The organism is Klenkia taihuensis (assembly GCF_900112525.1).
GTDB lineage: Bacteria > Actinomycetota > Actinomycetes > Mycobacteriales > Geodermatophilaceae > Klenkia > Klenkia taihuensis.
This window is the reverse complement of record NZ_FOMD01000001.1, coordinates 1,074,293-1,129,733: the sequence shown is the minus strand read 5'-3', so window position 1 is coordinate 1,129,733 and position 55,441 is coordinate 1,074,293. Positions and strand designations below refer to the sequence as shown.

Here is a 55,441-nt window from a genome sequence, read left to right as displayed (position 1 = left end):
CCGAGGACGGGCCGCCCTGACCGGGCTGCTGGCCGTAGCCGGAGGACTGCTGGGGCGAGCCCCACCCGCCGGGCTGGCCCTGCGACGACCCGTAGCCCTGGCCCGGCTGGCCCTGCTGGCCCTGCTGGCCCTGCTGGCCCTGCTGGCCGTAGCCCTGGGCCGACTGGCCCTGCGACTGGCCGTAACCGTGCTGACCCTGCTGGCCGTGCTGGCCCTGCTGGCCCTGCTGGCCCTGCTGGCCCTGCTGGCCGTAGCCCTGCGGGGAGCCCTGCCCGGGGCCGCCGTGACCGGGCTGGCCGAACTGGGGCGCGGGCTGGTTGGCCCACGAGGCCGCGTTGGCCACGCCGCCGGGCAGCGCGGGCTTGTTCTTCAGCTCCGGCAGCAGGCCGAGCACCGCGAAGGCCAGCGCCGCGGCCGACACCAGGAAGGTGAGCAGCGCGAAGACGCTGAACCCGGCGGAGAAGGTCTGGATCCACTCGATGAGGGTCAGCAGGAAGGCCAACCCGGTGAGCCCGACGGTGACGAAGCTGCGGGGGAAGCCGAGCTTGAGGTCGGTGACGGCCGGCAGCAGCGCCCAGACGGCGGCGGCGAGCAGCAGGATGAAGGAGAAGATGATCAGGCCGGACTCGAAGCCGTTGACGCTGTAGCTGTAGCCGAACCCGAAGTCGCCGCTGAACCACGGCAGCAGCGCGAACAGCAGGTAGAGCAGTGCGCTGCCGGCGACGACGTAGTCGCCGAGCTTGAGCTTCTTCAGGTCCAGCCCGCCGCCGCCCTGGCCGGGCTGCTGACCGAAGCCGGGCTGGCCGTAGGGCTGGCCGTGACCGGGCTGGCCGGGCTGGCCGTAGCCGCCCTGCTGGCCGTAGCCACCCTGCTGCTGCCCGTAGGGGGGCTGGCCGTACCCGGACTGACCCGGCTGCTGCTGGCCCGGCTGGCCGTAGGAGGGCTGCTGCCCGTACGACGGCTGCTGGCCGTACCCGGGCTGACCGGACTGCCCCGGCTGACCGGACTGCCCCGGCTGCCCGTAGCCGCCCTGGGACTGTCCGTAGCCGGGCTGCTGACCGTAGCCGGGCTGACCCTGCCCGGGACCCCCGGTCTGGTCGGGTCCGCTGCTCGTCATCGCTCGACTTCTCCCCTGCGTGGTTCCGGTGTGGACGTGATCAGGATGTCAGCATCCGCGACGCATCGTCTCCACGCCCGACACGCCCCGCAACCGCGAGACGGCGGGGCACCCCGGACGAGGGGTGCCCCGCCGTCGGGCGGTGCAGAGGGTGTCGCCGGTCAGGCGCCGACGATCTCCCGCATGAGGCGCGCGGTCTCCGAGGGGGTCTTGCCGACCTTGACGCCGGCGGCCTCGAGGGCCTCCTTCTTGGCCTGCGCCGTGCCGGCCGAGCCGGACACGATGGCGCCCGCGTGGCCCATCGTCTTGCCCTCGGGGGCGGTGAACCCGGCGACGTAGCCCACGACGGGCTTGGTCACGTGCTCCTTGATGAACTCGGCGGCCCGCTCCTCGGCGTCGCCGCCGATCTCGCCGATCATCACGATGGCCTCGGTCTCCGGGTCGTCCTGGAAGGCCTGCAGCGCGTCGATGTGCGTGGTGCCGATGACCGGGTCGCCGCCGATGCCGATGGCGGTGGAGAAACCGATGTCACGCAGCTCGTACATCATCTGGTAGGTCAGCGTGCCGGACTTGGAGACCAGCCCGATCTTGCCGGCCTGGGTGATGTTGGCCGGGATGATGCCGGCGTTGGAGCGCCCGGGGCTGATCAGGCCCGGGCAGTTGGGGCCGATGATCCGGGTGCTCTTGCCCTGGGCGTAGGCCCAGAACTCGGTGGAGTCCTTGACCGGGATGCCCTCGGTGATGACCACGCACAGGCCGATGCCGGCGTCCACGGCCTCGACGACGGCGCCCTTGGCGAACTTCGGGGGCACGAAGACGACGGTGACGTCGGCGCCGGTCTCCTTCATGGCGTCGGCGACCGAGCCGAAGACCGGCACGCTGGTGCCGTCGAAGTCGACGGTCTGGCCGGCCTTGGAGGGGTTCACGCCGCCGACGACCGCGGTGCCGGAGGCCAGCATGCGCTGGGTGTGCTTGCGGCCCTCGGACCCGGTGATGCCCTGGACGATGACCTTGCTGTTCTCGGTGAGGAAGATGCTCATGTTCTGGTGTCCTTCGGGGTCAGCAGGTCGGGGTCAGGCGGCGGCGAGCTCGGCGGCCCGGCGGGCGGCGCCGTCCATGGTGTCGACCACGGTCACCAGCGGGTGGGCGGCCTCGGCGAGGATGCGGCGGCCCTCGTCGACGTTGTTGCCGTCCAGCCGGACGACGAGGGGCTTGGTCGCCTCGTCGCCGAGCATCGACAGCGCCGACACGATGCCGTTGGCGACCGCGTCGCAGGCGGTGATGCCGCCGAAGACGTTGACGAAGACGCTCTTCACGGCCGGGTCGGACAGGATGATGCCCAGGCCGTCGGCCATGACCTGCGCCGAGGCGCCGCCGCCGATGTCCAGGAAGTTGGCCGGGCGGACCCCGCCGAACTCCTCGCCGGCGTAGGCGACGACGTCCAGGGTGCTCATGACCAGGCCCGCGCCGTTGCCGATGATGCCGACCTCGCCGTCGAGCTTGACGTAGTTGAGGTCCTTCTCCTTGGCTGCGGCCTCGAGCGGGTCGGCGGCGGCGACGTCCTCGAGGGCGTCGTGGCCGGCCTGCCGGAACCCGGCGTTCTCGTCGAGGGTGACCTTGCCGTCCAGTGCCAGGACGGTGCCGTCGGGCGCCTTGGCCAGCGGGTTGACCTCGACCAGGGTGGCGTCCTCCTCGGAGAAGACCTCCCACAGCTTGATGGCGATCTCGATGACCTGGTCGCGGACCTCGGCGGGGAACTTCGCCGCGTCGACGATCTCCTCGGCCTTGGCGCGGTCGACGCCGACCGTGGCGTCGACGGGGATGCGGGCCAGCGCCTCGGGCTTGCTGACCGCGATCTCCTCGATCTCCATGCCGCCCTCGACGCTGGCCATGGCCAGGAAGGTGCGGTTGGAGCGGTCGAGCAGGTAGGAGAAGTAGTACTCCTCGGCGATGTCGCTGGCCTGCGCGACCATCACCTTGCGGGTCACGTGGCCCTTGATGTCCAGACCGAGGATGTCGGTGGCGCGGGCCTTCGCCTCCTCCGGGCTGTCGGCGAGCTTGACGCCCCCGGCCTTGCCCCGGCCGCCGACCTTGACCTGGGCCTTGACGACGACCTGGCCCGCGATGTCGCGGGCGATGGCCTCGGCCTGCTCAGGGGTCTCGGCGACGCCGCCGGGGAGCACGGGCACGCCGTGCGCTGCGAACATGTCACGGGCCTGGTACTCGAAGAGATCCACGAGCAGGCACCGTAACGCCCCCGCAACCCCTGCGCCGAACCCTCGTTGCCCTCTATGGGGCGCATCACAGCGTCCGCACACCCGTCACCGTCGACGAGGAGCGCGCCGTGCGCCGAGGAACCACCGCCCTGCTGACCGCCGCCCTGCTGGGCACCGGCGCCGTCACCGCCCCCGCCGCGGCCACGGTCCCGGTGGAGATCGTGCCGCGGGACCTCACGGTCACCGTCACGGGTCTGGGCCCCGCGGGCCGCACCTGCCAGGTCGACGCCGACCTGTACGTGCCCGCCGGGGTGGACGCCGGCTCCCCGGCCCCGGCCGTGCTGACCACCAACGGCTTCGGCGGCACCAAGGCCGACCAGGCCGACGTCGCCCGGGGCCTCGGCGAGCAGGGCTACGTGGTGCTGGCCTACACCGGGCTGGGCTTCGTCGACGGCGACCTGTGCCCGATCACCCTCGACGACCGCGAGCACGACGGGGCGGCGGCCGGCCAGCTGCTGCGGCTGCTGGGCGGGGACCCGTCGGTGCGGGCCGTGGACGACGCGACCGGCGCGACCGTCGTCGTCGACCAGGTGGTCCGGCAGGACGACGTCACCGGCACCCCGTTCGACCCCGCCGCCGGGATGATCGGCGGCTCCTACGGCGGCCAGGTGCAGTTCGCCACCGCCGCGGTGGAGCACGCCGCGGGCACCGACCGGCTGGACGCCGTCGTCCCGCTGATCACCTGGAACGACCTGGCCTACTCCCTGGCCCCGGAGAACGGCGCGGTCTCCCCCACCTCGGTGACCTCGACCGGCACCGGCGTCCCGAAGTACCAGTGGATGGCGCTGTTCACCGTCCTCGGCGTCGCGAACGGCCTGCAGGACCTCCCGGCGGTCACCGACCCGGCGCAGCTGGCGGGCCTGGCCACCGGCGACTGCGCGAACTTCGACGCGCGGGTCTGCACCGCCCTGCTGGAGGTGGCGACGACCGGCTACCCGAGCGCGGCGTCGACGGCGTTCCTGCGGGAGCGGTCGGTGGCCTCCTACGTGTCCGACGTCCGCGTGCCGACCCTGCTCGCGCAGGGCCAGGCCGACACCCTGTTCGACCTGCAGGAGTCGGTGGCCACCTACACCGCGCTGCGCGACCAGGGGACGCCGACGGCGCTGGTCTGGCAGTCCTGGGGGCACAGCGACCTGACCCCGCAGCCGGGCGAGCTGGACATGCGCCACCCGGCGGAGTCCGTGCAGGGCCGGCAGGTGCTGGCCTGGTTCGACCACTTCCTGCGCGGGGAGGGCCCGGCTCCCCAGCTCGGCTTCTCCTACTACCGCGACTGGGTGCACGAGCAGACCGGCGACGTCGCGGCCGCCTACGCGCACGCCGACGCCTACCCGGTGGGCGCCACGGAGACCCTGCACCTGTCCGGCAGCGGTGACCTGGTCGCCGACCCGGCCGCCGTCGTCGCCGGGTCGGCGTCCTGGAGCTCGGTGGCGCCGGTGGGGCCGAACTACACCGAGACGTCCTTCCTGGACCAGACCGGCCCGGTCACCGACCCGCCGGGGACGGCGGTGCGGTTCACCTCGCCGCCGCTGACCGCGCCGGTCGACGTCGTCGGGTCGCCCCGGCTGACGGTCACGCTGGAAACGCCGACGGTCGCCGGCACCCAGCTTCTGGGCCCCGGCGGCCAGCTGGTGCTGGTCGCCAAGCTCTACGACGTCGGGCCGGACGGCGTGGTGGAGCTGCCGCACCGGCTGGTCAGCCCGGTGCGGGTGGCCGACGTGACCGCGCCGGTGACGGTCCAGCTGCCGGGGGTCGTGCACCGGTTCGAGGCCGGGCACTCCCTCGCCGTCGTGCTGGCCGGGGGCGACCTGGCCTACCGGGGGTCGACGCTGCCGCAGCCGGTGGTGCTGCGCACCGGTCCCGGTGTGGCCGGGGAGCTGCAGCTGCCGGTCACCGGCTGAGCGGGGCGTCCTCGTCGTCGAGCTCGTGCGGCCCGGCGACGGGGGTGCGCTCCCTCGGCTGCCAGCGCCAGGCCAGCAGCGCCAGGCCGGTGCTGGCCACGCCGAGCAGCAGCAGGCCCGTCCCGGGCAGCGTCCACGCCAGGTCCAGGGAGTGCAGTGCGTCCCGCAGCCCGGACAGACCCGCCTGCAGGACGGCGACGCCCACCGCGAGCAGCCCGCCGACGGCGGCGAGGCGCGGCCGCAGCGACGCCGACACGACCGCGGCCAGCAGCAGCGCCGCGGCCAGCAGCAGCCCACCCAGCAGCGCCACCCCGGGGCGCTCGAGCAGGGCCCGCGGCCCCTCGGTGGTCACCACGGTCACCAGCCCGGTGGCCGGGTCGGTCACCAGCTGGTCGGTGACGTCGGCCGCCGGCAGGGCCAGGCAGAGCACGGTGCCCGCGCCGGCCAGCACCCCGGCCCCGGCGAGGGCGGGGCGCAGCGGGTCGAGCCGGCCGGCGTCCTCCATGACCGTGCGCCCGAAGGCCACGACGGCGACCACCCCGGCCAGCACGGTCAGGCCGAGGGCGACCACGCCCAGCAGCCACCCCGGCCCGGTCGTCACGGTGGAGGTGACCACCAGGTCACCGGCCAGCACCTCGACGCCGGGCCGGGTGGTCGACGCCAGGCCCTGGTAGAGCTCGATGAGCAGCCGCCCGACCGCCAGCGCCCCGGCGGCGCCGGCGTAGGCCAGCCCGAACCGCGGCACCCGGGCGGTCGCGGTGAGCGACCCCACCGCGAGGGCCACCAGCGGGGTGAGCAGCGCGACGAGCACGTCCAGCGGCCCGGTCGCCAGCGAGAGCGCCCGGCCGTCGACGTCCAGGTAGGTAGGGAACACCCCGACGGCGCCGACCAGGCCGGCCAGCGCGAGCAGGGCACCGGCCAGCCGGGCGGTGGGCGGCACGGTGCCGGTCACCAGGCCGTCGCCGGGCGGCGTCGCCTGCCTGCCCCGGGCGCCCGGTGCGCCGCGACCGCCCCGGGCGTCGGCGGTCCGCCGCGCCGCGGGGGTCCGGCGGGCAGCGGGGGTCCGGGCACCGCCGGGACGGCGCTGCGGGTCTCCGGTCCTGCGGGTGGCCACGGGAGTCCTCCTCGGGGTGCGACCGGCGGCGGCCGTGACCGCATCGTGATCGTGTCGTCTGGTGCCCATGTGTGACGTCGAGCACACGAGGGCATTACCGTGCCGTGAACGGGGCAGGAATTCGTGAGCCCCGCCACAGCTCGACCGCAGCCTCCTGCGGTCCGACACGACCCGGGAGGTGCCGGTGACGACGTCCGCGTCCGCCCCAGCGTGGCACGCGACCCCCGCCGTCGTGGCGAGCGGCGTGTCCGGCGTGGCCCGCGCGGCGCGGACCGTCCGCCAGCTGTGCACCCCCTCGGTGCTGGCCGGCGGGCTGACCGAGCTGGCCTGGGTCAGCGCGCACGCCCTGCTGTGGCCGCTGGGCACCCGCCCCGAGACCCCGGCGGTCGACGACCGCATCCGTCCCGAGTGGCAGCCGCCCGCGGTCCGCGCGTTCTTCGCCGGCGACCCGCTGGCCGCCCGCGTCCCGGTCGTGCTGGTGCACGGCATGGTCGACAACCGGTCGGTGTTCACCGTCATGTCCCGCGCGCTGCGGCGGCGGGGCTTCACCTCGGTGAGCACCTGGAACTACAGCCCGCTGGTGCAGGACGTCCGGGTCGCCGCCCGCCAGCTCGAGGAGCACCTGGCCCGGGTCTGCGAGGACAGCGGCCACGACCGGGTGCACGTGGTGGGCCACAGCCTGGGCGGCATCGTGGCCCGCTGGCTGATGCAGTGCGGCGGCAGCGACCGGTTCGCCTCCCTGACCACCCTGGGCTCGCCGCACGGCGGCACCCTCTGGGCGCACGCGGTGCCCACCCCTCTCATCCGCCAGCTGCGCTCGGGCTCGGACCTGATGGCCGAGCTCGCCCGCCCGGCACCGGGGATCGACGTCCCGGTCACCGCGGTGTGGAGCGACCTGGACCAGCTGGTGCTGCCCGTCGCGCACGGCCGCTGCGACCACCCCGACCTCGACGCCCGGAACGTCGCCGTGCACGGGGTGGGCCACATGTCGTTGCCGATCCACCGGGGCGTGGTCGACGAGGTCGCCGCCACGCTGGCCGGGCACCGGTCCGGGGCGACCGGCCGCGACGTCGCCGTCGCCTGAGCCGTTCCCCGGGCCGTTCGCGGCCGGGATCACGGTCGGTGAGCACAAGTCGACTCAGCGACACGCCGGACCGCCTCCCCGCCCCCTCCGGTGACCCGTGGTGACATTCCGGTCACGCGGTCGGCATCTCCGCCGGCGCTCGTCACTCCTCCGACGGACCGGAAGGCGGTACCCCCATGTCCCGCTCCCGCGACCTGGTCGGCCCTCCCCGACCCGGGCGTCCGGTCCGCGACCGGTCGGTGCTGGACGTCCCCGCGCTGGACCTGTCCGCGCTGGAGGACCTGCCGACGCCGCGCACCCCCGCCGACGACGCGCTCGCCGCACCCACCGGCCGCGTCGAGGTCCTCACCAGCCGGCCCGCCGCGCCGCAGCGCGGGCGCCACCGGGTGCCCCGCCCGCCCCGCCGCCGCGGCGGCCTGCTGCTGGCCGCGCTGACCGCCGGCGGTGTGCTCGCCGCCGCCGTCGGGGGCACCGGCGCGACCGCACCGACGAGCGTGGCCGCCGCCGACGCCGCGGACTACGGCCTGTCGGCCACCGACGCGAACTTCGCCGGCGGCATGGACGACGCCGACGCCCGCCGCGAGATCACCGCCGCCGAGGCGCAGGCCCGCCTGGACGACCTGGCCGCCTCCCGGGCCGCCCGCGAGCCCGCCTTCGTGCTGCCGACCGACGGCGTGATGACGACCTGCTTCTGCCAGCGCTGGGGCCAGATGCACTGGGGCATCGACCTGGCCGCCCCGCTGGGCACCCCGATCCTGGCCGCCGCGGACGGCGTCGTGCTGCGGGCCGGGCCGGCCACCGGCTACGGCAACGCCATCTACATCCAGGACGCCGACGGCAACGTCGAGATCTACGGCCACATGCGGTACCTCTACGTCGAGGCCGGGGACGTCGTCTCCGCCGGCGACCTCATCGCCAAGGTGGGCAGCGAGGGCCAGTCGACCGGCCCGCACCTGCACTTCGAGATCCACCTCGGCTCGATGACCGGCCGCCCCACCGACCCCGAGGCCTGGCTCGCCGACCGGGACATCACCGTCCGCGGCGCCTGACCTGGCCCCTGCGATCCTCCGGATCGCGACCCGGCCCCCGGCCCGGCACCACGGCACCCCACCGCCGTTGATCTTGCAGAACCGCACCGGCGACACGCCGTCCACCAGCGTGTCCATGGTGCCGAACTGCAAGATCGGCGATGTGTCGGCCCTGTTCGCGCCCCACGCCCTGGGTCGTGCCCGTGGGGGCCGGAGCCCCCGCCGACCCCGGGCAGAGCCCCGGCCGGCCGGGCGCCCTCCGCTCAGCCGGTACCTGGCTCGTGGCCGCGGTCCGATCCGGAGTATCGCGATGCAGTCGGTCGTGCCGTCGCAGGAGCGGAGCTCCTACAACTTCACGACCGGGGCGTAGCGGAGGACGAGGCGCTTGGTGCCGCCGGAGCCGAAGTCGACGGTGGCCTGGGCCTTGTCACCGACGCCGTTGACCTCGACGACGGTGCCGAGGCCGAACGCGTCGTGGCTGACCCGGTCGCCGACGTCGACGCTGATGACCTGACGGTTGCCCGCACCGCCGCGCAGCCCGCCGGTGGACAGCCCCGTGGCGGCCACCCGGCGCTGGGCCGACCCGAAGGACGCCGAGGGCTTGGGGTCCACGCCGGTCCAGTGCACGGCGTCGTCGGGGAGCTCGTCCAGGAACCGGGACGGCGGGTTGTAGGCCGGCTGGCCCCACGAGGTGCGCACCGTCGCCCGCGACAGGTACAGCCGCTCGCGGGCGCGGGTGATGCCGACGTAGGCCAGCCGGCGCTCCTCCTCCAGCTCCTTGCTGTCGCCCAGGGCGCGCAGGTGCGGGAAGACGCCGTCCTCGAGCGCGGTCAGGAAGACGACCGGGAACTCCAGGCCCTTGGCGGTGTGCAGCGTCATCATCGTCACCACACCGGCGTCGTCGCCGCTGACCGGGATCTGGTCGGCGTCGGCGACCAGCGACACCTGCTCGAGGAAGTCGGTGACGCTGCCCTCGGGGTTCACCGCCTCGAACTCGGCGGCGACGCTGACCAGCTCGTGCAGGTTGTCCACCCGGCCCTCGTCCTGCGGGTCGGTGGAGGCCTCGAGCTCGGACAGCAGCCCGCTGCGCTCCAGGATCGACTCCAGCAGCGCGGAGGGTCCCGAGCCGGTGGCCAGCAGGTGCTCGAACTCCTCGAGCAGCGACACGAACTCCTGGATGTTCTTCAGCGACCGGGTGGCCAGCCCCGGCGCCTCCTCGGCCCGGCGCAGCGCGGTGGCGAAGGCGATCCGCTCCCGGTCGGCGAGGGTCTCCACGCACGCCTCGGCGCGGTCGCCGATGCCGCGCTTGGGGGTGTTGAGCACCCGGCGCAGGCTGACCACGTCGGTGGGGTTGCTGACCACCTTGAGGTAGGCCAGCGCGTCGCGGACCTCCTTGCGCTCGTAGAAGCGCACCCCGCCGACCACCTTGTAGGGCATGCCGACCCGGATGAACACCTCCTCGAAGACGCGGGAGGCGTTGTTGGTGCGGTAGAAGACCGCGATGTCCTTGGGCTTGGCCAGGCCGTCGTCGACCAGCTTGTCGATCTGCTCGGCGACCCAGGCGGCCTCGTCGTGCTCGTTCTCCCCGACGTAGCCCTCGATGAGCTCGCCGTCGCCGGCGTCGGACCACAGGTTCTTCGGCCGCCGGGCGGTGTTGCGGGCGATCACCTGGTTGGCCGCGCGCAGGATGCGCTGGGTGGAGCGGTAGTTCTGCTCCAGCACGATGGTGGTGGCCTCGGGGTAGTCGCGCTCGAACTCGTCGATGTTGCGGATCGTGGCGCCGCGGAAGGCGTAGATGGACTGGTCGGCGTCGCCCACCACGCACAGCTCGGCCGGCGGCACCGGCCCACCGGGGAACCCCACGAGCTCGCGGACCAGGGCGTACTGCGCGTGGTTGGTGTCCTGGTACTCGTCGACCAGCACGTGCCGGAACCGGCGCCGGTAGTGCTCGGCGACGTCGGGGAAGGCCTGCAGCAGGTTGACCGTGGTCATGATCAGGTCGTCGAAGTCCATGGCGTGCGCCTCGCGCAGCCGCCGCTGGTACAGGGCGTAGACGTCGCGCAGCACCTTCTCCGGCGCCGTCTGCGGGTTGAACGACTCCTCGTCGACCAGCTCGTTCTTCAGGTTCGAGATCTGCGCGGCGAGGCTGCGGCCGGGGTAGCGCTTGGCGTCGAGGTCGAGGTCGCGGGCCACCATTGTCATCAGCCGGACCGAGTCGCCCTGGTCGTAGATGGTGAACGAGCTCTTCATGCCGAGCTTGTCGGCCTCGGCGCGCAGGATGCGCACGCACATCGAGTGGAAGGTCGACACCCACATCGCCCGGGCCCGCGGGCCGACCAGCTGGGCCACCCGCTCCTTCATCTCGCCGGCGGCCTTGTTGGTGAAGGTGATCGCCATGATCTCGCCGGGGTGCGCGCCGCGGGCACCGAGCAGGTAGGCGATGCGGTGGGTGAGCACCCGGGTCTTGCCCGACCCGGCGCCGGCCACGATGAGCAGCGGGCCGCCCTCGTGCACCACCGCGTCGCGCTGCGGGCCGTTGAGCCCGGCGAGCATCCGCTCCAGCTCGCGGCCGACCTGGCCGGACGTCTGGCGGGGCAGGGCGGCGGTTCCGGGGAGGGAGATCTGGGGGCTGCTCATGACGACGTCGAGCTTAGGCGCCGGCACCGACATTCCCCCGGGGCCGCGAGGTGTGGCAGACTCCCCTCCGTGCTGAGCGCGCGCGAGTTTTACTACGGCCACCGGGTACCGGTCGCCGTCCCTCAGCGCTAGCCACTGACAGACGAACCCCGGGCCCACGAGCCCGGGGTTCCTTCGTCTCCGGGGTCCGACGGCCCTCCCACCCAGGAGGAACCCCATGAGCACGACCACCGACACCACCGTGGACGCCGCCGCCCGCATCGGCGAACTGCGCGGCGACATCGACGCCTGCGACGCCGAGATCATCCGGCTCGTGCAGCAGCGGCTCGCCATCTCCCAGGAGATCGGTGCGCTGCGCCGCTCCACCGGCGGCACCCGGCTGTCCCTGGCCCGCGAGCAGCAGGTGCTGGCGAAGTTCCAGCAGGCCCTGGGCACCGACGGTGCCGCGCTGGGCATGATGCTGCTCCGCCAGGGCCGCGGCCGGCTCTGAGCCGCACGGGGGAACACCGGGCTGCCCGGGCTGCTTCACTCCCCTCGTGAGCTCCCCGCAGCGTCCCCCCGCCGAGCACGTCGAGCGCGCCCTGTGCGTGCTCGCCCACCCCGACGACGTCGACTTCGGCAGCGCCGGCACGGTCGCCACCTGGACCGCGGCCGGCACCGAGGTCACCTACCTGATCGTCACCGACGGCGACGCGGGCGGGTTCGACGACACCCCCCGCGAGGAGATGCCGCGGCTCCGGCAGGCCGAGCAGCGGGCGGCCGCGGCGGCCGTCGGCGTCACCGACGTCCGGTTCCTCGGCTACCCCGACGGCCGGCTCGAGCTCACCCTGGACCTGCGCCGCGACATCAGCCGGGTGATCCGGCAGGTCCGCCCGCAGCGGGTGCTGACCTCCTCGCCCGAGCGGATGTACGACCGGATCGGGGCCAGCCACCCCGACCACATGACGGTCGGCGAGTCCACGCTGCGCGCGGTCTACCCCGACGCCCGCAACCCCTTCGCCTTCCCCGAGCTGCTCGCCGACGAGGGCCTGGACGCCTGGGCCGTCGCCGAGGTGTGGCTGGGCGCCAGCCCGCGCACCGACCACGCCGTCGACGTCACCGACGTGGTCGAGCGGAAGTTCGCCGCGCTGGAGTCGCACGTCACCCAGGTCGCGCACCAGCCCGAGGGCCAGCTGCGGGAGTTCGTGACCGGCTGGATGCGGCAGACCGCCGCCCGGCACCGGCTGCCCGAGGGCCGCCTCGCCGAGGCCTTCCAGGTGGTGCACACCGCCTAGGTCGACGCGACCCGGGGGTCAGGCGAGCTTGCGGTCCACCGCCCAGCGGGTGAGCTCGTTGCGGTTGGACAGCTGCAGCTTGCGCAGCACGCCCGAGGCGTGCGACTCCACCGTCTTCACCGAGATGAACAGCCGCTGGCCGATCTCGCGGTAGGTGTAGCCGCGGGCCAGCAGCTGCATGACCTCCCGCTCCCGCGCCGACAGCAGGTCCAGGCCGGGGTCGACGTCCGGCTCGGGGGTGGGGGCGGCCGGCCCGGCGGCGAAGGCGTCCAGCACGAAGCCGGCCAGCCGGGGGGAGAACACCACGTCGCCCTCGGCCACCCGGGCGACCGCGTCGCGCAGGTCGGGGCCGCTGATCGTCTTGGTGACGTAGCCGCGCGCGCCGGCCCGGATGACGGCGATGACGTCCTCGGCGGCGTCGGAGACCGACAGGGCCAGCCACCGGACGTCGGGGAGCTCGGCGCGCAGCGTCTCCAGCACCGCGCGCCCTCCCCCGCCGGGCAGGTGCACGTCGAGCAGCACGACGTCGGGGCGGGTGGCCCGCACGCCCGCGACGGCCTCGGCGACGTCGGCGGCCTCGCCGACCACCTCGACGGCGTCGCCCAGCTCGGCGCGCACCCCCGAGCGCACCATGGCGTGGTCGTCGACCAGGAACACCCGTGTCACGTCGTCCTCCTCGGCAGCACCAGCTCGACCTCCGTGCCGGCGCCCGGCGCGGTGTGCACCGTCGCGGTGCCGCCGACCCGCTGCAGCCGCCCGACCACGGAGTCCCGCAGCCCACGGCGGTCCTCGGGCACCCGGTCGGGGTCGAACCCCGCACCCCGGTCGCGCACGTAGACGGTGACCGCGTCGGGGGCGACCTCGGTGTAGAGGTCGACCGAGGACACCCCGGCGTGCTTGGCGGCGTTGACCACCGCCTCGCGGGTCGCCCGCGCCAGCGCCTCCACGGCGTCGTCGACGTCCAGGTCACCCACCACGACCGGGTCGACGGCGACCTCGTGGTCGGCCTCCACCTCGGCCACCAGCTCGGACACCCGGCCGGCCCAGGTACCCCCCTCGGCGGCGCGCGGGTCGTACAGCCAGCTCCGCAGCTCGCGCTCCTGGCCCCGGGCCAGCCGGGTGACCTGCGCGGGGTCGCCGGCGTGCTTCTGCACCAGCGCGAGGGTCTGCAGCACCGAGTCGTGCAGGTGCGCGGCCACCGCGGCCCGCTCCTCCGAGCGGATCCGGGCGGCGCGTTCGTCGGCGCGGGAGTCCAGCAACCGGCGCCACAGCGGCGCGGTCGCGAGCACCACGCCGACCAGCACCACGACGGTGGCCACGAAGCCGTTGCGGGCGTTGACCAGCTGGCCGGTGGTGGCCAGCAGCAGCACCAGCCCACCGCCGGCCAGCAGCACGCCGACCACCAGGCCCCACCGGGCCGACCGGGCGTCGGCGCGCTCGGTGTCCAGCTGGTACCAGATGACGGCGAGCCCGGCCCCGGCCAGCACCAGGGGGACGACGACGTCGCCGCGCGTCAGGGTGTCCAGCCGGCTGGACAGGCCCAGCGCCAGCACGCCCAGCGCGACGAGCCCGAGCAGCTGCCGTCCGCTGGCCCGCGGTGGGCGCTGCGGGCGCTCGTAGTCGGCCGGCGCGGCCTTCATGGTGAACCAGAGCAGCGCGTAGGCGACCACGCCGACGCCCGAGATGCCCAGCAGCACGAACGCGACGCGGGCGACCACCGGGTCCAGCCGCAGGTGGTCGGCGGTGCCCGCGGCGACCCCGCCGAGCACGCGGCCGCGGCGGGCCCGCAGCAGCGGCGGCCGGTCGGCGCGGACGCCTGCCGGGGGCGCGGTCGTGGTCACCGGTCCATCGTGCCCCGGGCCGCCGGGCGGGCACATCGGGGAACACCCTGAGGGGGCGGAACCGGGGTCGGACCGGGGTGTTCCCCGATACCGTCGGGTCCCCGACGCACGGAGGGTGGACGCCATGACGACTCCGTCCCCGCCGCAGACCCCTCCGCCGCCGCTGCCGCCCTTCCCCGAACCGCCCGCCGGCGGCACCCCGCCCCCGTACCAGCCGGCCCGGCCCCCGCTGCGCCGCAGCCGGACCGACAAGGTGATCGGCGGTGTCGGCGGCGGCCTCGCCGAGTACACCGGCATCGACGCGCTGCTGTGGCGGGTCGGGTTCATCGCCCTGGTCTTCGCCGGCGGCACCGGGTTCCTGGTCTACCTGCTGCTGTGGTTGCTCATGCCGGCCCGCCCGGTCGACCCGGGTGCACCGCAGCCCGGGCCGCGGGCGGTCGAGCCCCGCTCCCCCGTCCCCGGGGTGACCGTGGCGGCCCTGCTGATCGCCCTCGGCGTCACCGCCCTGGTCGCCTGGGCCACGCCGTGGAGCCCCGGCCCGGTGGTCTTCCTGTCGATCGCGCTGCTCGTCGTCGGCCTCGGGCTCGGGGTGGGCGCGTTCGTCGCCGGCCGCGCGGCCCGCGGGCCGCTCGTGGCCCTGGGCGTGCTGCTGACCTTCGCGGTGGTCGTCGCGTCCGCCGGCCACGGCTGGTCCGACCGGACCCGCGGCGGGGTCGGTGACCGCAGCTACGCCCCGGCCACCGCCGACGCGGTGCGCGCGGACTACCGCAGCGGGGTCGGCGACACCGAGCTCGACCTGACCGGCATCGACCTGGCTGACCTCACCGCGCCGATCACCACCACGATCGACGCCGGCATCGGGGACGTCGAGGTCGTGGTCCCGCGCTCGGCCGACGTCCAGGTGGACGTGCAGAACGGGGTGGGCGAGGCGGACGTGTTCGGCGACGGGTCGCAGGGCGGCTTCTTCCCGGGCACCGGGTCGCGGCCGTGGACCGGGGACAGCACCCCCGAGATCGTGTTGACGATCCAGTCGGGCATCGGCGACGTGACGGTGTCCCGTGGCTGAGCCGACCGACCCCCGCACCCCCGCCACCAGCGAGCAGGAGACCACCGTGCACCCCGACACCGACCGCCGCGACACCGCCGTCCTCACCGACGGCAGCACCGGCTGGACGCCCCAGCCCGCCGCCGCGCCGGCCCCGCGCCGCCGCTCCCCCGACCTGCTGGCGCTGACCGCAGGCGTGGTGTTCTGCCTGGTCGCCGTCCTCGGTCTGGTCGGCACCTCGCTGCCGGGCTGGGTGTTCGGCGGCGGGTTCGTCGCCGTCGTCCTCGTCGTGGCCGGCGTCGGGCTGCTGGTCAACGAGCTCCGCAAGCCCCGGGGATGACCGGTCCTCCTGCACCGGAGTCCGTCCTCCTGCACCAGATCTGGCGCAGGGGGACGGACTTCGACCAGGTCCCCTGATCAACGCTGCGGGGCGGAACCGCTCACTCCCACTCGATGGTGCCCGGGGGCTTGCTGGTCACGTCCAGCACCACCCGGTTGACCTCGGCCACCTCGTTGGTGATCCGGGTCGAGATCCGCTGCAGCACGTCGTAGGGCAGCCGGGTCCAGTCCGCGGTCATCGCGTCCTCGCTGGACACCGGCCGCAGCACCACCGGGTGGCCGTAGGTGCGGCCGTCGCCCTGCACACCCACCGAGCGGACGTCGGCCAGCAGCACCACCGGGCACTGCCAGATCTCCCGGTCCAGCCCGGCGGCGGTGAGCTCGGCGCGGGCGATCGCGTCGGCCCGGCGCAGGGTGTCCAGCCGGTCGGCGGTCACCTCGCCGACGATCCGGATGCCCAGGCCCGGCCCGGGGAACGGCTGCCGCCAGACCAGCGACTCGGGCAGGCCCAGCTGCAGGCCGACCGCGCGCACCTCGTCCTTGAACAGCGTGCGCAGCGGCTCCACCAGGCTGAACGTAAGGTCCTCGGGCAGGCCGCCGACGTTGTGGTGGCTCTTGATGTTCGCCGTCCCGGTGCCGCCGCCGCTCTCGACGACGTCGGGGTAGAGCGTGCCCTGGACCAGGAACTCCACGGTCTCCCCGTGGGCCTGGGCGTCGGCGACCACGTCGGTGGCGGCCTGCTCGAAGACCCGGATGAACTCCCGGCCGATGATCTTGCGCTTCTGCTCGGGGTCGCTGACCCCGGCCAGCGCGGTGAGGAACTGCTCGCGGGCGTCGACCACCCGCAGGTCGGCGCCGGTGACGGCGACGAAGTCGCGCTCGATCTGCTCGGTCTCGCCCTCGCGCATCAGCCCGTGGTCGACGTAGACGCAGGTCAGCCGGTCGCCGATGGCGCGCTGCACGAGGGCTGCGGCGACCGCGGAGTCCACGCCGCCCGACAGCGCGCACAGCGCCCGCTTGTCGCCGATCTGCGCGCGGACCGCCTCGACCTGGTCCTCGACGACGTTGGCCGTCGTCCAGGACTTCTCGAGCCCGGCGATGTCGAACAGGAAGTGCTCGAGCACGGTCTGGCCGTGCGCGGTGTGCTTGACCTCGGGGTGGAACTGCACGCCGGCGAGCTTGCGGTCGACGTCCTCGAAGGCCGCGACCGGGGCGCCGGTGGAGGTGGCCGTGACGGTGAACCCGGGCGGGGCCGCCGACACCGCGTCGCCGTGGCTCATCCACACCGACTGCTCCAGCGGGGTCTCCCCGAACAGCCGGTTCGCGGTGGTGACGGTCAGCGGGGTGCCGCCGTACTCCCGGTCGCCGGTGTGCGCGACGGTGCCGCCGAGGGACTGCGCCATCGCCTGGAAGCCGTAGCAGATGCCGAACGCCGGGACCCCGGCCTCGAACAGCGCCGGGTCGACCTGCGGGGCCCCCTCGGCGTACACCGACGACGGCCCGCCGGACAGCACGATGGCCGCCGGCTTGCGGGCGAGCACCTCGGCGACGGGGACGTCGGAGCCCACCAGCTCGGAGTAGACGCCGGCCTCGCGGATGCGGCGGGCGATGAGCTGGGCGTACTGGGCGCCGAAGTCGACGACCAGGACCGTGGGGAAGTCCATCCTCAGCCCCCGATGACCAGGTCGACCCGCTGGAACTCCTTGAGGTCCCGGTAGCCGGTCTTGGCCATCGTGCGGGCCAGCGCGCCGAACAGGTTGGTCCGGCCGTCGGCCTCGACCGCCGGCCCGTTGAGCACCTGCTCCAGCGGCGCCGCGGCGGGCACCGGGGCGTCCACCACGCCGCGGGGCAGCCGGGGGTGCGCGGCGACGGAGTCCCACCAGGCGCCGCCGGCCGGGGCCTCGGCCGCCGAGCGCAGCGGCTCGCCGAGCTGGACGGCGTCGGCCCCGCAGGCCAGCGCGCGGGCGATCGCCCCGGAGGTCTCGATCGCGCCGTTGGCGATGACGTGCACGTACCGGCCACCGGTCTCGTCCAGGTAGTCCCGGCGGGCCGCAGCGGCGTCGGCGATCGCGGTGGCCAGCGGCACCCGCACACCCATCACGGCGTCGCCGGTGGACGCGCTGTCGGCGCCCACGCCCACGATGACCCCGGCCGCGCCGGTGCGCATGAGGTGCAGCGTGGTCTGGTAGTCCGCCGCCCCGCCCACGATCACCGGGACGTCGAGGTCGGCGATGAACTCCTTGAGGTTGAGCGAGTCGTCCTGGGTGGTGACGTGCTCGGCGGAGACGATCGTGCCCTGGATGACCAGCAGGTCGACCCCGGCCGAGAGCACCGTGGCGGCGAACTGCTCGGTGTGCTGCGGGCTGATCCGCACCGCCGAGGTGACGCCGGAGTCGCGCAGCTCCTTGACCCGGGCGGTGATCAGGTCGGTCTTGACCGGCTCGCGGTAGAGCTCCTGCAGCAGCGCGGTGCTCGACGTCCCCGACGCCGCGGCCTCGCGCAGCTTGGCGTAGACGTCGGCCGGGTCGTCGTAGCGGGTCCACAGACCCTCGGCGTTGAGCACGCCCAGCCCGCCGGCCTGGCCGACCGCGATCGCCGTCGCCGGGCTCATCACGGCGTCCGACGGGCTGGCGACCAGCGGGATGCCGAACCGGAAGGCGTCGATCTGCCAGGCGGTGGACACGTCGTCGACGTCCCGGGTGCGCCGGCTGGGCACGATCGAGACCTCGTCGAGGTCGTAGCCGCGGCGGGCGAAGCGGTTCAGCCCGATCTCGACGTTGTCACGCACTGGCACTGGGGTCACCGGGCCCGGTAGTTGGGAGCTTCGACGGTCATCTGGATGTCGTGCGGGTGGCTCTCGGTCAGGCCGGCCGCGGTGATCCGGGTGAGCTGGCCCTTCTCCTGCAGCTCGGCGACCGTGGCCGCGCCGGCGTAGCCCATGGAGGCGCGCAGGCCGCCGACGAGCTGGTGGGCCACCCCGGACAGCGCGCCCCGGTAGGGCACCTGGCCCTCGATGCCCTCGGGGACGAGCTTGTCGTCGGAGAGGACGTCGTCGGCGAAGTAGCGGTCGCGGCTGTAGGACTGGTTGCCGCGCTTCTGCATGGCCCCGAGCGAGCCCATGCCGCGGTAGGACTTGTACTGCTTGCCGTTCATGAAGACCAGGTCGCCCGGGGCCTCCTCGACGCCGGCGAACAGGCTCCCCAGCATCACCGTGTCGGCACCGGCGACCAGGGCCTTGGCGATGTCGCCGGAGTACTGCAGCCCGCCGTCGGCGATCACCGGCACCCCGGCCGGCTTGCAGGCCAGCGAGGCCTCGTACACCGCGGTGACCTGCGGGACGCCGACGCCGGCGACCACGCGGGTGGTGCAGATCGAGCCCGGCCCGACGCCGACCTTGACGCCGTCGGCCCCGGCGTCGACCAGCGCCTGCGCGCCGGCCCGGGTGGCGACGTTGCCGCCGACCACCTGGATGCCCTGACCCACCCCGGCGAAGTCCTTCTTCACCCGGGTCACCATCTCCAGCACGGCGCGCTGGTGGCCGTGCGCGGTGTCGACCACGAGCACGTCGACGCCGGCGTCGACGAGCAGGCCGGCGCGCTTGTAGGCGTCCTCGCCGACGCCGAGGGCGGCCCCCACCACCAGGCGGTTGTCGGCGTCCTTGGTGGAGTTCGGGTACTGGTCGCGCTTGATGAAGTCCTTGACCGTGATCAGGCCGCGCAGCCGGCCGGCGTCGTCGACCAGCGGCAGCTTCTCCACCTTGTGCTGGCGCAGCAGGGCCAGCGCGGTGTCGCCGTCGACCCCGACGGGGGCGGTGACCAGCGGCAGCGGGGTCATCACGTCGCGCACCAGCCGGTTGGCGTGGTCGGACTCGAAGCGCATGTCGCGGTTGGTGACCATGCCGACCAGCACGCCGTCGCCGTCGACCACGGGGGCGCCGGAGATGCGGTAGCGGCCCGACAGCGCGTCGACCTCGGCCAGGGTGTTGTCCGGGGAGCAGGTCACCGGGTTGGTGATCATCCCCGACTCCGACCGCTTCACCAGGTCGACCTGCCCGGCCTGCTCCTCGGCGGCCAGGTTGCGGTGCAGGATGCCGACGCCGCCGGCCCGCGCCATGGCGATCGCCATCCGGGCCTCGGTGACGGTGTCCATGGCGCTGGACACCAGCGGGATGGACAGCCGGATGCCGCGGGTCAGCAGGGACGAGGTGTCGACCTCGGCGGGGACGACGTCCGAGGCACCGGGCACCAGCAGGACGTCGTCGTAGGTCAGCCCGAGGGGCGCGAACTTCGCGGGGAGCTCGGGGGTGCTGGCGTCGGGCTGCACGGGTGCCGCCACCTCTCGTCCGGGGGACGTCGGGGGGACGTCCGGTGGTACGGCGCCGGGACGGCGCACGGGGACCCCGTCGATCGTAGGCTGCCGCCCCCGTCACACCCCCGGGACGCCTACCCTCGGCCCGTGACCTCGTGGGACGACGCCTTCGGCAGCGACGGCAGCGGCAGCGACGAAGCTCCGCCGCCTCCCCCGCTGACCATGGAGGAGCGCGCCGGGGTGCTGGACGACCTGGCCGAGCTGGAGGTGTTCCGCACCCTCCTCGAGCCCACCGGCGTCAAGGGCATCGTGGTCGACTGCCCCGACTGCGACGAGGAGCACCACGTCGACTGGGCGCTCATGCAGGCCAACCTGCGGCAGCTGCTCGACGAGGGCCAGACCGGCCGGCACGAGCCGCCCTTCGACCCCGACCCCGACGACTACGTCAGCTGGGACTACGCCAGCGGCTACGCCGACGGGGTGGCCGCCCGCGCCGAGGCCGAGGAGCCCCGCGAGGGGCACCCGCCGGGCCGGCACGCCCGTGACGACCAGCCCTAGGCAGCAGCCCTAGACGCGGGCCCGTTCCCGCGCGGCCGGCACCGCACCGCCCTCGCGGGGCCGGTAGACCACCAGCGCGTGGAAGACGAACCGCGCCACGAAGGCCACGGCGAGCGTGACCGCGGTGGCGATCGCGCTGTGCAGCACGCCGTGCGCCACCAGCCACCAGGCGATGGCGATGCGGATGGCGCTCTCGGTGTTGTTGAACAGCGCCGAGCGGAGGAACCGCCGCCAGGTGGGGTCGGCCGAGGCGACCAGGTCGGCGAAGACGAACCGCTCCTGCAGCAGGAAGTTGCCCACGATGGTGGCCTCGGCGGCGATCACCGCGGCCGGCAGGAACGACATGCCGAGGGCGACGAGCGCCGACACGATCGCCACGTTGGCCACCGCGCCGAGCGCGCCGATGAGCGCGAAGCCCGACATCCGGCCGAAGCGCAGGTCGACCAGCTGCCAGAGGAACCACAGGCCCTGGCGCAGCGAGGCCTTGGAGGACCCGCCGGTGCGCGCGCCGAAGGCGAAGGGCACCTCGCGGATCCGGCGCCGGCGCCGGACCAGCACCTCCAGCAGGATCTTGAAGCCCTTCGGCCGCAGCTCGTCGAGGTCGACCCGGTCCAGGTCGAGGGCGAAGAACCCGGTCATCGGGTCGCTGCAGGTGTGCAGCCGGGTCGGGAACATGGCCTTGGTGACCAGCGTGGTGGTGCGCGAGACGCCGTGCCGCAGCCACCCGGACAGGCCCTCGGCGGCCCCGCCGGCGGTGTAGCGGGAGGCGACGGCCACGTCGGCGCCCTCCAGCGCGTCCAGCAGCGCGGGCAGCACCTCCGGCGGGTGCTGCAGGTCGCCGTCGAGCACCGCGCACTGCCGCCCGCGGGCGGCGCGCAGCCCGGCGACCACGGCACCGGACAGCCCGCCCTCGGGCTCGGCCCGGTGGATGACCACCAGCCGGGAGCGCAGCGACGGTGCCTGGGCCCGGGCGACCGCGGCGGTGTCGTCGCGGGAGTCGTCGACCACCACGACCTCGGTGGCGGGCCCGCCGACGGCCGCGTCGACGCGGCGCAGCAGCTCGGCGATGTTCGCCGCCTCGTCGTAGGTCGGCACGACCACGCTGACGTCCACCCGGTCGCCGGTCATGGGTGCTGGGTCCTCGTCTGTCGGGGTGCGGACCCGTCGACCGTGCGGGGGTCGTCGGGCGGGGTCAGCTCATCATGCCGCGACGGAACCCGCTGGCGACCGCTTCGGCGCGGTCCTTGGCGCCGAGCTTGCGGAACAGCCGGCGCGCGTGGGTCTTGATGGTGTCCTCGGACAGGTAGAGCTCGCGGCCGATCTGGGCGTTGCTCTTGCCCTGGCTCATGCCGGTGAGCACCTGCATCTCGCGCACCGACAGGGTGACGGCGGGGACCTCGACGCGGACGGCGGCGCGCACCGTGGTGGGCGCGGCGGCCGCGAGGGCGGTGGAGCCGCCCCAGGCGGGGGCCGAGCCGGCGCCGACGGCCGACAGCGGGCCGGTGTGCGGCGGGCGGGCGGGCTCGGCGCGCAGGCCGACGCGGGACACGCCCAGGCCCATCTCCACGGGCGAGGCGTCCCAGCGCAGGTAGCCGCGGGCGCCGGCGGCGACGGCGGCCTGCACGCTCGCGGCGTCGTCGGGGGCGCCGAGGACCAGGACCGGCACCGTCGGGTGCTGGCGCAGCACCTGGGTGGCGACGGCCAGGCCGCTGTCGGTCGCCCGCTGGGTGCCGACCAGCAGGACGTCGGGCTGGCGGGTGGCCAGCCGGGCGAGCAGCGAGGCGGGGTCGCCCACGGCCTCGACACGCGCGACCGACGGCAGCGCGACCAGCCGGGAGGCCACGTCGTCGCGGACGCGCCGGCGCTCGTCGAACACCCACACGGTCGATCCGCCGACACCGTGCGAGCCGCCGTTCACCGCGGCCCGGGTCCTGTCCTCGATCACGTGTGCTCCTGTCCTCACCAGCCGTGCCCGTCCGGGGCACCGGTGTCCCCCACCCGGTGGTCGGCGGGGTCGTCACCCACCTTGATCCGCAGCCGGGGTGGTGCCCAGTGGGTGTCACCCCGGCGGGTGAGGAGCGCGGCGGCGACCGCCCGATGCACACATCCGGCGATCCCGCAGAAGGAGTTGATCGCGATCGTGTTTGGCGGTGATCACGCACGGGCAGTGGTGGCTGAGCGCCGGGCAGCACCCCGGTCGCCCGAGATCAGGAGGACCCCACATGGCCGACATCCGCCGCCTGCCCACCCCCGTCGCCGAGGTGTGGGACTGGCAACTGCACGGCGCCTGCCGTGGCGAGTCCACGTCCCTGTTCTTCCACCCCGACGGCGAGCGCGGTCCCGCCCGGGCCCGGCGCCAGGCTGCGGCGAAGGCCGTGTGCGGCACCTGCCCCGTCGTCGAGGCCTGCCTCAAGCACGCGCTGAGCGTCCGCGAGCCCTACGGGGTGTGGGGCGGCATGAGCGAGGAGGAGCGCACCCGGCTCATCGCCGCGGAGAACGCCCCGGTGCGCGTGGGCGTCTGACGCCCCGCACCACCCCCGGACCACGAAGGGCCGGTCGACCACGGATGGTCGACCGGCCCTTCGTCGTCGTGCGGCACCGGGACGGCCCCCTCCCAGGCCCCCGGGCGCGCAGCGCGCCCGGGGGTGGGAGGGGGTCCTTCCTCAGTGGGAGTGGCCGTGGCCCCCGTGCGAGTGGCCGTGGGTGTGGTGGCCACCGCCGTGGTCGTGGTCCTCCTCGGGCGCCTCGACGACGGCGGAGTCCGTCGTCAGCACCATCGCCGCGATCGAGGCGGCGTGCCCGAGGGCGGCCTTCGTGACCTTGACCGGGTCGAGCACGCCCTCGGCGGCCAGGTCGCCGTAGGCGCCGGTGGCGGCGTTGAAGCCCTGCCCGGAGCCGAGCTCGCGCACCTTGCCGACCACGACCGGACCCTCGAAGCCGGCGTTGGCCGCGATCTGGGTGAGCGGGGCGTCGAGGGCCTTGCGCACCGAGCGGGCGCCGGTGGCCTCGTCGCCGTCGAGGGTGAGCCCGTCGACGGCGGCCGCGGCGTGCACCAGGGCGGAGCCGCCCCCGGGGACGACGCCCTCCTCCACCGCGGCGCGGGTGGCGGCGATGGCGTCCTCGATGCGGTGCTTCTTCTCCTTCATCTCGACCTCGGTGGCCGCGCCGACGCGGATGACGCCGATGCCGCCGGCGAGCTTGGCCAGCCGCTCCTGCAGCTTCTCGCGGTCCCAGTCGGAGTCGGTCGACTCGATCTCGCGGCGGATCTGGGCGACCCGGTCGGAGACCGCGGTGGGCTGGCCGCCGCCGTCGACCAGGACGGTGTCGTCCTTGGTGACGGTGACCCGGCGGGCGGTGCCCAGCACCTCGAGGCCGACCTCGGCGAGCTTGAGGCCGACGTCCTCGCTGACGACCTGGCCGCCGGTGACGATGGCGAGGTCCTGCATGAAGGCCTTGCGGCGGTCACCGAAGAACGGCGACTTGACCGCGACGACCTTGACCGTCTTGCGGATGGAGTTGACCACCAGGGTGGACAGCGCCTCGCCCTCGACGTCCTCGGCGATGATCAGCAGCGGCCGGCCGCCGGTCGAGAGCACCTTCTCCAGCAGCGGCAGCAGGTCGGCCAGCGCGGAGACCTTGCCCGAGACCAGCAGCACGAGGGTGTCGTCGAGGACGGCCTCCATCGACTCCTGGTCGGTGACGAAGTACGGCGACAGGTAGCCCTTGTCGAAGGCCAGGCCCTCGGTGACGACCAGCTCGGTGTCCAGGGTGTTGGACTCCTCGACGGTGATGACGCCGTCCTTGCCGACCTTCTCCATGGCCTCGCCGATCAGGTCGCCGATGACGGCGTCCTGGGCGGAGATGGTGGCCACGTGGGCGATGGCCTGCCGGCCGTCGACGGGGATGGCGACCTCGTCCAGGGCGGCCTGCACCGCGGTGACGGCGGCGGTGATGCCGCGGCCCAGCGCGGTCGGGTTGGCGCCGGCGGCCACGTTGCGCAGGCCCTCGTGGACGAGGGCCTGGGCCAGCACGGTGGCGGTGGTGGTGCCGTCGCCGGCGACGTCGTTGGTCTTGGTGGCGACGTTCTTGGCCAGCTGCGCGCCGAGGTTCTCGAACGGGTCGTCGAGGTCGACCTCGCGGGCGATGGTGACGCCGTCGTTGGTGATGGTGGGGGCGCCGAACTTCTTGTCGATGACCACGTTGCGGCCGCGGGGGCCGAGGGTCACGCGGACGGCGTCGGCGAGCTTGTCGACGCCGCGCTCGAGGGCGCGGCGCGCGTCCTCGTCGAACTGGATGATCTTGGGCACGGAGGACCTCTCGATCTCAGGTACTGGGGGTGGGACGCGAACCGCCCCGGGACCCGGTGTTCACGGGTCGCCGGGGCGGTTGCAGGTGGAGCGGTGAGCTCAGCTCACTTCTCGACGACGGCCAGCAGGTCGCGGGCCGACAGCACGAGGTAGTCCTCGCCGGCGTAGCGCACCTCGGTGCCGCCGTACTTCGAGTAGACGACGACGTCGCCCACGTTGACGTCCAGGGGGACGCGGTTGCCGTTGTCGTCGATGCGGCCGGGGCCGACGGCGACGACGGTGCCCTCCTGGGGCTTCTCCTTGGCGGTGTCCGGGATGACCAGGCCGGAGGCGGTGGTGGTCTCGGCCTCGTTGGCCTGGACGACGACGCGGTCCTCGAGCGGCTTGATGCTGACCTTGGTGGCGGTGGTCACGTGGTGACTCCCCCTTCTCGTCCGACGAGCAGTGGATGGTGCTGACGCTGTGGCACGGGGGCCGGGGTCTGCCGTCGCGGGGGTCAGGCCCAGCCCGTGTCGGTTGGCACTCTACCCACCAGAGTGCCAGCCGCTCAACCGGGTCGGCCCCGGCCCGCCCAGGATCGTGGGCCAGGCTGTGCGGGTGCCGTCCGAGGTCGAGCAACCCGCTGAGGAGACCGTCCGCCAGCTGCGCCTGCTGGCCACCCCCACCGGCGCCGCGGCGCTGACCCGGGCGGCCGGGCTGCTGGCCGACCGCACCGACGTGGTCACCGCGCTGTCCCGGCTGCGCGCGGAGTTCGGGGCCGACCTCGGCGGGCCCGCGTGGGGCGTGGCCCGGCAGCGGGAGAGGGCCCGGCCGGTCTTCGGCGCCGACGCCGACCGGCTGCTGTTCACCGGCGACACCCTGGAGCAGGCCGGCCGGCCCGGGCTGGCCGACCGCCGCGCCGCGCGGCTGCTGGCCGGTGGGGTCGGCACCGCGGTCGACCTGGGCTGCGCGTCGGGCACCGACGCCCTCGCCCTCGCCCGGGCCGGCGCGTCGGTGGTCGCCGTCGACCGCGACCCGGTGGCCCGGGAGCTGACCGCGCACAACGCCGCAGCCCTCGGCCTGCCGGTGGACGTGCGCGACGCCGACGTGGTCGACCTGGTCGCGGCCGCCGCCGACGGGCAGGTCGCCGGGTGCGGCGCCGCCGTGCTGGACCCGGCGCGGCGGGCGCACGGCCGGCGCATCACCGACCCCGACGGCTGGTCCCCGCCGTGGTCGACCGTGACCGCGCTGCTGGACGCGGTGCCGCGCTGCGTGGTCAAGGTGGCGCCCGGCCTGGACCACGACCGGGTGCCCGGGGGCGTGGAGGCCGAGTGGGTGTCGGTCGGCGGGTCGATCGTCGAGGCGCTGCTGTGGGGCCGGGGCGTGTCGGCCACCTGGCGGCGGGCCACCGTCGTCCGGTCGGGGACCGTCCACGAGCTGACCGCGGACACCGACCCCGGCCGGGCCCCCGTCGCCGCCCCGCGCGGGTGGTTGCACGAGCCCGACCCCGCGGTCATCCGGTCCGGCCTGGTCGCCACGGTCGCGCAGCAGCTGGGCGCGACGCTGGTCGACGAGCAGATCGCCTACCTGACCTCCGACGCACCCGCCGACTCCCCCTGGGTCAGCTCCTACCGGGTCACCGACGTGCTGCCGTTCTCGGTCAAGCGGCTGAGGGCCCTGCTGCGCGAGCGCGGCATCGGCCGGGTGGTGGTCAAGAAGCGCGGGTCGGCCGTGGAGCCCGAGGCGCTGGTGAAGCAGCTGCGCGGGAAGGGCGAGGGGCGGGCGGTCGTCGTCGTCACCCGGGTGGCCGACGTCCCGACCGTCCTGCTCTGCGAGGGCTGAGGACCCTCAGCGCGAGACGACGTCGATCGGCAGCGAGCTGTCCGCGCCCAGGTCGGGCTCCGACGGCGCCACGCCGGCCATCACCAGCCGCGACCCGAGCGCGGCGACCATCGCGCCGTTGTCGGTGCACAGCCGCCGGCTGGGCACCCGCAGCACGATCCCGGCGGCGTCGCAGCGCTCCTGGGCGACCGCGCGCAGCCGCGAGTTGGCCGCCACTCCCCCGCCGATGACCAGGTGGTCCACGCCGTGGTCGCGGCACGCCCGCACCGCCTTGGCGGTGAGGACGTCGACGACGGCCTCCTGGAAGCTCGCCGCGACGTCGGGGACGCTGACGTGCACGCCGTCGCGCTGCTGGGCCTCCACCCACCGGGCGACGGCGGTCTTCAGGCCGGAGAAGGAGAAGTCGTAGGCCGGGTCGCGGGGGCCGGTCAGGCCGCGCGGGAAGGCGATCGACGCGGTGCCCTCCTGCGCGGCGCGGTCGATCGGCGGGCCGCCCGGGAAGGGCAGGTCGAGCACGCGGGCGACCTTGTCGAAGGCCTCGCCGGCGGCGTCGTCGACGGTGCGGCCGAGCTCGACGACGTCCTGGGACAGGTCGGGCACCAGCAGGATCGAGCTGTGCCCGCCGGAGACCAGCATGGCGATGCTGGGCTCGGCCAGGCGGCCGTGCTCGAGCTCGTCGACGGCGACGTGCGCGGCCAGGTGGTTGACCCCGTAGAGCGGGACCCCGAGGGCCAGGGCGTAGGCCTTCGCCGCGGCCACGCCGACCAGCAGCGCGCCGGTGAGCCCGGGCCCGCTGGTCACCGCGACGGCGTCCACGTCCGGCAGCGCCACCCCGGCGTCGGCCAGGGCGCGGTGCACGGTCGGGACCATCGCCTCCAGGTGCGCGCGCGAGGCGATCTCGGGGACCACGCCGCCGAACCGCTCGTGCTCGGCCATGCTCGTCGCGAGCGCGTCGGAGAGCAGCGTGTGCCCCCGCACCAGGCCGATGCCGGTCTCGTCGCAGCTGGTCTCGAACCCCAGCACCAGCGGCTGGTCGGTGCGCTCAGCCACGCTTCATCACCACCGCGTCCTCCCCGCTGTGGGGGTAGTAGTTCGGCCGCACGCCGATCGGGGCGAACCCGCGCCGGGCGTAGAGCCCCTGGGTCGCCTCGTCCGACGCCCGCACCTCGAGCAGGACGACGGGGCTGCGCCGGTCGGCCTCGGCCAGCAGCGCGTCCAGCAGCCGGCCGCCGATGCCCTGGCCCTGCCGGGACCCGGTGACCCCGATGGTCGCGACGTGCGCCTCGTCGGGGTAGGCGATCAGCCCGGCGTAGCCCACGACCTCGTCGCCGTCGACCGCGACGGTGTAGCTGCGGGTGTCGGTCATCCCCAGCTCCTCGAGGTACATGGCCCGGGTCCAGGTGTCGGGGGCGAAGAGCTCCTCCTCCAGCGCCATCACGGCGGTGAGGTCCTCCCGCGTCATCGGGCGCAGCTCGATCACCGGGTCACCGGCTTGCGGACCACGTTGGGCACCGCGTCGGGCCGGCGCAGGTAGAGCGGGGTCAGCGGCGCGGGTTCCCCGGCCGGGACGGCGCGCAGCAGACCGGCGGTGGTCACCTCGGCGGGTGCGACCTCCCGGCCCAGCCGCTCGGCGAACCGGGCGTCGCCCACGACCGGCAGGTCGGGCAGGTCCAGCTCCTCGGGCCGGCCGACGTCGGGCCCGCCCAGCGGGCCGCCGTCGTAGGCGCGCCAGTAGACCTCCTTGCGGCGGGCGTCGGTCACCACGACCCGGGGCCCCTCGCCGACCGCGTCCAGCGAGCAGACCCCGTGCACCGGGACGCCGACCACGTCGCCCAGCGCCGCGGCGGTCACGATGCCCACCCGCAGCCCGGTGTAGGGCCCCGGCCCCAGCCCGACGACCAGCCGGGCCAGGTCGGCCACGGCGACCCCGGCGCGGGCCAGCACGTCGGTCACCGTCGGGGTGAGCAGCTCGGCGTGCCGGGTGCCCGACGGGACGCCGGCCTCGGCCAGCACCCGGTCGCCGTCGGCCACGCCGACGACGAGGGTCGGCGTGGCGGTGTCGATCGCCAGGGTGAGCACGACCGACGAGGTTAGCCGGGCCCGGTCAGGGCAGCGTGGACTCGTCGACGTCGGGCAGGTCGACCGGCCAGCGGTCGGGCTCGTCGGCCAGGTCGAGCAGCGCGGGGAGGTCGCCGGGGTAGACCGTCTCACCGGTGCCGGCCAGCTCCTCGCGGGTCCACCACCGGTGGCCGAGGATCGTGCGCTGCTCGTCCTCGGTGTGGCCCAGGACCGAGACCTCGAAGGCGGGCACCCGGACGGCGTAGAACGTGTCGCGCTGGTCGACCACCACGTCGCTGAACCCGTGCCGCACCCGGCGCCGGGCCAGCGGGCCCCGCACCTGCGCGGGGTCGACCTGCAGGCCCGTCTCCTCGGCCAGCTCCCGGACCACGGCGGTGACGTCGTCCTCGCCGTCGTCGATGCCGCCGCCGGGGGTCATCCACCAGGTGACGACCGGGTCCAGGCCGGCGTCGCTGTCGTGGAACAGCAGCACCCGGCCGGCGTCGTCGACCAGCAGCACGCGGACCGAGGAGCGCTCGCGGGTGGGGCGCAGCCGGACGGTCCAGGAGGGCCCGTGCGGCACCAGGGTCGCCGTGCGGACGTCGTCGCCGGCGTCCCGGTCGAGCTCCACCACCAGGTGCTCGTCGGCGAGCTGCTCGACCAGCCCGTGCCCCCACTCCACGACGGTGACCGACTCCTCGAGGGTGGCGTCGAGGTCCAGGTCGTCGACGTCGAGCAGGGAGCCCAGCCGGTAGGCATCCACGTGCACCAGCGGCAGCCGGCCACCGCGGTGCACCCGGGCCAGCACGAACGTCGGCGAGGTGACCGGGCCGGGGACGCCGAGGCCGGCGCCGATGCCCTGGGTGAGCGCGGTCTTGCCCGCGCCCAGCGGCCCGGACAGCACCACGAGGTCGCCCGGGCGCAGCAGCCCGGCGAGCTCGGCACCCAGGGCCCGGGTGTCCTCCACCGTGGGCAGGGAGCGCCTCACCGGGCCGTCACCCGGCGCACCAGGTCGGTGAGCGCGGCGGTCACCGCGTCGGGGTCCTCCAGCAGCACCAGGTGCCCGGCGTGCGGCACCACCCGGTAGGTCAGGTCGCGGGCGCCCGCGGCGGTCAGCTCGGCCACGATGCGGTCGCTGTGGCCCTGCGGGATCAGCTTGTCCTCGTCGCCGGTGAGCACCAGCACCGGGATGTGCGCCAGCGGCTCGATGGCGGCCTCGGCGTCCAGGCCGACGATGGCCGGGTAGAACTCGGCGATCACCTCGACGGGCGTACCGGCGATCATCGCGTCGACGTAGTCGACCAGCCGCGGGTCGACGTCGTCGCGGGCGAAGGACAGCGCCCTGGTCGCCCAGCTGACCACGTCGGCGGCCGACCGGCGGACCCACTCGGCGAAGCCGGGCCGGTGCCGCATGACGAAGCCGGCCACCGGGAAGACCGCGGCCCGCAGCCGGGTGAGCACGCCGGGCAGGCCGAGGTCGAGGTCCTCCAGGCCGCCGGCCGACGTCGACACCAGGGCGACGCCGGCCACCCGCCCGCCGAACAGGTCGGGGCGGCGCGCGGCCAGCTGCAGCACCGTCATGCCGCCCATCGAGTGCCCGGCCAGCACGACCGGGCCGCGCGGCACCCGGGCGTCGAGCACCGCCACCAGGTCCTCGGCCAGCTGGTCGACGGTGGAGTGCTCGGAGTCGCCGCGGCCGGAGCCGCCGTGGCCCCGCTGGTCGTAGAACAGCAGCCGCGCGCGGGGCCGGTGCCCGTTGCCGGTGGCCAGCTCGCGGCCGAGGTCGCGGCGCTGGAAGGTCCACGAGGCCATCGACAGCGTGTAGCCGTGCACGAAGACCACGGTCAGCGGCGCGTCGACCGGGCCGACCTCCTCGACGTCGAGCAGCACGCCGTCGGTGGTGTGCACCAGCGCGGTGCGGTCGGCCGGGCGGGAGCGCCCGCCCAGCGGGTCCTCGGCGCGCTGCACCTCGGCCGGCTGGTCGGTGATGTCGACCTGCGGCAGCGGCAGCGCGCCCGGCACCGGCCCGACCTTGTCCGCCCGGACCCGGGAGGAGGCCGCCCGGGTGGCGGCCACGCCGACCGCGGTGCCCGCGGCGGCCAGGCCGAGCAGGCCGCCGACCAGGCCGACGGTGCGGGGCTGCGGGTGCTTCACGCCGGCACCCCCGCGGTGCCGGTGTGGACCCGCGCGAACCGGCCGCCGACGCGGGTGACCAGCTCGTAGTGGATGGTGTCCAGCACGTCGGCCCAGTCCTGCGCGGTGGGCTCCCCGCCGTCCCCGGGGCCCCAGAGCACGACCTCGTCGCCCGGTGCCAGCTCGTCGTCGCCGAGGTCGAGCACGAACTGGTCCATGCAGACCCGCCCGGCGATGGTGCGCCGGGCCCCGGCGGCCAGCACGGGCGCGCGGTTGCCGGCCGCCCGCGGCACGCCGTCGGCGTACCCCACGGGGACCAGCGCCAGGTTCGCCGCGGCCGCCGTGTGGTGCGTGTGCCCGTAGGACACCCCGGTCCCGGCGGGCACCCGCTTGGTCAGCGCCACGCGGGCGCGCACCGTCATCGCCGGGCGCAGCCCCTGGTCGGCCGGGTCGCCGCCGAGGGGGTCCAGGCCGTAGACGGCGACGCCAGGCCGGACCATGTCGTACCAGGTGTGCGGCAGCGCCACGGTGGCCGCGGAGTTGGCCAGGTGCCGCCGGGCGTCGGTCAGCCCGGCGCCGCGGGCCAGGGCGGTCGCCTCCTCGAAGACCGCGACCTGGGCGGCGATGGTGGGGTGGGTGGGCGCGTCGGCGTAGGCCAGGTGGCTCCACAGGCCGGTGACGCGGACGTCGCCGTCGGCCTCGGCCCGCACCGCGGCCTCCACCAGGGCGGGCCAGTCCTCCCGGGTGGCGCCCTCGCGCGAGAGGCCGGTGTCCACGAACAGCTGGACGGCGGCCGGGCGGCCGGTGGCCCGGGCGGCGTCGACCACCTCGGCCAGCGCCCAGCCGGCGTTGACCGAGAGCTCGACGTCGGCGGCGATGCCCGCGGCGTAGTCCGCGCCCGGGACGTGCTGCCAGGACAGCACCGGCGCGGTGACCCCAGCGGCGCGCAGCGCCAGGGCCTCCTCCAGGACGGTGACGCCCAGCGCGTCGGCACCGCCGGCCAGCGCGGCGCGGGCCGCGGGCACCAGGCCGTGGCCGTAGCCGTCGGCCTTGACCACGGCCATCAGCGGGCGGCCCACCCGCTCGCGCAGCACGGCGGTGTTGGCGGCGATGGCGTCGAGGTCGACGACCACCTCGGCACGGTTCTGCGGGCTCACGCGGGCGATCTTCCCAGCCCGGCGGGCGGGGTCAGCGCACCCGGTCGGTGAGCCGGTGCACGGCGGCGGGCAGGTGCGCCACGACGTCGGAGGCGATCAGCGGGCCGGCCGCCGCCGCGAGCTGGCCGGCGCGGCCGTGCAGGTGCGCCCCCGCCGCGGCGGCCTCGACGGCGGGCAGCCCGGTGGCGAGCAGCGCCCCGACGACCCCGCTGAGCACGTCGCCGGTGCCGGCGGTGGCCAGCCACGGCGTGCCGGTGCCGTTGACGAACACCGTGCCGTCGGCGTCGGCGACCACGGTCGCGTCGCCCTTGAGCAGCACCGTGGCCCCGAGGGCGGCGGCCGCGGCCCGGGCGGCGCCGACGCGGTCGGCCCCCAGGTCGAAGCCGAGCCGGGTGAACTCGCGGTCGTGCGGGGTGAGCACCGTCGGGGCGGTGCGGTCGCGGACCAGCTGCGGCTCGCGGGACACCAGGGTGAGGGCGTCGGCGTCGACGAGGACCGGCAGGTCGGTGGCCAGCACCTCGGCCAGCACGCTGCGCGCCTCGTCGTCGGTGCCGCCACCGGGCCCGACCACCCAGGCCTGCACCCGGCCGGCGTCGGCGGGCCGGCCGTCGGTGACGATCGCCTCCGGCCAGGCGGCGCGCACGCCGTCGGCCGCGGTGCCGGCGTAGCGGACCAGCCCCGGCCGGGTGCGCAGCGCGGCGCCGGTGCACAGCACGGCCGCCCCCGGGTAGGTGGCCGAGCCGGCGTGCACGCCGACCACGCCCTGCGAGTACTTGTCGTCGCCGGCGCCCGGGTCGGGCAGCAGCGCGGCCACGTCGGCGTCGGTGAGCTGCCGCGCCGCCGGGGCGGGCAGGTCCAGGCCCAGGTCGACCAGGTGCACGACGCCGGCGTGCCCGCGCCCCTCCCCCACGACCAGCCCGACCTTGACCGCGCCGAAGGTCACCGTGTGCTGGGCGGGGAAGGCCTCGCCCTCGACCGCCCCGGTGTCGGCGTCCACCCCGCTGGGCACGTCCACGGCCACCAGCAGGCCGGGGCCGGCGACCGCCCGCGCGACCGCGTCGGCCGCCGCCGGGCGCAGCCCGCCCCGGCCGCCGATGCCGGTGATGCCGTCCAGGACGAGGTCGGCCCGCCCCAGCCCGGCCGCGGCGGCGTCGGTGACCACCCGGCCCCCGGCCCGGCGCAGGGCGGCCAGGCCGGCGGCGTGCGCGCGGCCGGGGTCCAGCAGCAGCGCGGTCACGGCGGCGCCGCGACCGGCCAGCGCCGCGCCCGCCCACAGGGCGTCGCCGCCGTTGTCGCCCGCGCCGACGAGCAGGGTCACCCGCACGCCGACGGCCCGGCCGACCAGCCGGAGGCAGGCGGTGGCCAGGCCGGTGGCGGCGCGCTGCATGAGCGCACCGCCCGGCGTCCGCGCCAGCACCGGCTCCTCCGCCGTCCGCACCTGGTCGGCCGTGTACAGGCCGGTCACGCCCCGCCCTCCGCGATCACCACGGCGGAGGCGATGCCCCCGTCGTGGCTCAACGACACGTGCCAGCCGGTGACGCCGAGCTCGGCGGCGCGGGCGGCGACGGTGCCGCGGACGGTGAGCAGCGGCCGGCCGTGCTCGCCGACGGTGACCTCGGCGTCGTGCCAGTGCAGGTCACCGGGCGCGCCCAGCGCCTTGGCCAGCGCCTCCTTGGCGGCGAACCGCGCGGCGAGGGACTCCCCGGTGCGCGGCGCGCCGGACGGGGTGACCTGCTCGGCGGCGGTGAACAGCCGGTCGCGCAGGCCCGGCGTGCGCGTCAGCGACGCGGCGAACCGCTCCACCGGGCACACGTCGATCCCCACGCCGACGATCACTCCACGGTCACGCTCTTGGCCAGGTTGCGGGGCATGTCCACGTCCAGGCCCCGGGTGTCGGCGATCTCGCAGGCCAGGATCTGCAGCGGCACGGTGGTGACCACCGGCGCCAGCAGGGTCGGCGTGCGCGGCACCCGGATGACGTGGTCGGCGTAGGGCAGCACGTCGTCGTCGCCCTCCTCGGCGATCACGATGGTGCGCGCCCCGCGGGCCCGGACCTCCTGGATGTTGGACACCACCTTGCCGTGCAGCGACTCCCGGCCGTGCGGCGACGGCGCGATGACCACCACCGGCGTGCCGTCGCCGATCAGCGCGATCGAGCCGTGCTTGAGCTCGCCGGCGGCGAAGCCCTCGGCGTGGATGTAGGCCAGCTCCTTGAGCTTGAGCGCGCCCTCCAGGGCCACCGGGTAGCCCACGTGCCGGCCCAGGAACAGCAGGGTCGACTCGGTGGCCAGCGACCGGCCCAGCTCGCGGACCTCGTCCATCCCGGCCAGCACCTCGCGCACCTGGTCGGGCAGCTTGCGCAGCTCGGCGACCACGGCGGCCACCTCGTCCTCGTACTTCAGCCCGCGCACCTGGGCCAGGAAGAGCCCGACCAGGTAGCAGGCCACCACCTGGGTGAGGAAGCCCTTGGTGGAGGCGACCGCGACCTCGGGTCCGGCCCGGGTGTAGAGGACCGCGTCGGACTCGCGCGGGATGGTCGACCCGTTGGCGTTGCAGATCGCCAGCACCCGGGCCTGCTGCTCCTTGGCGTGCCGCAGCGCCATGAGGGTGTCCATCGTCTCGCCGGACTGGGAGATGACCACGACCAGCGTGGAGCGGTCCAGCACCGGGTCGCGGTAGCGGAACTCGCTGGCCAGCTCCACCTCGACGGGGATGCGGGTCCAGTGCTCGATGGCGTACTTGGCGATCAGCCCGGCGTGGTAGGCGGTGCCGCAGGCGATGACGAAGATCTTCGTGATGCCGCGCAGGTCCTCGTCGGAGATGCGCACCTCGTCGAGCACGATCTCGCCGCGGTTGCCGAGTCGGCCGAGCAGGGTGTCGGCGACGGCCTGCGGCTGCTCGTCGATCTCCTTGAGCATGAACCAGTCGTAGCCGGCCTTGCCCGCGGCCTCGGCCTCCCAGTCGACGGTGTAGGCGGTGGGCTCGACGCGGTTGCCGGCGAAGTCGGTGACGGTGACACCCCGGGCGCGGTCGAGCTCCACGACCTGGTCCTGGCCGAGCTCGAGGGCGTTGCGGGTGTGGCCGATGAAGGCCGCCACGTCCGAGCCCAGGAAGTACTCGCCGTCCCCGACCCCGGCGACCAACGGGGAGTTGCGGCGGGAGGCGACCAGGGTGTCGGGCTCGGCGGCGTGGCTGGCCACCAGGGTGAACGCGCCCTCCAGCCGGCGGGACACCTGGCGCATCGCCTCGGCCAGGCGTCCCTCGCCCTCGGCGATGGTTGGGTAGACCGCGGCCAGCAGGTGCGCGACGACCTCGGTGTCGGTCTCGGAGGCGAACTCGACGCCGGTGGCCTCGACCTCGGCGCGCAGCGCGGCGAAGTTCTCGATGATCCCGTTGTGGATGACCGCCACGGTGCCGTCGGCGGACAGGTGCGGGTGCGCGTTGCGGTCGGTGGGGCCGCCGTGGGTGGCCCAGCGGGTGTGCCCGATGCCGATGGTGGCCGGCGGGAGGGCCCGCTCGGCGAGCTCCTTCTCCAGGTTCGCGACCTTGCCGGCCTTCTTGGCGAAGGACAGCTCGCCGCCGGCCAGGACCGCGACGCCGGCGGAGTCGTACCCGCGGTACTCCAACCGCCGCAGGCCCTCCAGGACGACGTCCAACGCGTTCTGAGGACCGACGTACCCCACGATGCCGCACATGGGGACCGACGATACGTTGCCCCGGCTCCGGCGCGGTGCCGTCTCAGACGGCGGCGACGACCTCGGCCAGCCGCCGGGCGACCTCGTCGGCCTGCTCCTGGGTGGGCGCCTCGACCATCACCCGGACCAGCTGCTCGGTGCCCGAGGGGCGCAGCAGCACCCGACCGGCCTCGCCGAGCTCCTCCTCGACCGCGTTCACCGCGCGGGCGACGTCGTCGCTCTCGCTGACCGCGATCCGGTCGGCGACCGGCACGTTGACCAGCACCTGGGGCAGCTTGCGGACGACGGCGGCCAGCTCGGCCAGCGACGACCCGGTGGCGGCCATGCGCCCCATCAGCATGAGCCCGGTGAGCAGGCCGTCGCCGGTGGTGGCGTGGTCGAGGAAGACCAGGTGGCCGCTCTGCTCCCCGCCCAGGGACAGCCCGCGGGTGCGCAGGGTCTCCAGCACGTACCGGTCGCCCACCGCGGTGGTGGCCACGGCGATGCCGGCGTCGCGCATCGTGTGGTGGAAGCCCAGGTTGCTCATCACGGTGGCCACGACCGTGTCGCCGGTGAGCCGGCCGGCCTCGTGCAGGCCGAGGGCGCAGACGGCCAGGATGCCGTCGCCGTCGACGACGTCGCCGCCGGCGGTGACCGCCAGGCAGCGGTCGGCGTCGCCGTCGTGGGCCAGGCCCAGGTCGGCGCCGGTCTCGCGGACGGCGTCGCGCACGGGACCGAGGTGGGTGGAGCCGACGCCGTCGTTGATGTTCCAGCCGTCGGGCTCGGCACCGATGACGTGCACCGTGGCCCCGGCGCGGCGGTAGACCTCCGGTGCCAGGGCACTGGCCGCGCCGTGCGCGCAGTCCACGACCACGCTCACGCCGGCCAGGGGGCCGGGGACGGCGGCCAGCAGGTGGTCGGCGTAGCGGGCACCGGCGTCGGCGACGTCCCGCACCCGGCCGACGTCGCGGCCGGTGGGCCGGTGGCCGGCGCCGTCGGGGCCGGCGAGGACGCCGCGCTCGACCGCGGCCTCGACCGCGTCGGGCAGCTTGTGCCCACCGCGGGAGAAGAGCTTGATGCCGTTGTCGGGCATCGGGTTGTGGCTCGCCGAGAGCATGACGCCCAGGTCGGCGTCCAGCGCGGCGGTGAGGTGGGCGACGGCCGGGGTGGGCAGCACACCCACCCGCAGCACCTCGGCGCCGGCGCTGGTGAGGCCCGCGACGACCGCGGCCTCGAGCATCTCCCCGCTCGCGCGGGGGTCGCGGCCGACGACCGCGACGGGACGGTGCGTCCCGTCGCGGTCGGCCAGCACGCCGGCGGCAGCGCGTGCCACCGAGAGGGCCAACTCCGGCGTGAGGTCGGCGTTGGCCCGGCCCCGGACGCCGTCGGTGCCGAAGAGGCGACCCACGGACGACCCGGTCAGCGCTTGGAGTACTGGGGCGCCTTGCGGGCCTTCTTCAGCCCGTACTTCTTGCGCTCGGTGACGCGGGCGTCGCGGGTGAGGAAGCCGGCGCGCTTGAGGGCCGGACGGTCCTCGGGCTCGACCTCGATCAGCGCGCGGGCGATGGCCAGGCGCAGCGCACCGGCCTGGCCGGTCACGCCGCCGCCCTTGAGCAGGCCGACGACGTCGTAGGTCTCGCCCTTCTCCAGGATGACCAGGGGCTCACGGATGAGCTGCTGGTGCACCTTGTTGGGGAAGTAGTCCTCGAGGGTGCGGCCGTTGAGCCGGAACTGGCCGGTGCCGGGCAGCAGGCGCACCCGGACGATGGCCTCCTTGCGCCGGCCCACGGTCTGCACGGGGCGGCCGTCGGCGTCGGTCACGTTCTGCGCCGTCAGGGGCGTGGTCACTGGGACACCTGCTTGATCTCGAAGGTCTGGGGCTGCTGGGCGGCGTGCGGGTGCTCGGGCCCGGCGTAGACCTTGAGCTTGGAGAGCATCTGCCGGCCCAGCGAGTTGTGCGGCAGCATGCCCTTGACGGCGCGCTCGACGACGCGGTCGGGGCGGGTCTTCAGCTCGTCGCCGACGTTGATGGCCTTGAGGCCACCCGGGTAGCCCGAGTGCCGGTAGGCGGTCTTGACGTCGCGCTTGGAGCCGGTGAGGGCGATCTTGCCCGCGTTGATGACGACGACGAAGTCGCCGGCGTCCACGTGCGGGGCGAACTGCGGCTTGTGCTTGCCGCGCAGCAGCTGCGCGGTCTGGCTGGCCAGTCGACCGAGCACCACGTCGGTGGCGTCGATGACGTGCCAGGCCCGGGTGATGTCACCGGGCTTGGGGGTGTACGTGCGCACGGGTATGCCCACTTCCTCGTCGTCGGGGTGGCTGGTGGGTTCGCCTCACCGAGCACGGGAGACGTGGTGACGGCGCGCGGGCACCAGCCGACGGTGCGCGCCAGCGGACGACGATACCAGCCGGCCGGGCCGGGCCGGTCAGCCGTCGATGAGGTCCCGCTGCTGCGGCAGCAGGGCGTTCATCTGGGTGTAGTCGTCGGCGGCGTCCAGACCCAGGACGTCGATGCTGGCCAGGTAGCTGCCGTAGCCGACGTAGCAGCGCTGGTAGAAGCTGCCGCCGCCGTTGTCGAAGGCGAAGCAGGGCGCCTCGGGGATGGCCGGGAGGTCGAACCCGGTGCCGCCGAAGGCGGTGGCCTCCAGCTGGGCGAACCCGTTGTAGACCGCGTTGGTCTGCTCCGACGTCGGGAAGGTGTACAGCGACACCGCGTAGTCCAGGCCCGCCTCCTCGTCGTAGGAGGTGCGGTAGAACGAGCCGGCGAACCCGTTGGCGCTGAGCAGCTGGCGCTCCGCGACCGGGTCGATGGCCAGCCGCAGGTAGCCCTCCAGGTCGTAGGAGCCGGTGAAGCGGGTGTTGTCGCCGGGGGTCTGGAGCGCGAACGGGGCCAGGCCCAGCGGGTCGGTGGGCAGGGAGGGCACCTGGTCCTGCGGGGTGGGCTGGAAGCCCTGCAGCAGGGCCAGCTGGTCGGTGAGCTGCCGGGTGGCCAGGTCGGCTCCGCCGCCGGAGGGGGCGTCGAGGTAGGCGTAGGCCAGCATCCGGCCGCTGGGCACCCACACCTGCACGGTCTCGGTGGGGGCGCCCGCGGAGTCCGAGCCGCCGGTCGACAGCGCCCCGGTCACGCCCAGGTCGGGCAGCTCGAGCGGCTCGTAGTCACCGCTGCCCAGCTCCAGGGAGATCCCGTTGAGCGTCTCCGCGGCCGCCACGGCGGAGTCGGGGTCGCTCATCTCCGAGACCAGGATCAGCGTGCCGTTGTTCGCGGCGTCCTGCGCGCAGTTGCCCCAGCCGGCCACGAAGCCCCAGCGGTCGAGCTCCTGGCCGACCCGGCCGTCGCCGAAGTAGAGGCCGTCGACGCTGCTGCCGGATCCGAACGGGCCGCTCGGGAAGCAGGACTCGGTCCGCTCGGGGCTGGTGGTGGTGACCAGGGAGCTGACCGCGGCGATGCGGCGCGCCTCGGCGCCGGTGCCCGGGCCGACCTCGGGGGCCGGGGTGACCTGGCCGGTGGGCGCCGCGCTCGTGCCGGTGGCCGCCGAGCTGCTGGTGGGTGCGGCCGACGTGGGGGCCGGGCTGGCCGTCCCCTCGACCGAGCTGGTGCAGCCCGCCAGCAGCGCGGCCGCGCCCAGCGCGACCACCGACCTCCACGCACAGCGGGCACCCAGCACGGCGGTGAGCCTACGAGGTGGGGTGGACCTCGCGCAGTTCCCCGGTGGTCACGTCGTACACCGTGCCGCGCACCTCGTGGGACAGCAGGTAGGGCGTCGACCGCAGGATGGCCATCGACTCGCGGACGTCGGCGTCCAGGTCGGTGAAGGTCCGGCCCACCCACGGTGGCCGGTGCCCGGTGGCCTGCTCGACGGTGTCGGCCAGCGCGCGGTCGTCGGTCTTCTGCATCCCGCAGTCGGTGTGGTGCACCAGCACGGTCTCGCGGGTGCCGAGCAGGTGCTGGGAGATGGTCAGCGACCGCAGCACGTCCTCGGTGATGATGCCGCCGGCGTTGCGGATGACGTGCGCGTCGCCGACCTCGAGGCCCAGCAGCGGGAACAGCGGCATGCGGGAGTCCATGCAGGCGACGACGGCGACCTTGCGGGCCGGCTGCACCGGCCGCGAACCCGGGAAGCGCTGCGCCCACTCGGCGTTGGCCTCGAGCATCCGGTCGATCTCGGTCACGTCGCTCTCCTCGTGGGACGGTGGCTGGTCCGGCGACGGCGAACCTAGCTGCGGGACCCGGGCACCGCACGCGCACGCCGTCGGCGGCCGATCGGCGAGGATGGGCCGGTGAGCACCCCCGCGAAGGTCCGCCGGACGGTCGAGGAGCACCGGGCGGCGGTCACCGCGCTGCTGGCCGGCTGCTCGCCGGGCACCGAGGAGGTACCGGTCGCGGCCGCGGCGGGCCGGGTGCTCGCCGAGGACGTCGTCGCCGCCGTCGGCCTGCCGGTGTTCACCAACTCCGCCATGGACGGCTACGCCGCCCGCTGGTCCGACGTCGGCGCGGCCACCGACGGGGCGCCGGTGCGGCTGCCGGTGGCCGAGGACGTGCCGGCCGGGCGCACCGACGTCCCCGCGCTCGCCCCGGGCACGGTGCACCGGATCATGACCGGCGCCCCCGTGCCCGACGGCGCCGACGTGGTCGTGCCGGTGGAGGCCACCGACGGCGGCACCGACCGGGTCACCATCACCTCCTCCCCCGCCGCGGGCTCGTTCCTGCGGCACGCCGGCGAGGACATCGCCGCCGGCAGCCTGGCCCTGCCGGCCGGCACCGTGCTCGGCCCCGCGCAGCTGGGCCTGGCCGCCTCGGTCGGTCGCGCCTCCGTCGTGGTGCGCCGCCGGCCCCGGGTGCTCGTGCTGTCCACCGGCAGCGAGCTGGTGGCCCCCGGCGAGCCGCTGCGGCCCGGCCAGATCCACGAGTCCAACTCCCTCGTCCTGGCCGCGGCGGTCGACGCCGCCGGCGGCGAGGCCCGCACCCTGCACTTCGTGCCCGACGACGTGGACCAGTTCCTGTCCACCGTGCGCGGCGCGCTCGCCGACGCCGACCTGCTGATCACCAGCGGCGGGGTGTCCATGGGTGCCTACGAGGTGGTCAAGGACGCCCTCGGCGCCCTGGGCACCGTGCAGTTCCTCGCCGTGGCCATGCAACCGGGCGGCCCGCAGGGCGCCGGCACCGTGGACGGGGTCCCGGTGGTCACCCTGCCCGGCAACCCGGTGAGCTCCTTCGTGTCCTTCGAGGTGTTCGTCCGGCCGGCGCTGCGCGCCGCGCTGGGGGTGCCGCGGCCCGACCGGCCCCGGCTGCCCGCGCGGCTGGCCGGACCGCTGACCTCCCCGGCCGGGCGGCGGCAGTTCCTGCGCGGCCGGCTGGACGGCGGCACCGTCGAGCTGGTCGGCGGCGCGGGGTCGCACCTGGTGGCGTCGCTGGCCCGCTCGGACGTGCTGGTCGTGGTGCCCGAGGAGGTCACCGAGCTGCCCGCCGGCAGCGAGGTCGAGGTCGTGCTGGTCGGAGGAGGAGAACGATGAGCAGCGGTTTCACCCACATCGACGCCGCGGGTGCGGCGCGGATGGTCGACGTCACCGCCAAGGAGGTGACCGCGCGGGTGGCCACCGCGGCCGGGCGGGTGGTGGTCAGCCCCGAGGTGGTCGCGCTGCTGCGCGGCGAGGGCGTGCCCAAGGGCGACGCCATCGCCGTCGCCCGGATCGCCGGCATCGCCGGGGCCAAGCGGACACCGGACCTGGTGCCGCTGTGCCACCCGATCGCGCTGCACGGGGTGACGGTGGACCTCGAGGTGACCGACGAGGCCGTCGAGATCACCGCGACCGCGCGGACCGCCGACCGCACCGGTGTGGAGATGGAGGCCCTCACCTCCGTGGCGGTCGCCGGGCTGACGGTCGTCGACATGGTCAAGGCGGTCGACCCGCGCGCGGTGATCAGCGACGTGCGGCTGCTGGCGAAGTCCGGCGGCAAGAAGGGCGACTGGGTCCGGTGAGCCTGCCCCCCGGCGCCCGCGCCGTCGTCGTCACCGCGTCCAACCGGGCCTCGGCCGGGGTGTACGAGGACCGCTCCGGCCAGGCGCTGGCCGCCGGGCTGCGCGAGCTCGGCTTCGCCGTCGAGGGCCCGCACGTGCACCCCGACGACGTCGACGTCCTCGCCGGGGCGCTGCGCGACGCGGTGGCCTCGGGCGCGGACGTGGTGGTCACCACCGGCGGCACCGGGCTCACCCCCACCGACGTCACACCCGAGGCCACCCGGCAGGTCATCGAGCGCGAGGCACCGGGCATCGCCGACGCGGTCCGCCGGTACGGCCAGCCCGCGGTCCCCACGGCCGTGCTCTCCCGCGGCCTGGCCGGCACGGCCGGGCGCACCCTGCTGGTCAACCTGCCCGGGTCGACCGGCGGGGTGCGCGACGGGCTGGCCGTGCTCGGTCCGCTGCTCCCGCACGCCGTCAGCCAGCTCCGCGGCGGCGACCACTGACCCGGCTCAGACCACCCGGTGGGCGCCTGCGTACACGTTGCAGCCGTCGCCGCGGAGGAACCCGACCAGGGTGGTGCCGGTGGCCTCGGCGAGCTCCACGGCCAGCGAGCTGGGGGCCGACACCGCCGCCAGCACGGGGATGCCGGCCATCGCCGACTTCTGCATCAGCTCGAAGCTGGTCCGGCCGCTGACCATCAGCACGTGCCCGGCCAGGGGCAGCCGCCCGGCCCGGACGGCGTCGCCGACCACCTTGTCCACCGCGTTGTGCCGGCCGACGTCCTCGCGGACGCAGACCAGCTCGCCGTCGGCGGTGAACAGGCCGGCGGCGTGCAGGCCCCCGGTCTTCTCGAACACCTCCTGCGCGGCGCGCAGCCGGTCGGGCAGGGCGAGCAGGACGTCCAGGTCGACCCGCACCGGGTCAGCGGCGACGTCGAAGGTGGTGCGGGTGCGGATGGCGTCGATGCTGGCCTTGCCGCAGACCCCGCACGAGGACGTCGTGTAGAAGTTCCGCTCCAGGGCGGTGTCGGGCACCGGGACGCCGGGGGCCAGGTCGACGTCGACGACGTTGTAGGTGTTGCGGCCCTCGTCGTCGACGGAGTCGCAGTAGCGCAGCGCGGCGACGTCGTCCGGGGTGCGGATGACGCCCTCGGTGGCCAGGAACCCGTGCACCAGGTCGAAGTCGTGCCCCGGCGTCCGCATGGTGACCGCCAGGGGCTTGCCGTCCAGCCGGATCTCCAGCGGTTCCTCGCTGGCCACGGTATCCGGCCGGGTGCTGCGGTGCGGTCCGCGGATGCGCAGCACCGGCGTCCGGGCGGTCACTCGTCCCACGGCGGCGACGGTACCCACCTACCGTCGGGGGCGTGCCCGAGCCGATCCCGTACGCCGCCGTCGTGCTGGCCGGTGGCCGGGCCGCGCGGCTGGGTGGGCGCGCCAAGCCGCAGCTCGAGGTCGGTGGTCGCAGCATGCTCGACGCGGTGCTGGCCGCCGTCGCCGACGCCGCCCCCCGGGTGGTCGTCGGCCCCCCGCAGCCGGTCCCGCCCGGTGTCGTGGTCGTCCGCGAGGACCCGCCCGGGGGCGGCCCGGTCCGGGGCATGCAGGCCGGGCTGGCCGCGGTGGACGCCGACGTGGTCGCGGTGCTGGCCGCCGACCTGCCGTTCCTCACCGCCGCGGTGGTGGCCGGGCTGCGGGAGCGGCTGACCGGTGACGGCGTGGTGGTGGTCGACGCCACCGGCCGCGACCAGCACCTGCTCGGGGTCTGGCGCACCGCGGCGCTGCGGGCGGCGCTCGCCGGGGTGACCGGCCCGGTGTCGGTCCGGTCGGTGCTGGCCGACCTGGCCGTGCGGCGGTACCGGCCCGACGTCGTGCCCGGGACCCCGCCGCCGTGGACCGACTGCGACACCCCCGCCGACCTGGAGCGCGCCCGGGGTGTCCGCCGGCGGGTCGAGGGGTAGCGGGGGTCCATGCACGTCGTCGTCGCCGGAGCCCACGGCCAGGTCGCCCGCCGCCTCACCCGCCTGCTCGCCGCCCGCGGCGACGTCGTCACCGGGGTGGTGCGCAACCCCGACCACACCGCGGACCTGGGGTCCGACGGCGCCCGGCCGGTGGTGCTGGACCTGGAGCGGGCGACGGTCGGGCAGGTGGCCGACGTCGTCCGCGGCGCCGACGCGGTCGTGTTCGCCGCCGGCGGTGGGCCCGGCAGCGGCATCGCCCGCAAGGACACCGTCGACCGCGGTGCCGCCGTGCTGCTGGCCGACGCCGCCGAGGCCGCCGGGGTCCGCCGCTACCTGCTGGTGTCCTCCTACGGCGTGGACGCCGTCGCCGACGGCGCGACCCCCGACGGCGTGGACGAGGTCTTCGTCGCCTACCTGCGGGCCAAGCTCGCCGCCGAGCAGGACGTGCTGCCGCGCACCGGGCTGGACACCACGGTGCTGCGGCCGGTCGGCCTCACCGACGACCCGGGCACCGGCACGGTGCACCTGGCGCGGTCGGTGGACCGGGGCGAGGTTCCCCGGGACGACGTCGCCGCCGTCCTGGTGGCCCTGCTGGACACCCCGCACACCGGGGTGCTGGAGCTGACCGGCGGCGGCACCCCGGTCGCCGAGGCCGTCGCCTCGGCCTAGGCCTGCGCGTCCCGCCGGGCCCGGGTGACCTCGGTGCGGGCGGCCAGCTGGTCGTCGGGCGGGTAGTCGACCGCGAGCAGGGTCAGGCCGTGCGCGGGGGCCACGGGGACCTCGTCGGAGCGGCTGGTGCGGGCCAGCAGCCCGGCCGGCCAGCCGGGGTCCCGGCGCCCCTCCCCCACGGCCAGCAACGCGCCGACCAGGCTGCGCACCATCGAGTGGCAGAACGCGTCCGCCGAGGCCGACACGGTCACCACGTCACCGGCGCCGTCGCCGTCGCGGACCACGTCGAGGGCCTGGAGCACGCGGATCGTCGTCGCGCCCTCGCGGCGGCGGCAGAAGGCGGCGAAGTCGTGCTGGCCGAGCAGCAGCGCCGCGGCCACCCGCATCACCGGGACGTCGAGCCGGCGCGGCCAGCCGACGGTGTCCCACCGGCGCAGCGGCGGCGGGCCGGCGACGGCGTCGGTGAGCCGGTAGGCGTAGTGCCGGGCCAGCGCGGAGAAGCGGGCGTCGAACCCCGCGGGTGCCGGTGCCGCGGCCGTCACGACGACGTCGGGCGGCAGCGTGCCGCGCAGCCGGCGTAGCAGGCGGTCGCGGTGCTCCGCCCAGACGTCGGCGGGCAGGTCCAGGTGGGCGACCTGGCCGGTGGCGTGGACACCGGCGTCGGTGCGGCCGGCCACGGTCAGGTCGACGTCGTGGCGCAGCACCGTGGACAGCGCGAGCTCGAGGTCGGCCTGCACGGTGCGCACCGTGCGCTGGCGGGCCCACCCGTGCAGCGCGGTGCCGTCGTAGGCGATGTCCAGCCGGACGCGGACGAGCCCGCCACCGGTACCGGTGGCGGGCTCGTCGGCCGTGCTGGTGCTCAGCGGAGCATCACTTCGGGTCGGGCTGCGACTCCCCGCCGGGGGCGTCGTCGCCGGCGGTCGCGGCGTCGGCGTTCTCCGCGGCGTTGACCTCGGCGGCGGCGGCGTCGGCGACCTCGGGCGAGACGCCGTCGGCCTCGACGACGACGCCGTTCTCGGCGGTCGGCTGCTCGTCGGTGACGTTCTCGTCCTGGACCTCGTCGTCGGGGTTGTAGACGTCGGTCACGGTGGCCTCGGCGGCCGCCTGGTCGTCGTTCTCCGAGGTGGAGGCGGTGACCTCGCCGGCCGCCGCGGCCGAACCGGCACCGGAGGCGAACCGGGTGCCGCGGGCGCGCTCGGCCTCGCCGACGGCCTGCTGGCCGACGGTCAGGGCCTCGACGAGCTCGATGACGGCCATCGGCGCGTTGTCGCCCTTGCGGGGGCCGACCTTGGTGATGCGGGTGTAGCCACCGGGACGGTTCTCGTACCGGGGGCCGATCTCGGCGAAGAGGTGGTGGACCACGTTCTTGTCGCGGATCTGGGTCATCACCTGGCGACGGGCGTGCAGGTCGCCGCGCTTGGCCAGCGTGACCAGCTTCTCGGCCAGCGGGCGCAGCCGCTTGGCCTTGGTCTCGGTGGTGGTGATCCGGCCGTGCTCGAACAGCGAGGTGGCGAGGTTCGCCAGCATCAGCCGCTCGTGCGACGGCGAACCGCCGAGGCGGGGGCCCTTGGTGGGGGTGGGCATGGGAGGTCCTTCCTCAGGCCGCCGGGGTACTGCCGGCCGCGCGTGTCACTGACGGGTGGAACTCCGGTCGCGGCAGGTGCCGCTCCCGGCGGGAACCCGCCGCCCCGGGCGGGGCGGCGGGTTCCGTCGATCAGAGCTGCTCGGTCTCTCGGTAGTCGCCCTCGGTGTAGTCCTGCCCGTCGGCGTACTGGGCCTCACCGGGGTAGCTGTCGTCGTAGGTCTCGTCGTAGCTCTCAACCGAGGTGGGGACGAACCCGGGCGGGCTGTCCTTGAGCGCGAGACCCATGGCGGCCAGCTTGAGCTTGACCTCGTCGATGGACTTCGCACCGAAGTTGCGGATGTCCAGCAGGTCGGCCTCGGAGCGGGTGACGAGCTCACCGACGGTGTGCACGCCCTCGCGCTTGAGGCAGTTGTACGACCGGACCGTGAGGTCCATGTCCTCGATCGGCATCGAGAAGTTCGCGATGTCGGCGGCCTCGGCCGGGCTGGGCCCGACCTCGATGCCCTCGGCGTCGACGTTCAGCTCGCGCAGCAGGCCGAACAGCTCCACCAGGGTCGAGCCGGCGGACGCGATGGCGTCGCGGGGCTCGATCGAGGGCTTGGTCTCGACGTCGACCACGAGGCGGTCGAAGTCGGTGCGCTGCTCGACGCGGGTGGCCTCGACGGCGTAGGTCACCTTGAGCACCGGGGAGTAGATGGAGTCGACGGGGATCCGCCCGATCTCCTGGCCCGGCTGCTTGTTCTGGGTGGCCGGCACGTAGCCGCGGCCGCGCTCGACGACCAGCTCGATCTCCAGCCGGCCCTTCGCGTTCAGGGTGGCGATGTGCAGGTCGGGGTTGTGCACCTCGACACCGGCCGGGGGCGCGATGTCGGCGGCGGTGACCTCACCGGGGCCCTGCTTGCGCAGGTACATGGTCACCGGCTCGTCGGAGTCGGAGCTGACGACCAGGCCCTTGAGGTTGAGGATCAGCTCAGTGACGTCCTCCTTGACCCCCGGCACGGTGGTGAACTCGTGCAGGGTGCCCTCGATGCGGATGCTGGTGACAGCAGCGCCGGGGATCGAGGACAGCAGGGTGCGGCGCAGGGAGTTGCCGAGGGTGTAGCCGAAGCCCGGCTCGAGCGGCTCGATGACGAACCGCGACCGGGAGGCGTCGATGGTCTCCTCGGTGAGGGTGGGGCGCTGTGCGATGAGCATGGTGGATCTCCTTCGTGTCCTCCGGCGACCGCCATATGACGCCGTGAGGGGACGTGCCGACGGGGCGGGCGTCTGTCTGCCCGCCCCGTCCGGCCCCCTCGCAGGGTCCCGCCGCGAGCGTGCTCGTGGCGGGGGGCGAGGGGGTCCTTCTGTTACTTCGAGTAGAGCTCGACGATCAGCTGCTCCTGGACCGGCGTGTCGATGACCTGCCGGGCCGGGATGGAGTGGACGAGCACCTTGAGCTGGCTGGAGATGACCTCGAGCCACGCGGGCACCGGCCGGGAACCGGCCTCGGCCTGGGCGACCTGGAAGGGCACCATCTCGGCCGACTTCGCGGCGACCTCGACGATGTCGTTGGCCGACACGCGGTAGGACGGGATGTCCACCTTGCGGCCGTTCACCTTGATGTGGCCGTGGCGCACCAGCTGGCGGGACATGTCGCGGGACTTCGCGAAGCCGGCGCGGTAGACCACGTTGTCCAGGCGGGACTCGAGGATCTGCAGCAGGACCTCACCGGTCTTGCCGGTCTTCTTGTTGGCCTCTTCGTAGTAGCCACGGAACTGCTTCTCCAGCACGCCGTAGATGCGACGGGCCTTCTGCTTCTCGCGCAGCTGCAGGAGGTACTCGCTGTCCTTGGTGCGACCGCGACCGTGCTCGCCCGGGGGGTAGGGGCGGATCTCGATCGGGCACTTGGCGGACTCGCACTTGCTGCCCTTGAGGAACAGCTTCATCTTCTCGCGCCGGCACAGGCGGCAGTCGGCTCCGGTGTAGCGGGCCACGTCGGGTCTCCCTGGGTTTCTAAGAGTGAGTCAGAGAAGGCGCGGGTCAGACCCGGCGGCGCTTCTTGGGGCGGCAGCCGTTGTGCGGCTGGGGGGTGACGTCGGAGATCTGCCCGACCTCGAGGCCGGTGGCCTGGAGGGAGCGGATGGCGGTCTCGCGGCCGGAGCCGGGACCCTTCACGAAGACGTCGACCTTCCGCATGCCGTGCTCCTGCGCCTTGCGCGCGGCGTTCTCGGCAGCCATCTGCGCCGCGAACGGCGTGGACTTGCGGGAGCCCTTGAACCCGACGTGCCCGGCCGAGGCCCAGCTGATCACGTTGCCCGTGGGGTCGGTGATCGACACGATCGTGTTGTTGAAGGTGCTCTTGATGTGCGCCGCGCCGTGGGCGACGTTCTTCTTCTCCTTGCGGCGCACCTTCTTGGCGCCGGCTGCGCGTGCCCTGGGAGGCATGACTCTCTCTTCTCGTTCGTGGCCTGGTGGTGCAGGGGGAGCCCGCGGCCGCCCCCTCTGCGGGGGCGCGACGGCCGGGGCGGGTGCCGGTGAGGGCTACCGCTGGGTCAGCGGGCCTTCTTCTTGCCGGCGATGGTCTTGCGCGGGCCCTTGCTGGAGCGCGCGTTGGTCTTGGTGCGCTGCCCGCGGACGGGCAGACCGCGGCGGTGCCGCAGGCCCTGGTAGCAGCCGATCTCGACCTTGCGGCGGATGTCGGCGGCCACCTCGCGGCGCAGGTCACCCTCGACGCGGAAGTGCTCGTCGATGTAGTCGCGCAGCTTCAGCAGGTCCTCGTCGGAGAGGTCCTTGGCGCGCAGGTCCGGGCTGACACCGGTCGCGGCCAGGGTGGCCTTCGCCGAGGTCGGGCCGATCCCGTAGATGTAGGTGAGCGCGATCTCCATCCGCTTCTCGCGGGGCAGATCGACGCCGGCCAGTCGTGCCATGTCCTGTTACTCCCTCAGCCCTGGCGCTGCTTGTGCCGGGCGTTGTCGCAGATGACCATGACCCGGCCGTGCCGGCGGATCACCTTGCACTTGTCGCAGATCTTCTTCACCGACGGCTGGACCTTCACCGGTGCCGCCCTCATTTCTCAGTCGTTCGTGGTCACGGGCCTCGGCGGTCGGCCGGGCCCGTGGCGGTCACTTGTAGCGGTAGACGATGCGACCGCGCGTGAGGTCGTAGGGCGAGAGCTCCACGACCACGCGGTCCTCGGGCAGGATGCGGATGTAGTGCTGCCGCATCTTGCCGCTGATGTGCGCGAGCACCCGGTGCCCGTTCTGGAGCTCCACCCGGAACATCGCGTTGGGGAGCGGCTCGACGACTCGACCCTCGACCTCGATGGCCCCGTCCTTCTTCGCCATTCCCTGTACGGCCTCCCGATCTGGTGTTCCTCCGGCGCACGCCGGTTCGCGTCCCGCCGGCGCCGGTTCCGGCGCGGACGGGTGGTGCTGGGGTGTCTGGTGCGGGCGTACTCGCAGAGGGCGCCCGACGGCGTGCGGCCACAGCACGACGACGGACGGCGCGAACGCCAGCGGCCACTGTACCCCGCAGGTCACAGCCGTTCCAACCCCGGGTCGGTGTGACCCGGGGCGCTCATCAGGTACGGGGCGTGATGCCGAACGGTGCCAAGCCCGCGACGCCGCCGTCCTCCGCGGTGAGGACCCACGGGCCCTCGGGGGTGATGGCGACGGTGTGCTCGAAGTGCGCGGCCCGCGAGCCGTCCTTGGTCACCACGGTCCAGCCGTCCTCGAGCTCGACGGTGTCGGGGTCCCCGACGGTCACCATGGGCTCGATGGCCAGCGCGAGGCCGGGCACGAGCTTGGGACCGCGGCCGGGCCGGCCGTAGTTGAGCACGTGCGGGTCCTGGTGCATCTCGGTGCCGATGCCGTGCCCGCCGTAGTGGTCGACGATCCCGTAGCGGTGCTCCTCGGCGGTGATGGCGTCCTCCACCGCCGAGCTGATGTCCGACAGCCGCCCGCCGGCCAGCGCCTTCGCCAGACCGGCCCACATCGACCGCTCGGTGACGGCGATGAGCGCTGCGTCGGCGGCCGAGGGCTCCCCCACCGTGACGGTGATCGCCGAGTCGCCGTGCCAGCCCGACAGGATCGCGCCGCAGTCGATGGAGATGTTGTCGCCCTCGGCCAGGGTGCGGCCGGCCGCCGGGATGCCGTGCACGACCTCGTCGTTGACCGACGCGCAGATCGTGCCGGTGAACCCGTGGTACCCCAGGAACGAGGGCACCGCGCCGGCGCTGCGGATGTGGTCCTCGGCGACGGCGTCGAGCTCGGCGGTGGTCACGCCCGCCCGGACCTCGGCCCGGACGGCCGCGAGCGCACCGGCCACCACGAGGCCCGCGGCGCGCATGAGCTCGATCTCGTGCGCGGTCTTGATCTGGATCATGCGTCCCCTCCACCGGGCGACGAGCGGCAGCCGCCCGAGGAGCCCGGCGGTCACCGGGGCCCCCGGCGGCGCACCGGCTCAGCCCTTCGGGTCGTCGGTGTCGGCCGCGGCCAGGGCGTCCATCGCCCGGCCGGTGACCTCGTCGATCTCGCCGATGGCGTCGATGCGGGCCAGCAGGCCCTCCTCGGCGTACCAGCCCGACAGCGGCTCGGTCTGGCGGTGGTAGACCTCCAGCCGGTGCCGGACGGTCTCGGGCTTGTCGTCCTCGCGCTGCACGGGCTTGCCGTCGACGATGACCACCCGGCCCGACAGGCGCCGGACCAGCTCCTCCTCGTCGACGACGAGCTCCAGCACGCAGGTGAGCGTCTGCCCCAGCTCCGTCAGGGACTCCCGGAGCTGCTCGGCCTGCGCGATGGTGCGCGGGAACCCGTCGAGCAGGAACCCGGCCTTGGCGTCGGGCTCGGCGAGCCGGTCGCTGACCATGGCGACGGTGATCTCGTCGGGGACGAGGTCGCCGGCGTCCATGAACACCTTGGCCTGCCGGCCGAGCTCGGTCTGCCCGCTCACGTTGGCCCGGAAGATATCGCCGGTGGAGATGGCCGGGACGCCGAGGCGGCCCGCGATGATCTGCGCCTGGGTGCCCTTGCCCGCTCCGGGGGGGCCCAGGAGGACGACGCGCACTACTTCAGGAACCCTTCGTAGTTGCGCTGGTTGAGCTGCGTCTCGATCTGCTTCACCGTCTCCAAGCCCACTCCCACCATGATCAGCACTGCGGTCCCGCCGAACGGGAAGTTCTGGTTCTGGCCCTCCTGCGTGATCGACAGGAAGAGGTTGGGCAGCACGGCCACCAGACCCAGGTAGATCGACCCGGGCAGGGTGATCCGGGAGAGCACGTACTGCAGGTACTCGGCCGTCGGACGACCCGGACGGATGCCCGGGATGAAGCCGCCGTAGCGCTTCATGTCGTCGGCCCGCTCCTCGGGGTTGAAGGTGATCGACACGTAGAAGTACGTGAAGAACACGATCAGGCCGAAGTAGATGGCGATGTGCACCGGGCTGGACTGGTTGATGACGTAGGTCTCGAAGAACTGCCGCACCGAGCCCGCGGAGTCACCCTGCAGCTGGCTGATCAGCTGCGGCAGGTACAGCAGCGACGAGGCGAAGATGACCGGGATGACACCGGCCTGGTTCACCTTCAGCGGCAGGTAGGTCGAGGTGCCGCCGTACATGCGCCGGCCGACCATCCGCTTGGCGTACTGCACCGGGATGCGGCGTTGGGCCTGCTCGACGTAGACGACCGAGGCGATGACGACGAGGGCCAGCACGCACACCAGGCCGAACACCAGGCCACCGCGCGACTGCAGGATCGAGCCGCCCTCGGCCGGGATGCGCGCCGCGATCGAGGTGAAGATCAGCACGGACATGCCGTTGCCGATGCCCTTCTCGGTCAGCAGCTCGCCCAGCCACATGATCATGGCGGTGCCGGCGGTCAGCGCGATGACCAGCACGACGGTGGTCCAGATGGACTGCGAGGGGATGAGCTCCTGCTGGCAGTTCGGGAACAGCTGGCCGCTGCGGGCCAGCGCGATGATCCCGGTGCTCTGCAGGATCGCCAGGGCGATCGTGAGGTAGCGGGTGTACTGGGTCAGCTTCTGCTGGCCCGACTGCCCTTCCTTCTTCAGCTGCTCGAAGCGCGGGATGACCACGACCAGCAGCTGCACGATGATGCTCGCCGTGATGTACGGCATGATCCCGAGCGCGAAGATCGACAGGCGCAGCAGCGCGCCGCCGGAGAACAGGTTGACCAGCGAGTAGACGTCGCGCTGGTCGGAGGCGTTGGCCTGGTCGAGGCAGCTGTTGATGGCCTCGATGGACACCCCCGGCCCGGGGACGCTGGCGCCCAGCCGGTACACGGCGATGATCGCCAGGGAGAACAACAGCTTGCGCCGGAGGTCTGGCGTCCGGAACGCCGCGGCGAACGCCTGCAGCACGTGCCCTCCCCGAGTCGGTCGTGCGAGGTTAACAACAGCAGAAAGCCCCCCTGACCCACCCGGGTCACCGGGTGGATCAGGGGGACCTTCACTACAGCTGGGTGGTGCTGCCCCCGGCCGCGGCGATCTTCTCGGCCGCGGACGCGGAGAAGGCGTGGGCCGAGACCTCGACCTTGACGCCCCCCAGCTCGCCGGTGCCGAGCACCTTGACGGGCTGGTTGCGACGGACGGCGCCGGCCTGGGCCAGCGTCTCCGGGTTCACCGGGCCACCGTCGGGGAACAGCGAGGCGATCTTGTCCAGGTTGACGACCTGGAAGACGACCTTGTTCCGCGGGGTGAAGCCCGACAGCTTCGGCAGCCGCATGTACAGCGGGGTCTGGCCACCCTCGAAGCGCGCAGAGACCTGCACGCGGGCACCGGAACCCTTGGTACCGCGACCGGCGGTCTTGCCCTTGGAGCCCTCACCACGACCCACGCGGGTCTTCTTGGTGTGGGCGCCGGGGGCCGGACGCAGGTGGTGGACCTTCAGAGTCATGTCAGTGTTCCTTCTCGACCGCTCAGGCGATCTCTTCGACGGCGACCAGGTGGGTCACCGTGGCGACCATGCCGCGGATCTCCGGGCGGTCCTCCTGGACGACCGTGTGGTTGATCCGCTTCAGGCCGAGCGACCGCAGCGTCTGCCGCTGGTTCGGCTTGGTGCCGATCGCGGACTTGACCTGGGTGACCTTGATCTGCGCCACGTCACACCCCCTGACCGGCACGCGCCCGCAGCATGGCGGCGGGGGCGACGTCCTCGAGCGGCAGACCACGGCGGGCCGCGATCTCCTCGGGGCGGACGAGGTCCTTCAGCGCCTGCATCGTGGCGTGCACGATGTTGATCGGGTTCGAGGACCCGAGGCTCTTGGACAGCACGTCGTGGATGCCGGCGCACTCGAGCACCGCACGCACCGGGCCACCGGCGATGACACCGGTACCGGGGCTGGCAGGCTTGAGCAGCACGACACCGGCAGCGGCCTCGCCCTGCACCGGGTGCGGGATGGTGCTGGCGATGCGCGGCACGCGGTAGAAGTGCTTCTTGGCCTCCTCGACGCCCTTGGCGATCGCCGCGGGCACCTCCTTGGCCTTGCCGTAGCCGACACCCACGGTGCCGTCGCCGTCGCCCACGATCACCAGGGCGGTGAAGCTGAAGCGACGACCACCCTTGACGACCTTGGACACGCGGTTGATGGCCACGACCCGCTCGAGGAACTGGCTCTTCTCGGCCGGGCCGCCGGGGCCGCGGCCGCCGCCGTCCCGCCGGTCACGTCGGTCGTTGCCGCCGCCGGCGCCACCGGCACCGCCGGCGCCACCGCCGCGTCGCTGTGGTCCTGGCATCAGAAGTCCCTCTCGATCTGCGTGGTCATGAGCTGCTGGGCGCCCATCAGAAGTCCAGCCCGCCCTCGCGGGCCCCGTCGGCCAGCGCCGCGAGCCGGCCGTGGTAGCGGTTGCCGCCCCGGTCGAACACGACGGCGGTGATGCCGGCGGCCTTGGCCCGGTCGGCCACGAGCGCGCCGACCTGGCGGGCCAGCGCCGACTTGTCGCCGGCGGTGCCGCGCAGCGAGGCGTCCATGGTCGAGGCGCTGACCAGGGTGATGCCCTGGGTGTCGTCGACGACCTGCACGTGGACGTGGCGCGAGCTGCGCTTGACGACCATGCGGGGGCGCTCGGGCGTCCCGGCGACGCGCTTGCGCAGCCGGTTGTGCCGGCGGGCGCGCGACAGCCGCCGCGAGGTGCTGATGTCGGTGCCGACGGGCTTGTGCACCCGGGCCGACTTCTCGTTGCTCTTGGTGTCTGCCATCACTTGCCCGTCTTCCCGACCTTGCGCTTGATGACCTCGCCCTGGTACCGGACGCCCTTGCCCTTGTAGGGGTCGGGCCGGCGCAGCTTGCGGATCTTGGCGGCGACCTCGCCGACCTGCTGCTTGTCGATGCCGCTGACCTTGAAGCGGGTCGGGGCCTCGACGGTGAAGGTGATGCCCTCGGGCGCCTTCACCAGCACCGGGTGGCTGAAGCCGAGCGCGAACTCGAGGTCCGAGCCGCGGGCCTGCACGCGGTAGCCGACGCCGACGATTTCGAGGGTCTTGGTGTAGCCCTCGGTGACGCCGGTGATCATGTTGGCGATCAGGGTGCGCGAGAGGCCGTGCAGCGCGCGGCTCTCCCGCTCGTCGTCCGGCCGCTGCACGAGCAGCGCGCCCGACTCGTCCTTCTCCACGAAGATCGGGGAGGCGACGGTGTGGGCCAGCGAGCCCTTGGGGCCCTTCACGTTCACGGTGCGACCGTCGATGGCGACGTCGACGCCGCCCGGGACGGTGACGGGGAGTCGTCCGATTCGAGACATCTGGTGCGCTCCCTTACCAGACGTAGGCGAGGACTTCCCCACCCACGCCCTTCTTGTTCGCCTGCTTGTCGGTCAGCAGACCGGTCGAGGTGGAGATGATCGCCACCCCGAGCCCGCCGAGGACCTTGGGCAGGGCGGTGGACTTGGCGTAGACCCGCAGACCCGGCTTGGAGACCCGCCGGACACCGGCGATGCTGCGCTCGCGGTTGGGGCCGTACTTCAGGTCGACCACCAGCTCCTTGCGGACCTGGCCGTCCTTCTCGACGTCGTTGACCTTCCAGCCGGCGATGTAGCCCTCCTGCTGGAGGATCTCGGCGATCTTGGTCTTGAGCTTCGACGACGGCATGGCCGCGGCGTCGTGGTACGCGGAGTTCGCGTTCCGGAGCCGCGTGAGCATGTCCGCGATCGGGTCGGTCATCGTCATGTGTCGGTCGTGCCTCTCTCACCGCGGTTCCCTCCGCGCCGTGCGGGGGCCTGTCGGTGATCGGTGGTGCGTGGGGTGGTGGCCTACGGGGTGCAGGTCACCAGGAGGACTTGGTCACGCCGGGGAGCTCGCCCGCGTGGGCCATCTCCCGGACGCAGATGCGGCAGAGGCCGAACTTGCGGAACACGGCGTGCGGGCGACCGCAGCGCTGGCACCGCGTGTAGCCGCGGACCTTGAACTTGGGGGTGCGGGCCGCCTTGTTGACGAGCGCCTTCTTGGCCATGGTGTCTCCTGTTCCCGGCTCAGCGGGTCGTCTGGACGACGGTCTGGCCGGCGAAGGGGAAGCCCAGCAGGCTGAGCAGCTCGCGACCCTCCTCGTCGGTGGTGGCGGTGGTGACGAGCGTGATGTCCATGCCGCGCGGACGGTCGATCTTGTCCACGTCGATCTCGC

Annotated in this window: 63 protein-coding genes (2 of these 63 cut by a window edge); 15 read left to right on the top strand and 48 right to left on the bottom strand. The window is 74.3% G+C overall.

Annotated features, from left to right (window positions below; genetic code table 11):
* The 3 genes from BM158_RS21995 to sucC form a co-directional block, all read right to left on the bottom strand.
* Positions 1–1,117, bottom strand: the 5' portion of a protein-coding gene (locus BM158_RS21995) for a hypothetical protein (protein WP_191328644.1). The gene continues 290 nt to the left of window position 1, outside the view; only the first 1,117 of its 1,407 coding nucleotides appear in the window; it begins with the start codon at positions 1,115–1,117; its stop codon lies off the left edge, out of view.
* A gap of 161 nt (positions 1,118–1,278) precedes the next feature.
* On the bottom strand, positions 1,279–2,157 hold the full coding sequence (gene sucD, locus BM158_RS05670; RefSeq protein ID WP_091555365.1) for a succinate--CoA ligase subunit alpha: 879 nt from the start codon (positions 2,155–2,157) through the stop codon (positions 1,279–1,281).
* A 33-nt stretch (positions 2,158–2,190) separates the two neighbouring features.
* Complete coding sequence (sucC, locus tag BM158_RS05665; protein ID WP_091555363.1) at positions 2,191–3,354, bottom strand: ADP-forming succinate--CoA ligase subunit beta; 1,164 nt, start codon at positions 3,352–3,354, stop codon at positions 2,191–2,193.
* A gap of 107 nt (positions 3,355–3,461) precedes the next feature.
* Between sucC and BM158_RS05660 the strand changes: the two genes are divergently transcribed.
* On the top strand, positions 3,462–5,291 hold the full coding sequence (locus BM158_RS05660; protein WP_091555361.1) for a CocE/NonD family hydrolase: 1,830 nt from the start codon (positions 3,462–3,464) through the stop codon (positions 5,289–5,291).
* Here the strand turns inward: BM158_RS05660 and BM158_RS05655 are convergent.
* Positions 5,281–6,405, bottom strand: a complete 1,125-nt coding sequence (locus tag BM158_RS05655) for a hypothetical protein (RefSeq protein ID WP_109504824.1) — start codon at positions 6,403–6,405, stop codon at positions 5,281–5,283. The two genes, BM158_RS05660 and BM158_RS05655, sit on opposite strands and share 11 nt — an antisense overlap.
* 232 nt (positions 6,406–6,637) lie before the next feature.
* Between BM158_RS05655 and BM158_RS05650 the strand changes: the two genes are divergently transcribed.
* The gene (locus tag BM158_RS05650) at positions 6,638–7,489 is read left to right on the top strand and encodes an esterase/lipase family protein (RefSeq protein WP_229827626.1); all 852 of its coding nucleotides are present in this window, start codon (positions 6,638–6,640) and stop codon (positions 7,487–7,489) included.
* A 176-nt stretch (positions 7,490–7,665) separates the two neighbouring features.
* Positions 7,666–8,538, top strand: coding sequence for a M23 family metallopeptidase (locus tag BM158_RS05645; protein ID WP_091555357.1), 873 nt, complete (start codon positions 7,666–7,668; stop codon positions 8,536–8,538).
* Between the two features lie 324 nt (positions 8,539–8,862).
* Here BM158_RS05645 and pcrA read toward each other — a convergent pair whose 3' ends face one another.
* Entirely contained in the window at positions 8,863–11,154 is a 2,292-nt protein-coding gene (pcrA, locus tag BM158_RS05640) for a DNA helicase PcrA (RefSeq protein WP_091555356.1), read from the bottom strand.
* Between the two features lie 217 nt (positions 11,155–11,371).
* On the opposite strand from pcrA, the gene BM158_RS05635 reads away from it, so the two are divergent.
* Entirely contained in the window at positions 11,372–11,644 is a 273-nt protein-coding gene (locus tag BM158_RS05635; protein ID WP_091555354.1) for a chorismate mutase, read from the top strand.
* 46 nt (positions 11,645–11,690) lie between these two features.
* Positions 11,691–12,428, top strand: a complete 738-nt coding sequence (locus BM158_RS05630) for a PIG-L deacetylase family protein (RefSeq protein WP_091555352.1) — start codon at positions 11,691–11,693, stop codon at positions 12,426–12,428.
* Between the two features lie 18 nt (positions 12,429–12,446).
* On the opposite strand, the gene BM158_RS05625 is transcribed toward BM158_RS05630, so the two are convergent.
* Both BM158_RS05625 and BM158_RS05620 read right to left on the bottom strand, forming a co-directional pair.
* A complete protein-coding gene (locus tag BM158_RS05625) occupies positions 12,447–13,094 on the bottom strand; it encodes a response regulator (RefSeq protein WP_091555350.1) in 648 nt (215 codons plus the stop codon).
* Positions 13,091–14,269, bottom strand: coding sequence for an ATP-binding protein (locus BM158_RS05620; protein ID WP_229827627.1), 1,179 nt, complete (start codon positions 14,267–14,269; stop codon positions 13,091–13,093). The genes BM158_RS05625 and BM158_RS05620 overlap by 4 nt, the downstream gene beginning before the upstream one ends.
* Positions 14,270–14,393: 124 nt before the next feature.
* Here BM158_RS05620 and BM158_RS05615 point away from each other — a divergent pair, with 124 nt between their 5' ends.
* Together BM158_RS05615 and BM158_RS05610 are read left to right on the top strand one after the other, a co-directional pair.
* Complete coding sequence (locus BM158_RS05615; protein WP_091555346.1) at positions 14,394–15,335, top strand: PspC domain-containing protein; 942 nt, start codon at positions 14,394–14,396, stop codon at positions 15,333–15,335.
* The gene (locus BM158_RS05610) at positions 15,328–15,654 is read left to right on the top strand and encodes a hypothetical protein (RefSeq protein WP_091555344.1); all 327 of its coding nucleotides are present in this window, start codon (positions 15,328–15,330) and stop codon (positions 15,652–15,654) included. The genes BM158_RS05615 and BM158_RS05610 overlap by 8 nt, the downstream gene beginning before the upstream one ends.
* Before the next feature lie 100 nt (positions 15,655–15,754).
* Here BM158_RS05610 and guaA read toward each other — a convergent pair whose 3' ends face one another.
* The 3 genes from guaA to guaB are packed head-to-tail and all read right to left on the bottom strand — an operon-like array spanning position 15,755 to position 19,988.
* On the bottom strand, positions 15,755–17,317 hold the full coding sequence (guaA, locus tag BM158_RS05605; protein ID WP_091555342.1) for a glutamine-hydrolyzing GMP synthase: 1,563 nt from the start codon (positions 17,315–17,317) through the stop codon (positions 15,755–15,757).
* Positions 17,318–17,319: 2 nt separating this feature from the next.
* A complete protein-coding gene (locus tag BM158_RS05600) occupies positions 17,320–18,441 on the bottom strand; it encodes a GuaB3 family IMP dehydrogenase-related protein (RefSeq protein WP_091061478.1) in 1,122 nt (373 codons plus the stop codon).
* An 11-nt stretch (positions 18,442–18,452) separates the two neighbouring features.
* Positions 18,453–19,988 (bottom strand): IMP dehydrogenase, encoded by a 1,536-nt coding sequence (gene guaB, locus BM158_RS05595; protein ID WP_457920185.1) that lies wholly within the window; start codon positions 19,986–19,988, stop codon positions 18,453–18,455.
* Positions 19,989–20,108: 120 nt separating this feature from the next.
* On the opposite strand from guaB, the gene BM158_RS05590 reads away from it, so the two are divergent.
* A complete protein-coding gene (locus BM158_RS05590; RefSeq protein ID WP_091555340.1) occupies positions 20,109–20,519 on the top strand; it encodes a DUF5319 family protein in 411 nt (136 codons plus the stop codon).
* A 9-nt stretch (positions 20,520–20,528) separates the two neighbouring features.
* Here the strand turns inward: BM158_RS05590 and BM158_RS05585 are convergent, their stop codons facing one another.
* Positions 20,529–21,647 carry a glycosyltransferase gene (locus BM158_RS05585; protein WP_207506184.1) on the bottom strand — a complete coding sequence of 373 codons (1,119 nt, stop codon included), beginning with the start codon at positions 21,645–21,647 and terminating at the stop codon, positions 20,529–20,531.
* 64 nt (positions 21,648–21,711) lie between these two features.
* The gene (locus BM158_RS05580; RefSeq protein ID WP_091555338.1) at positions 21,712–22,464 is read right to left on the bottom strand and encodes a response regulator transcription factor; all 753 of its coding nucleotides are present in this window, start codon (positions 22,462–22,464) and stop codon (positions 21,712–21,714) included.
* Between the two features lie 277 nt (positions 22,465–22,741).
* On the opposite strand from BM158_RS05580, the gene BM158_RS05575 reads away from it, so the two are divergent.
* Entirely contained in the window at positions 22,742–23,041 is a 300-nt protein-coding gene (locus BM158_RS05575; protein ID WP_091061472.1) for a WhiB family transcriptional regulator, read from the top strand.
* Between the two features lie 141 nt (positions 23,042–23,182).
* Here BM158_RS05575 and groL read toward each other — a convergent pair whose 3' ends face one another.
* Together groL and groES are read right to left on the bottom strand one after the other, a co-directional pair.
* Entirely contained in the window at positions 23,183–24,826 is a 1,644-nt protein-coding gene (groL, locus tag BM158_RS05570; protein ID WP_091555336.1) for a chaperonin GroEL, read from the bottom strand.
* 104 nt (positions 24,827–24,930) lie between these two features.
* A complete protein-coding gene (gene groES, locus BM158_RS05565) occupies positions 24,931–25,239 on the bottom strand; it encodes a co-chaperone GroES (protein ID WP_091061468.1) in 309 nt (102 codons plus the stop codon).
* Between the two features lie 184 nt (positions 25,240–25,423).
* On the opposite strand from groES, the gene BM158_RS05560 reads away from it, so the two are divergent.
* The gene (locus BM158_RS05560; protein WP_091556367.1) at positions 25,424–26,647 is read left to right on the top strand and encodes a class I SAM-dependent methyltransferase; all 1,224 of its coding nucleotides are present in this window, start codon (positions 25,424–25,426) and stop codon (positions 26,645–26,647) included.
* A 6-nt stretch (positions 26,648–26,653) separates the two neighbouring features.
* On the opposite strand, the gene tsaD is transcribed toward BM158_RS05560, so the two are convergent.
* From tsaD to BM158_RS05490, 14 genes are all read right to left on the bottom strand, one after another.
* Positions 26,654–27,697 (bottom strand): tRNA (adenosine(37)-N6)-threonylcarbamoyltransferase complex transferase subunit TsaD, encoded by a 1,044-nt coding sequence (gene tsaD / locus BM158_RS05555; RefSeq protein ID WP_091555334.1) that lies wholly within the window; start codon positions 27,695–27,697, stop codon positions 26,654–26,656.
* Positions 27,690–28,127 carry a ribosomal protein S18-alanine N-acetyltransferase gene (gene rimI, locus BM158_RS05550; RefSeq protein WP_229827629.1) on the bottom strand — a complete coding sequence of 146 codons (438 nt, stop codon included), beginning with the start codon at positions 28,125–28,127 and terminating at the stop codon, positions 27,690–27,692. The genes tsaD and rimI overlap by 8 nt, the downstream gene beginning before the upstream one ends.
* Complete coding sequence (gene tsaB / locus BM158_RS05545) at positions 28,124–28,726, bottom strand: tRNA (adenosine(37)-N6)-threonylcarbamoyltransferase complex dimerization subunit type 1 TsaB (protein ID WP_091555332.1); 603 nt, start codon at positions 28,724–28,726, stop codon at positions 28,124–28,126. Before tsaB ends, rimI begins: the two co-directional genes overlap by 4 nt.
* A gap of 25 nt (positions 28,727–28,751) precedes the next feature.
* Positions 28,752–29,693, bottom strand: a complete 942-nt coding sequence (tsaE, locus tag BM158_RS22285; protein ID WP_091555330.1) for a tRNA (adenosine(37)-N6)-threonylcarbamoyltransferase complex ATPase subunit type 1 TsaE — start codon at positions 29,691–29,693, stop codon at positions 28,752–28,754.
* Complete coding sequence (locus BM158_RS05535; RefSeq protein ID WP_091555328.1) at positions 29,690–30,859, bottom strand: alpha/beta fold hydrolase; 1,170 nt, start codon at positions 30,857–30,859, stop codon at positions 29,690–29,692. Before BM158_RS05535 ends, tsaE begins: the two co-directional genes overlap by 4 nt.
* Positions 30,856–31,995 (bottom strand): alanine racemase, encoded by a 1,140-nt coding sequence (gene alr / locus BM158_RS05530; RefSeq protein ID WP_091555326.1) that lies wholly within the window; start codon positions 31,993–31,995, stop codon positions 30,856–30,858. The genes BM158_RS05535 and alr overlap by 4 nt, the downstream gene beginning before the upstream one ends.
* A gap of 31 nt (positions 31,996–32,026) precedes the next feature.
* Entirely contained in the window at positions 32,027–33,460 is a 1,434-nt protein-coding gene (locus BM158_RS05525) for an NAD(P)H-hydrate dehydratase (RefSeq protein ID WP_191328648.1), read from the bottom strand.
* The gene (locus BM158_RS05520) at positions 33,457–33,819 is read right to left on the bottom strand and encodes a holo-ACP synthase (RefSeq protein WP_229827630.1); all 363 of its coding nucleotides are present in this window, start codon (positions 33,817–33,819) and stop codon (positions 33,457–33,459) included. Before BM158_RS05520 ends, BM158_RS05525 begins: the two co-directional genes overlap by 4 nt.
* An 8-nt stretch (positions 33,820–33,827) precedes the next feature.
* Positions 33,828–35,690 carry a glutamine--fructose-6-phosphate transaminase (isomerizing) gene (glmS, locus tag BM158_RS05515; protein ID WP_091555320.1) on the bottom strand — a complete coding sequence of 621 codons (1,863 nt, stop codon included), beginning with the start codon at positions 35,688–35,690 and terminating at the stop codon, positions 33,828–33,830.
* A gap of 43 nt (positions 35,691–35,733) precedes the next feature.
* A complete protein-coding gene (glmM, locus tag BM158_RS05510) occupies positions 35,734–37,077 on the bottom strand; it encodes a phosphoglucosamine mutase (RefSeq protein WP_091555317.1) in 1,344 nt (447 codons plus the stop codon).
* Between the two features lie 11 nt (positions 37,078–37,088).
* Positions 37,089–37,517: a 30S ribosomal protein S9 gene (gene rpsI / locus BM158_RS05505; RefSeq protein ID WP_091555315.1), complete on the bottom strand. Its 429-nt coding sequence runs from the start codon at positions 37,515–37,517 to the stop codon at positions 37,089–37,091.
* Positions 37,514–37,957: a 50S ribosomal protein L13 gene (rplM, locus tag BM158_RS05500; protein WP_091555313.1), complete on the bottom strand. Its 444-nt coding sequence runs from the start codon at positions 37,955–37,957 to the stop codon at positions 37,514–37,516. The genes rpsI and rplM overlap by 4 nt, the downstream gene beginning before the upstream one ends.
* Positions 37,958–38,095: 138 nt before the next feature.
* Positions 38,096–39,334 (bottom strand): DUF7373 family lipoprotein, encoded by a 1,239-nt coding sequence (locus BM158_RS05495; protein WP_131801975.1) that lies wholly within the window; start codon positions 39,332–39,334, stop codon positions 38,096–38,098.
* A gap of 10 nt (positions 39,335–39,344) precedes the next feature.
* Complete coding sequence (locus BM158_RS05490; RefSeq protein WP_091555309.1) at positions 39,345–39,839, bottom strand: beta-class carbonic anhydrase; 495 nt, start codon at positions 39,837–39,839, stop codon at positions 39,345–39,347.
* Between the two features lie 108 nt (positions 39,840–39,947).
* On the opposite strand from BM158_RS05490, the gene moeA reads away from it, so the two are divergent.
* Genes moeA through BM158_RS05475 form a run of 3 tightly spaced genes read left to right on the top strand, consistent with a single transcriptional unit; the run spans position 39,948 to position 42,132 of the window.
* Positions 39,948–41,180, top strand: a complete 1,233-nt coding sequence (moeA, locus tag BM158_RS05485) for a molybdopterin molybdotransferase MoeA (RefSeq protein WP_091555307.1) — start codon at positions 39,948–39,950, stop codon at positions 41,178–41,180.
* Positions 41,177–41,647: a cyclic pyranopterin monophosphate synthase MoaC gene (gene moaC / locus BM158_RS05480; RefSeq protein WP_091555305.1), complete on the top strand. Its 471-nt coding sequence runs from the start codon at positions 41,177–41,179 to the stop codon at positions 41,645–41,647. The genes moeA and moaC overlap by 4 nt, the downstream gene beginning before the upstream one ends.
* The gene (locus tag BM158_RS05475) at positions 41,644–42,132 is read left to right on the top strand and encodes a MogA/MoaB family molybdenum cofactor biosynthesis protein (protein WP_091555304.1); all 489 of its coding nucleotides are present in this window, start codon (positions 41,644–41,646) and stop codon (positions 42,130–42,132) included. Before moaC ends, BM158_RS05475 begins: the two co-directional genes overlap by 4 nt.
* 6 nt (positions 42,133–42,138) lie before the next feature.
* On the opposite strand, the gene fdhD is transcribed toward BM158_RS05475, so the two are convergent.
* On the bottom strand, positions 42,139–42,960 hold the full coding sequence (gene fdhD, locus BM158_RS05470) for a formate dehydrogenase accessory sulfurtransferase FdhD (protein WP_091556361.1): 822 nt from the start codon (positions 42,958–42,960) through the stop codon (positions 42,139–42,141).
* Positions 42,961–42,992: 32 nt separating this feature from the next.
* Here fdhD and BM158_RS05465 point away from each other — a divergent pair, with 32 nt between their 5' ends.
* The gene (locus BM158_RS05465) at positions 42,993–43,583 is read left to right on the top strand and encodes an NTP transferase domain-containing protein (protein WP_091555302.1); all 591 of its coding nucleotides are present in this window, start codon (positions 42,993–42,995) and stop codon (positions 43,581–43,583) included.
* Between the two features lie 9 nt (positions 43,584–43,592).
* Positions 43,593–44,252 (top strand): SDR family oxidoreductase, encoded by a 660-nt coding sequence (locus BM158_RS05460; protein ID WP_091555300.1) that lies wholly within the window; start codon positions 43,593–43,595, stop codon positions 44,250–44,252.
* Here the strand turns inward: BM158_RS05460 and truA are convergent.
* From truA to rplE, 19 genes are all read right to left on the bottom strand, one after another.
* Positions 44,249–45,046, bottom strand: coding sequence for a tRNA pseudouridine(38-40) synthase TruA (truA, locus tag BM158_RS05455; protein ID WP_278247560.1), 798 nt, complete (start codon positions 45,044–45,046; stop codon positions 44,249–44,251). The genes BM158_RS05460 and truA overlap by 4 nt on opposite strands.
* Positions 45,047–45,122: 76 nt before the next feature.
* A complete protein-coding gene (gene rplQ, locus BM158_RS22945; protein ID WP_091555296.1) occupies positions 45,123–45,836 on the bottom strand; it encodes a 50S ribosomal protein L17 in 714 nt (237 codons plus the stop codon).
* A 130-nt stretch (positions 45,837–45,966) separates the two neighbouring features.
* Positions 45,967–47,031 (bottom strand): DNA-directed RNA polymerase subunit alpha, encoded by a 1,065-nt coding sequence (locus BM158_RS05445; protein ID WP_091061866.1) that lies wholly within the window; start codon positions 47,029–47,031, stop codon positions 45,967–45,969.
* A gap of 152 nt (positions 47,032–47,183) precedes the next feature.
* A complete protein-coding gene (rpsD, locus tag BM158_RS05440) occupies positions 47,184–47,810 on the bottom strand; it encodes a 30S ribosomal protein S4 (RefSeq protein WP_091061436.1) in 627 nt (208 codons plus the stop codon).
* A 46-nt stretch (positions 47,811–47,856) separates the two neighbouring features.
* Complete coding sequence (rpsK, locus tag BM158_RS05435) at positions 47,857–48,261, bottom strand: 30S ribosomal protein S11 (protein ID WP_055764664.1); 405 nt, start codon at positions 48,259–48,261, stop codon at positions 47,857–47,859.
* A gap of 107 nt (positions 48,262–48,368) precedes the next feature.
* On the bottom strand, positions 48,369–48,743 hold the full coding sequence (gene rpsM / locus BM158_RS05430; protein ID WP_091061434.1) for a 30S ribosomal protein S13: 375 nt from the start codon (positions 48,741–48,743) through the stop codon (positions 48,369–48,371).
* A gap of 14 nt (positions 48,744–48,757) precedes the next feature.
* Positions 48,758–48,871: a 50S ribosomal protein L36 gene (rpmJ, locus tag BM158_RS05425; RefSeq protein ID WP_012950458.1), complete on the bottom strand. Its 114-nt coding sequence runs from the start codon at positions 48,869–48,871 to the stop codon at positions 48,758–48,760.
* Positions 48,872–48,938: 67 nt separating this feature from the next.
* A complete protein-coding gene (gene infA, locus BM158_RS05420; protein WP_012950459.1) occupies positions 48,939–49,160 on the bottom strand; it encodes a translation initiation factor IF-1 in 222 nt (73 codons plus the stop codon).
* Between the two features lie 235 nt (positions 49,161–49,395).
* On the bottom strand, positions 49,396–50,199 hold the full coding sequence (map, locus tag BM158_RS05415) for a type I methionyl aminopeptidase (protein ID WP_091555294.1): 804 nt from the start codon (positions 50,197–50,199) through the stop codon (positions 49,396–49,398).
* Positions 50,200–50,277: 78 nt separating this feature from the next.
* Positions 50,278–50,880, bottom strand: coding sequence for an adenylate kinase (locus tag BM158_RS05410; protein ID WP_091555292.1), 603 nt, complete (start codon positions 50,878–50,880; stop codon positions 50,278–50,280).
* Entirely contained in the window at positions 50,880–52,190 is a 1,311-nt protein-coding gene (secY, locus tag BM158_RS05405) for a preprotein translocase subunit SecY (RefSeq protein WP_091555290.1), read from the bottom strand. Before secY ends, BM158_RS05410 begins: the two co-directional genes overlap by 1 nt.
* Before the next feature lie 91 nt (positions 52,191–52,281).
* Complete coding sequence (gene rplO / locus BM158_RS05400; RefSeq protein ID WP_091555288.1) at positions 52,282–52,725, bottom strand: 50S ribosomal protein L15; 444 nt, start codon at positions 52,723–52,725, stop codon at positions 52,282–52,284.
* A 22-nt stretch (positions 52,726–52,747) separates the two neighbouring features.
* Positions 52,748–52,930: a 50S ribosomal protein L30 gene (rpmD, locus tag BM158_RS05395; protein ID WP_091555286.1), complete on the bottom strand. Its 183-nt coding sequence runs from the start codon at positions 52,928–52,930 to the stop codon at positions 52,748–52,750.
* 1 nt (position 52,931) lies between these two features.
* The gene (rpsE, locus tag BM158_RS05390; protein ID WP_091061414.1) at positions 52,932–53,564 is read right to left on the bottom strand and encodes a 30S ribosomal protein S5; all 633 of its coding nucleotides are present in this window, start codon (positions 53,562–53,564) and stop codon (positions 52,932–52,934) included.
* 46 nt (positions 53,565–53,610) lie between these two features.
* Positions 53,611–54,027: a 50S ribosomal protein L18 gene (gene rplR, locus BM158_RS05385; RefSeq protein WP_091555284.1), complete on the bottom strand. Its 417-nt coding sequence runs from the start codon at positions 54,025–54,027 to the stop codon at positions 53,611–53,613.
* Positions 54,027–54,566, bottom strand: a complete 540-nt coding sequence (gene rplF, locus BM158_RS05380) for a 50S ribosomal protein L6 (RefSeq protein ID WP_091061412.1) — start codon at positions 54,564–54,566, stop codon at positions 54,027–54,029. The genes rplR and rplF overlap by 1 nt, the downstream gene beginning before the upstream one ends.
* Positions 54,567–54,579: 13 nt before the next feature.
* On the bottom strand, positions 54,580–54,984 hold the full coding sequence (gene rpsH / locus BM158_RS05375; protein WP_457920186.1) for a 30S ribosomal protein S8: 405 nt from the start codon (positions 54,982–54,984) through the stop codon (positions 54,580–54,582).
* A gap of 103 nt (positions 54,985–55,087) precedes the next feature.
* Complete coding sequence (locus BM158_RS05370) at positions 55,088–55,273, bottom strand: type Z 30S ribosomal protein S14 (RefSeq protein ID WP_014742845.1); 186 nt, start codon at positions 55,271–55,273, stop codon at positions 55,088–55,090.
* Between the two features lie 19 nt (positions 55,274–55,292).
* Positions 55,293–55,441 carry the 3' portion of a 50S ribosomal protein L5 gene (gene rplE / locus BM158_RS05365; protein WP_091555282.1) on the bottom strand. It continues 436 nt past the right edge of the window, so 149 of the gene's 585 nt are visible here — the last part of the coding sequence; the start codon falls outside the window, past its right edge; it ends in the stop codon at positions 55,293–55,295.

What these genes read in the sequence shown, in the direction of transcription:
- BM158_RS05445 (WP_091061866.1), bottom strand. Translation starts at nt 47,031, where the DNA reads ATGCTCATCGCACAGCGCCCCACCCTCACCGAGGAGACCATCGACGCC.
- map (WP_091555294.1), bottom strand. Translation starts at nt 50,199, where the DNA reads ATGATCCAGATCAAGACCGCGCACGAGATCGAGCTCATGCGCGCCGCG.
- glmS (WP_091555320.1), bottom strand. Translation starts at nt 35,690, where the DNA reads ATGTGCGGCATCGTGGGGTACGTCGGTCCTCAGAACGCGTTGGACGTC.
- rpsE (WP_091061414.1), bottom strand. Translation starts at nt 53,564, where the DNA reads ATGCCAGGACCACAGCGACGCGGCGGTGGCGCCGGCGGTGCCGGTGGC.
- BM158_RS05645 (WP_091555357.1), top strand. Translation starts at nt 7,666, where the DNA reads ATGTCCCGCTCCCGCGACCTGGTCGGCCCTCCCCGACCCGGGCGTCCG.
- rplO (WP_091555288.1), bottom strand. Translation starts at nt 52,725, where the DNA reads ATGACTCTGAAGGTCCACCACCTGCGTCCGGCCCCCGGCGCCCACACC.
- rpsH (WP_457920186.1), bottom strand. Translation starts at nt 54,984, where the DNA reads ATGACCGACCCGATCGCGGACATGCTCACGCGGCTCCGGAACGCGAAC.
- BM158_RS05575 (WP_091061472.1), top strand. Translation starts at nt 22,742, where the DNA reads ATGGCCGACATCCGCCGCCTGCCCACCCCCGTCGCCGAGGTGTGGGAC.
- moaC (WP_091555305.1), top strand. Translation starts at nt 41,177, where the DNA reads ATGAGCAGCGGTTTCACCCACATCGACGCCGCGGGTGCGGCGCGGATG.
- rpsM (WP_091061434.1), bottom strand. Translation starts at nt 48,743, where the DNA reads ATGGCACGACTGGCCGGCGTCGATCTGCCCCGCGAGAAGCGGATGGAG.
- rplF (WP_091061412.1), bottom strand. Translation starts at nt 54,566, where the DNA reads ATGTCTCGAATCGGACGACTCCCCGTCACCGTCCCGGGCGGCGTCGAC.
- BM158_RS05370 (WP_014742845.1), bottom strand. Translation starts at nt 55,273, where the DNA reads ATGGCCAAGAAGGCGCTCGTCAACAAGGCGGCCCGCACCCCCAAGTTC.
- BM158_RS05460 (WP_091555300.1), top strand. Translation starts at nt 43,593, where the DNA reads ATGCACGTCGTCGTCGCCGGAGCCCACGGCCAGGTCGCCCGCCGCCTC.
- sucD (WP_091555365.1), bottom strand. Translation starts at nt 2,157, where the DNA reads ATGAGCATCTTCCTCACCGAGAACAGCAAGGTCATCGTCCAGGGCATC.
- BM158_RS05615 (WP_091555346.1), top strand. Translation starts at nt 14,394, where the DNA reads ATGACGACTCCGTCCCCGCCGCAGACCCCTCCGCCGCCGCTGCCGCCC.
- infA (WP_012950459.1), bottom strand. Translation starts at nt 49,160, where the DNA reads ATGGCGAAGAAGGACGGGGCCATCGAGGTCGAGGGTCGAGTCGTCGAG.
- rplR (WP_091555284.1), bottom strand. Translation starts at nt 54,027, where the DNA reads ATGGCAGACACCAAGAGCAACGAGAAGTCGGCCCGGGTGCACAAGCCC.
- guaA (WP_091555342.1), bottom strand. Translation starts at nt 17,317, where the DNA reads ATGGACTTCCCCACGGTCCTGGTCGTCGACTTCGGCGCCCAGTACGCC.
- pcrA (WP_091555356.1), bottom strand. Translation starts at nt 11,154, where the DNA reads ATGAGCAGCCCCCAGATCTCCCTCCCCGGAACCGCCGCCCTGCCCCGC.
- BM158_RS05585 (WP_207506184.1), bottom strand. Translation starts at nt 21,647, where the DNA reads ATGACCGGCGACCGGGTGGACGTCAGCGTGGTCGTGCCGACCTACGAC.
- BM158_RS05635 (WP_091555354.1), top strand. Translation starts at nt 11,372, where the DNA reads ATGAGCACGACCACCGACACCACCGTGGACGCCGCCGCCCGCATCGGC.
- rpsK (WP_055764664.1), bottom strand. Translation starts at nt 48,261, where the DNA reads ATGCCTCCCAGGGCACGCGCAGCCGGCGCCAAGAAGGTGCGCCGCAAG.
- rplQ (WP_091555296.1), bottom strand. Translation starts at nt 45,836, where the DNA reads ATGCCCACCCCCACCAAGGGCCCCCGCCTCGGCGGTTCGCCGTCGCAC.